The organism is Paenibacillus sp. FSL R5-0701 (assembly GCF_037973995.1).
Taxonomy (GTDB): domain Bacteria; phylum Bacillota; class Bacilli; order Paenibacillales; family Paenibacillaceae; genus Paenibacillus.
In genome coordinates, this window is the sequence record NZ_CP150230.1 from 634,386 (window position 1) to 692,056 (window position 57,671).

Sequence of the window (57,671 nt, forward strand, 5' to 3'; positions counted from 1 at the left end):
TATGGGCTGAAGCAATGCGGTATTGTGTGTCTGGAGATTCTACGGCGTTACTTCGCTCCTTCGGTGGGCCTGCGTTCTTCAACTTCCTGTCTTCCGCGAAGGAAGATCAGCAGGTCGGTGGCATTGTAATGAAGTTTATTCAGGAAGGGATCTTTGCCTCCATGCTGGCCTATGTCTTTTTCCAATGGTATCGGAAAGAGAAGCAGGAAGATGATGATGATTCGTATCCTGCAGGGGACACAGGGGGGCCGCTCAATCCGGCTGCCAAATAATGAAGTAATGTTCTGACAAGAGGGGGAACACACGATGGATATGTATTTTTGGCTACCAACGATCAGTACTTCTTTCATTGTGATTAGTGCAGTACTGGTGGGGATTGGATGGGTACTGATTATTCGGGGTAAACGTGAGGCTCATCAGTCCGCCATGGTAGCAGGTGCGATTGCAGCTCTAATCTTCTTTGTGATCTATATGTCTCGTACAGTGTTTGTGGGTAATACAGCTTGGGGCGGAGACCCGGATCTGGAGATCTTTTATCGGATTTTTCTGATCTTTCACATTATCCTGGCTACAGTGGCAGCGATATTCGGCATCTCTACACTGGTTCTGGGGTTCAAAAAGAAGTTCGGAACACATCGCCGCTGGGGCAAGTTCACGTCCATGATCTGGTTCGGATCAGCCTTAACGGGTGTTGTCGTGTATGTTCTTCTATACCTCTTATATCCTGGTGGTCATACACGTCCGGTATGGGAAGTTATCCTCGGCGTATAAAAGTATAGATATAACCTCCGGTTACTCGGGCGTGCGTCACTATAACCTTCTGAAAATATGAAAATGGACGAATCTAGTAGACGATTCGTCCACGCTTCCTCTCTCATTCATTCATAGAATGATTTCGAGAGGGGGAAACAAAATGAAAAAAACAGTCAACGTCAGTCAAACGTATCCACGTCTTACCGTGTATTCAGAAGAGAACTACAGAGGGAGAAGCCGCATCTATCGTGGCAACACGGGGCTCCGCAACCTGGACAATATTTTGGATGGGGTGGAGAGCCTGCGCTTTTTCTCAACAAGTTCCAATGCAACACTGGTTGTGTTTACACGTCCTAACTTCCAAGGTGGATTCCGGGTTTTCCGAGGCAACACCAACTTGAGAGATTTGGATGATCTTATCCGTGGCAATGATGTGGAATCCCTGATCTCCACCAATCAACGGTTAACGCTGGCTCAGATTCGTGCAATCCGCAGGGATCGCAGTCTGCCTAGTGGCTACAACCTCGTTTAATCGTAAGACCTCTTCTGTAAACAGGTGCTAGAGAACGGCAAAGGGCTGTACCCGAATTGTGTTTACACAATAATGGGTACAGCCCTTCTTTTGTGTTTGCCGAATGAAGTCTAATCCCCGCCACCTCCACTGTCTCCGCCACCGCTATCTCCACTGCTGTCGTTGCTGCTACCACTATCGCTGTTGTGATGAGAATGTGTGCCTGATGAAGAATCCGAATCATGATGTTTGTGATCCGGTGTGTGTCTGGCATGTCGATCGTAGGAGTCATCTCCCATAATGACCGGGTATCCCGAAGCAGAGTCCGTATAACCGTTGTTACGGCGAATGCGGTGTCTGCCTTTTTTGGCAGAATGACGATGAGGTTCATCCCGGAGGACCAACCAGATAACGACGATAAGGAAAAGGAGGACAAACCCGAACTCAACCAGCCAATCCATAGTTGTAACCTTCCTTTCTTTGATTCGGTACTATAGTTTATTTTAACTTAAATTTGAAAAGTGTCCCATCCCGTCTTCCTGATTCAGGAAATTTAGGGGTTGACGGGATGAGAATTTGGTCTGTATACTGTGTATATTGATATATACAGTAAACACAGTGAACACAGTAAGCAAGATGAGTGAGTGAATGACAGGTGAAAGGCAGGCATGCATATGAACGAATGGAAGCAGGCGTGGTGGTTGACCCGCAGCCAGATGAGTAAGGATAGGCTCCAATGGCTATGGTCTGCATTATTCATGATATACACTGGCGGCATGAGCGGTGTGATGTTTTTAGGACAACAACAGACAGATATTATTAATCCAGTAGTGGATTCCTTCTTTTTAATCATGTTGCCATTTCAAGGGTTTATGTTCTGCAGGCGCTCCTTCCGTTACATACAGGAGGATTCTTATACGCAGATGCTGGCCTACTATCGTAGAATTCCCATCCCTGAACAAGTGGTGATGTGGTCCAGGCTACAGCAGTCTCTGATGGCTTTTACGTACAATGGAATCTTTTTCTACGGATCGTTATACGTGGTTAACTTTCATGCCGAAGGATTCCGATGGGATCAGTACCTGGCCTTTAGCCTTACCTGTACAGGTTATGGCCTTTTGGTAACAGGATTGTATATTTACGGAGAGTTTCTGAACAGTGGCAAGAAATACTTGCTTCTCAGTACGCTTTTTATACCCATCGCCATTGGCATATCCATACTGATTCGAATGTCAGGCAGTTACGGATTACGGATTGTAATGGATGGAAGTAAATCATGGGGGCTACTTTCCCCGATCATGTGGATTGCTCTGGTGGCTGGCGTAGCGGGATTATGGCTGTTTAGTCGCTTGACGCTGAAGAAGCTGGTTCATCGGGATTTGAATTAAAATGAGAATTGAGCTTATGTACGAATACAGGATGAAACCGGCACGGTCAGGTAACAGACTGGAGTGTACCGGAGGGCGAGGTGCAAGATGTGAAAATACCCATTCAAATTAATGAAAATAGCGCTGAACCTTTATATCACCAAATTGAAAATCAGTTAAGATCTTTAATAATTACGGGTCAGTTGGGGGAGGGAACACATTTGCCGTCCATTCGTGAGTTCGCCGGAGCACTGAATTGCAGTGTTATTACGGTTAGACGGGTCTATCAGGATCTGGAGAATGAAGGCTTGCTTCGTACGAAGCAGGGGACAGGGACATTTGTGGCCCAAGTAGAAGCCGGCGATAGAGAAAATTATAGATTAAAGGCCGCACAAGAAGCGATGCAGGCAGCGGTGCAGTCCGGGAAATCGGTAGGCTGTACGGAAGAAGAGATGGAGAGCCTGTTCCGGGAAGTCCTGAAGGCTATTTACGTGAAGTAAGGGAGTGATTCATACGTGGAACCCATAGCAATCCAGTTGAACGGCGTATCCAAAATGCGAAAACGCAGAGTTATTGGCCCAATTGATCTGACCATCCCGGAAGGGTATATAGTGGCTATTCTCGGTCACAACGGTTCAGGCAAAAGCACCCTTCTTAACATGCTGCAGCAAGTGGTGCTGCCAGATGCTGGGCAGATTATATGGTTTGGTCAGGAACATGATGGGCCACTTCCCATTGAACTGAGACAACAGATTGGTTTTGTGGCAGATAACGCTGGTTCAGAAGAGAACCGGATAACAGCACAGGAAGCAGCCCATTTCCGGGCGTACTGGTACCCACGTTGGGATATGAAGTTGTTCGACCAACTGATTCATGATATGGAAGTACCTGTTGATGTGAAGCTGAACAAGATGTCCAAGGGAGAACGGCGCAAATTTGAGATTGCAGCTGCAATTGCAGCTCGCCCAAGACTATTGCTTTTGGATGAGCCTTCATCAGGACTGGACCCCTTTGCCTGGAAAGTGATGGTTGAGCAGTTCCGTACCTTCATGGCGGGGGGAGACACCACGATTCTGATTGCCACACATATTGCGGACGAAGTCAAAAGGCTTGCGGATTACATCGTATTGATGCACCGTGGTCAGTCACTGGGAATGGCCGAGAAAGATATGGTGCTCGATCAGTGGAAGGAAGTCTGGTATGAAGGAGACTTAAGGCCAGAGAGCATCCCTGGTGTTGTGGAATCTTCTTTGGAAGAGGGCGGTCTGGTTCGCGTAATTACAACCCGGGTCAGCGAAGCGCAGGAAAGGCTGGAGCTGTCGAATAACCGAGTATTGAAAATCCGTAACTTGGAATTGGATGAAGTGCTGGCATTCTGGATTGCCGGGTATGCACCCGTACAGTGGAAATAACCGAAGGGAGACGATAAATGATGAACCGATTGGAATTGAAGCAAGTCGTCAAGCAATATGCAGACAAAACAGCCGTTAATGGAGTCACGCTCAATGTAAAAGAGGGGGAGATTTACGGATTGCTCGGAGCCAATGGTGCAGGTAAAACAACAACAATGCGCATGGTGCTCGGACTGATTCACCCGGACGGAGGGAATATCCTGTACAACGGCAAGTCCTATAATACGGAACTGCAACAGATTATGGGTTATCTTCCGGAAGAGCGCGGATTGTACCCGAAGGTGAAAGTCAGCGAACAGATTAATTACCTGGCACGACTTCGTGGCATGAATGGTAAGGACGCAGATCAGAGCCTCAAGTACTGGCTGAATCGGTTTGAGGTACCTGAGTATTACGATAAGAAGATCGAGGAGTTATCCAAAGGTAATCAGCAGAAAATGGGCTTTATCGCAGCTGTAGTGCATAGACCGCAGATTCTCATTCTGGATGAAGCGTTCAGTGGACTGGATCCTGTCAACGTGGAATTACTCAAGTCCACCGTCAAAGAATTGCGTGACGAAGGCACGGCCATTCTGTTCTCAACACACCGTATGGAGCACGTTGAAGAGTTGTGTCGTCAGATCACCATTCTGCATCGTTCCAACACGGTGGTACAAGGAGAGATCAAGGAGATCAAGAGCCGGTATCCACGTGAACAGGTATTCCTGGGTACGATTGGTAGTGTGGAAGGACTTGAACAGTTGCCTGGTGTGAAGAAAGTCGAGCGGAATGAGCGCGGTTACCTGATACATATTAGTCAGGTGGAAGCAGCTCAAGAGATTCTGAGAACAGCGATGACTCAGACGACAGTGGAACACTTTGAACTGAAGGAACCAACGCTTAACCAAATCTTTATTCGTGAGGTAGGTGAGTCGAATGAATAAAATGGGAACGATTACGGGTTTTACATTTAAAAACAAAGTTAAAACGAAATCATTCATGGTGACGACCATTGTACTTGCACTTTTAATTTCAATCGGACTCAATGTCCCGTATTTCATTACCTTATTTAATGGGGGTTCCATCGGTGGAGCTTCAAGCAGTAATCCTGTAAATATCGGTCTTCTGAGTACAGGGCAGCCTGAAGTTTCCGAGAAATTGGAGAGCTTCTCTGCAGCTCAAGGAAATCAGGCCTATCGATTCATTGCCAGTGGTGACAAAGATGAAGCTGCTCTTGCGGCGGATGTGGAAGCAGGGCTTACTGATGGTTATCTGAAGTTTGAATCTGTTTCCGGGCAAGAGTTCCCGCAGCCCATTCTATATTCAGCAGAAGACGTATCACCTCAGATCATTGCATCCATTGAAGCGGCATTACAGAGTGTGAAGCTTGATGTGGTTGTGAAGGATGTACTCACAGCGGAGCAGAAGGAACTGATTACAACACCTGTGAAGCTCACCGAGCAAAGTTTGAGTACAGATGAGAGCGGGGCGGGTACTGAGTCTAAAGGTGCAATGAGCCCGATTAACTATATTGTAGTGTATTTGCTGATCATCCTGCTGTTTACCTCAACGATGATGACAGGTAACATGATTGCCTCCGAGATCACAGCTGAGAAGAGCTCGCGTATTATGGAGATTCTGATTACGAGTGTATCTCCGCTCAGTCAGATGTTTGGTAAAATCATCGGGATTTTCATGGTGGGGATGCTGCAAATCGGGATCTTCGGAGCGGTAGTTGCCGGAAATATCTTGCTGCCGCATAACCGTGCAGTATTAGGTGATTTCAATATGAGTCTGAGTGATGTGAATAGTGCAGTTATTGTGTACGGACTCATATTCTACATTCTGGGTTACTTCCTGTATGCCGTGTTGTTCGCTGCCATTGGTTCAATGGTAAGCCGTACTGAAGAACTCGGTCAGGCTGTTCTGCCGATTACGATGTTATCGCTTGTTTCCTTCTATATTGCGATCTTCAGTATTTCTACGCCGAACATTCTCTTGTTGAAAATCGCAAGCTTCATTCCATTCACGTCGCCGACAGCGATTCTGGTACGGATCGGCGCAGGAGTTGCGCCAACTTGGGAGATTCTAACGTCCTTAGCGATTCTCATTGTATCCATTATCGTCTTCGGATGGCTTGCAGCCAAAATCTATCGCACAGGTGTGTTGATGTACGGTAAACGCCCAACCTTCAAGGAATTGTTCAAAGCCATGAAGGCATATAAGATCTAGGTTGAGTGTTTGAAGGTAAGGTGTGTGATGTGGTGGTTAGTGGTGTGCTGTGTCGGTAGTGTTATATTAAATCGAGTTCAGGAGAGGGTTGACGATCATGCAGCAGTTAAAAGGGTTCTATATACAGTTTTCGAGGGAACCTCTGTGGTTTAAAGCATTGATCCTGACTACACTGCTACTTTCCATTGTATTCAGTAGTTCAGCCTTTTCAGAGCAGGTCTATTACCAAAGCATCGCTAAATTAGCAATCGCTATTTTCTTCGTTGCATATGGAGTGAAGCTGCGGGGTAATCGGAAGATTGCTGTAGCGTTCTTTTTCCTGGCAATGATCAGTATCTATTTATCATGGAATAGCTTGGATTTTGCGAATATCTAACATTGAACATATATGACGGTTTCGTATGTATTGTTTCTTATCTAATGAGTGTAATGCAGGGATAAAGTGCTGCTCCGTTTGTGGAGTGGCACCAATCCCTATCTTTAACCGTAGTATCTAAGTATGTTCATTCTATTAAAAATTGGATTGGCAACTATATTCAATAAAGGAGATTACATAATATGAAGAATTGGAAACGCATGCTCTTATCTCTCACAATCTCGGTAGGTTTGCTCGCATCTTCAGTACCAGCTATGGCTGCTCCACAAGGAACTTCCGTCAAGGTTAATGATCAAGCTGTGAAATATGCCACAGGAGCACCAATCCTGGATAAAGGTACGACATTAGTTCCACTGCGGACTACGCTGGATGCCATGGACGTGAAGCTAACAACTGCGACAGATGATACGATCACGGCTGTAGTAGATGGCAAAACGATTACACTCAAAAGCAAGCTTACACGGATTAACGGTGTAACGTATGCGCCAATCCGCATCGTCGGTGATGCTGCGGGTTATGAAGTTCGCTGGGATGCTGCAACGCGCACCGTGCTGTTGGTATCCAAAGGGGGAGCAACTGAAACTGCGCAAACTGGTGGACGTGGCTTCATGTGGGAAGTTGAAAGCAATGGCAACACGGTCTATCTGGTAGGGTCCATGCATATTGCGGATGAGAGCTTCTATCCATTGCGTCCGGAGTTTGAAGAAGCCTTTGCGGAAGCTGATTATCTCGGGGTAGAGATTGATATTAGCAAAGCCGCTGACGAAGAGCAGCAAAAGCTGGTTCTAAGTCTGGGTTCGTATCAAGATGGAACAACACTGAAAGACCACATTTCCAGTGAAACGTATACTAAGCTGGGTGATGTATTGAAGAAAAATGGTCTGGAGTCTAACGCCTTGGATGCATTTAAGCCTTGGGTAGTAGAGAGCACACTTGCAAGTTTGAAGTCCACAACGGCAGGATACGAAGCGTCAGCAGGAGTGGATCTGTATTTCATCCAGAAAGCGATCGAACGCAAACTTCCAGTTATTGAGTTAGAGAGTTATCAATCTCAACTTGGCATGTTTAACGACTTTTCCAAAGAAACACAAGAGGAAACACTGAAAGCGACAATTGAAAACTTCGACGTGTTGGATAACAGTGTGAATGAAATGGCTGAAATGTGGAAAACGGGTAATGACGAGCAACTGCTTGAACTGACAAACAGCTTCTCCACTAACGAGGAATATAACAAAGCAATGCTGGTTGATCGTAACATTGGTATGGCGGACAAAATCGATGGTTACTTGAAAAACGGCAAAGGTGAGGAATATTTCATTGTTGTTGGCGCGGCACACTACTTGGGTGATCACGGCATCGTGAAACTGCTTGAGGATAAAGGATATAAAGTAGAACGTAAATAAATATAGACTACTATAGAAGGTAACCCTTTCGTCTCGAATATAAGAGTTGAGAGAGTTACCTTCTTATATATAGAAGAAAGACAGATTAAATAAAGAAGATCAAGCTGTAGGATAATACAATTGAACCTAAGAGTTCGTTGTAGATTGAAGGTCCTTAATATGGTTAGATCGTGGATTTGATATGTTTTGAAATTAACTCTTTACAAGTGTATGATCTACATGGTATATTCTATTTCCGGCCAAAAAAACACGAGATACACGGTGCGGCAAGCGAATGAAATAAGCTTCGAAAGAAACTTAAAAAAAGAGCTTGCAAAGTTGGTTCGGACATGATATTATATAAGAGTTGCTGAAGAGAACGACATTCGGTAACGGAAACAAGTTTGATCTTTGAAAACTGAACAACGAGTGAGTGAACATTCTGCTTGCAGAATGAACGCGAAAGTTAGAGACAAGCCTTGGCTTGAATCGACTGAAGCACAAATGAGATTTTTAATCTCGTCAGATTCAAAATGAGCTTATCGCTCTTTTCAATACTTTATTGGAGAGTTTGATCCTGGCTCAGGACGAACGCTGGCGGCATGCCTAATACATGCAAGTCGAGCGGAGTTGATAGGAAGCTTGCTTCCTTGATACTTAGCGGCGGACGGGTGAGTAACACGTAGGCAACCTGCCCTCAAGTTTGGGACAACTACCGGAAACGGTAGCTAATACCGAATAATTGTTTTCTTCGCCTGAAGGAAACTGGAAAGACGGAGCAATCTGTCACTTGGGGATGGGCCTGCGGCGCATTAGCTAGTTGGTGGGGTAACGGCTCACCAAGGCGACGATGCGTAGCCGACCTGAGAGGGTGATCGGCCACACTGGGACTGAGACACGGCCCAGACTCCTACGGGAGGCAGCAGTAGGGAATCTTCCGCAATGGGCGAAAGCCTGACGGAGCAATGCCGCGTGAGTGATGAAGGTTTTCGGATCGTAAAGCTCTGTTGCCAGGGAAGAACGCTTGGGAGAGTAACTGCTCTCAAGGTGACGGTACCTGAGAAGAAAGCCCCGGCTAACTACGTGCCAGCAGCCGCGGTAATACGTAGGGGGCAAGCGTTGTCCGGAATTATTGGGCGTAAAGCGCGCGCAGGCGGTCATTTAAGTCTGGTGTTTAATCCCGGGGCTCAACCCCGGATCGCACTGGAAACTGGGTGACTTGAGTGCAGAAGAGGAGAGTGGAATTCCACGTGTAGCGGTGAAATGCGTAGATATGTGGAGGAACACCAGTGGCGAAGGCGACTCTCTGGGCTGTAACTGACGCTGAGGCGCGAAAGCGTGGGGAGCAAACAGGATTAGATACCCTGGTAGTCCACGCCGTAAACGATGAGTGCTAGGTGTTAGGGGTTTCGATACCCTTGGTGCCGAAGTTAACACATTAAGCACTCCGCCTGGGGAGTACGGTCGCAAGACTGAAACTCAAAGGAATTGACGGGGACCCGCACAAGCAGTGGAGTATGTGGTTTAATTCGAAGCAACGCGAAGAACCTTACCAGGTCTTGACATCTGAATGACCGGTGCAGAGATGTACCTTTTCTTCGGAACATTCAAGACAGGTGGTGCATGGTTGTCGTCAGCTCGTGTCGTGAGATGTTGGGTTAAGTCCCGCAACGAGCGCAACCCTTATATTTAGTTGCCAGCACTTCGGGTGGGCACTCTAGATAGACTGCCGGTGACAAACCGGAGGAAGGTGGGGATGACGTCAAATCATCATGCCCCTTATGACCTGGGCTACACACGTACTACAATGGCCGGTACAACGGGCTGCGAAATCGCGAGATGGAGCCAATCCCAACAAAGCCGGTCTCAGTTCGGATTGCAGGCTGCAACTCGCCTGCATGAAGTCGGAATTGCTAGTAATCGCGGATCAGCATGCCGCGGTGAATACGTTCCCGGGTCTTGTACACACCGCCCGTCACACCACGAGAGTTTATAACACCCGAAGTCGGTGGGGTAACCGCAAGGAGCCAGCCGCCGAAGGTGGGATAGATGATTGGGGTGAAGTCGTAACAAGGTAGCCGTATCGGAAGGTGCGGCTGGATCACCTCCTTTCTATGGAGAATCGTTTCCTGCAACGGAAACATTCAAAACTGCAGCTTAGCTGCAAACTACTCACTCGTTGTTCGGTTTTGAGAGCTCAAACTCTCAAACAGCTTGCTTTTGCATGGAGCTTGTTCTTTGAAAACTAGATATCGAAACGAAACAAACGCGAATTAGAACATTCCTTTTTAGCTGAACTTGTGCAAACAAGTCAAGTGTATAAAGGTAGTTAAATTGCTTTTGTGATGGTATCGGGTGAGAGCGACTTTTGGCTTTGCGCAAGCAAAACAAGGGAAGCGAGCGACCGAAACCGGAACAAAATGGTTAAGCTACTAAGAGCACACGGAGGATGCCTAGGCGCTAGGAGCCGATGAAGGACGTGGCGAACAACGAAACTGCCTCGGGGAGCTGTAAGCAAGCTTTGATCCGGGGGTGTCCGAATGGGGAAACCCAGCTGGGGTAATTTCCAGTTACTCATAACTGAATACATAGGTTATGTAGAGGCATACCAGGGGAACTGAAACATCTAAGTACCCTGAGGAAGAGAAAACAATAGTGATTCCGTCAGTAGCGGCGAGCGAACGCGGAGAAGCCCAAACCAAAGAGCTTGCTCTTTGGGGTTGTGGGACGTCTCACATGGAGTTACAAAGGAACCGGTTAAGCGAAGAGGTCTGGAAAGGCCCGCCAAAGAAGGTAAAAGCCCTGTAGTTGAAAGTTGGTTCCCTCCGAGACGGATCCCGAGTAGTGCGGGGCACGTGAAACCCCGTATGAATCCGGCAGGACCATCTGCCAAGGCTAAATACTTCCTAGCGACCGATAGTGAAGCAGTACCGTGAGGGAAAGGTGAAAAGCACCCCGGAAGGGGAGTGAAATAGAACCTGAAACCGTGTGCTTACAAAAAGTCAGAGCCCGTTTTAGGGGTGATGGCGTGCCTTTTGTAGAATGAACCGGCGAGTTACGTTCCCGTGCAAGGTTAAGGTGAAGAGCCGGAGCCGCAGCGAAAGCGAGTCTGAATAGGGCGACTTAGTACGTGGACGTAGACCCGAAACCGGGTGATCTACCCCTGTCCAGGGTGAAGGTGCGGTAACACGCACTGGAGGCCCGAACCCACGCATGTTGAAAAATGCGGGGATGAGGTGGGGGTAGCGGAGAAATTCCAATCGAACTCGGAGATAGCTGGTTCTCCCCGAAATAGCTTTAGGGCTAGCCTCGGAAAACAGAGTCGTGGAGGTAGAGCACTGATTGGGTGCGGGGCCCGCAAGGGTTACCAAGCTCAGTCAAACTCCGAATGCCATAGACTTACTTCCGGGAGTCAGACAGTGAGTGCTAAGATCCATTGTCAAAAGGGAAACAGCCCAGACCATCAGCTAAGGTCCCCAAGTGTGTGTTAAGTGGGAAAGGATGTGGAGTTGCACAGACAACCAGGATGTTGGCTTAGAAGCAGCCATCATTGAAAGAGTGCGTAATAGCTCACTGGTCGAGTGACTCTGCGCCGAAAATGTAACGGGGCTAAACACACCACCGAAGCTATGGCTTGATGCTTTGCATCAGGGGTAGGGGAGCGTTGTATAAGGGTTGAAGGTGTACCGTAAGGAGCGCTGGACATTATACAAGTGAGAATGCCGGTATGAGTAACGAAAAGATCAGTGAGAATCTGATCCGCCGAAAGCCTAAGGGTTCCTGAGGAAGGCTCGTCCGCTCAGGGTAAGTCGGGACCTAAGGCGAGGCCGAAAGGCGTAGTCGAAGGACAACAGGTCGAAATTCCTGTACCACCGTAAGCCGTTATGAGCAATGGGGGGACGCAGTAGGGTAGTGACGCGGACTGATGGATGTCCGTCTAAGCAGTGAGGCTGATGTGTAGGCAAATCCGCACATTGTAAGGCTGAGCTGTGATGGGGAGCGAAAATTGTAGTAGCGAAGGTCATGATCTCACACTGCCAAGAAAAGCCTCTAGCCAGGTGATGGTGCCCGTACCGCAAACCGACACAGGTAGGCGAGAAGAGTATTCTAAGGCGCGCGGAAGAACTCTCGTTAAGGAACTCGGCAAAATGACCCCGTAACTTCGGGAGAAGGGGTGCCCCGGTAGTGTGAATAGCACGAGGGGGCCGCAGTGAAAAGGCCCAAGCGACTGTTTAGCAAAAACACAGGTCTGTGCGAAGCCGTAAGGCGAAGTATACGGGCTGACGCCTGCCCGGTGCTGGAAGGTTAAGGGGAGTGGTTAGGGAGTAATCCCGAAGCTGTGAACCGAAGCCCCAGTAAACGGCGGCCGTAACTATAACGGTCCTAAGGTAGCGAAATTCCTTGTCAGGTAAATTCTGACCCGCACGAATGGCGTAACGACTTGGGCGCTGTCTCAACGAGAGATCCGGTGAAATTTTAATACCTGTGAAGATGCAGGTTACCCGCGACAAGACGGAAAGACCCCATGGAGCTTTACTGCAGCTTGATATTGAATTTGGGTACGATCTGTACAGGATAGGTGGGAGCCTTTGAAGTGTGAGCGCCAGCTTGCATGGAGGCAACGTTGGGATACCACCCTGATCGTATCTAGGTTCTAACCTGGTACCGTAATCCGGTGCGGGGACAGTGTCAGGTGGGCAGTTTGACTGGGGCGGTCGCCTCCTAAAGAGTAACGGAGGCGCCCAAAGGTTCCCTCAGAATGGTTGGAAATCATTCGAAGAGTGCAAAGGCATAAGGGAGCTTGACTGCGAGACCTACAAGTCGAGCAGGGACGAAAGTCGGGCTTAGTGATCCGGTGGTACCGCATGGAAGGGCCATCGCTCAACGGATAAAAGCTACCCTGGGGATAACAGGCTTATCTCCCCCAAGAGTCCACATCGACGGGGAGGTTTGGCACCTCGATGTCGGCTCATCGCATCCTGGGGCTGAAGTAGGTCCCAAGGGTTGGGCTGTTCGCCCATTAAAGCGGTACGCGAGCTGGGTTCAGAACGTCGTGAGACAGTTCGGTCCCTATCTGTCGTGGGCGTAGGAAATTTGAGAGGAGCTGTCCTTAGTACGAGAGGACCGGGATGGACGTACCGCTGGTGTACCAGTTGTTCCGCCAGGAGCACCGCTGGGTAGCTATGTACGGACGGGATAAACGCTGAAAGCATCTAAGCGTGAAGCCCCCCTCAAGATGAGATTTCCCAGTATGTAAGACCCCTTGAAGACGACGAGGTAGATAGGCTGGGGGTGGAAGTGCAGCAATGCATGGAGCTGACCAGTACTAATCGGTCGAGGGCTTATCCAATAGCAAGTTCTAAATCGCATGTTTCGTTTCGAATCTAGTTTTCAGAGAATGATCTCTGAAATGTAAGCTAAGCTATGCGTTTGGTGGCGATGGCGGAGGGGTTCCACACGTACCCATCCCGAACACGACCGTTAAGCCCTCTAGCGCCGATGGTACTTGGACCGCAGGGTCCTGGGAGAGTAGGACGCCGCCAAGCAATAAGAAGACACACTTGATGATATCGAGTGTGTATTTTTTGTGTTACTATTTTATACATTGCATATAAAGAATTGAGTGAAAGCCGATAGGTCTCCCCTGCGCTGTATGACATTCCGTAAGTAAACAAATACAGTGTGATTCCTACGACTTAGTATATTTTAATATTGAATTTGGTAATCTCCTCCGCCACCATTAGGTGAGTACCCTACGATTTTATGGTAACCATACAGATTCCCTAAAGTGATGGTTTTTGTTCTCAAGTCTGATGCGATTACTCGTCCACTTCCCTTCAAATTTCCACTCATATCAACAACATTAAATACATATTCCCCAGTCGAACGAGGAAGAAAAGAAAACGTGACATTTCCACTCAAATAGATATCCGTTGAGTAACCTCCATCGAAATACTCTACTATAAGGTTTTGGGCAAAGATAGCAGCTTCTTGTTCCTGTTTTATCTGAGCATCTTGTGAAGGGATTATAGGCATAGACGGGTCATCAGCAAATACTGGTGAAACAGATGCTAGGAGCAAAGCCATGGAAGAGAGAGCTGAAATTGCAGTTTTTTGATATTTCTTCACAATCGAACATCTCCTTTTCATATATAAAAGTCGAGATTGATCATACTCACAGTAACTTTCCTCACAGTCATTTCCTAGGATAAAAGTGAGGGGAGGTCTGGCGCCGTATTTAGTTTGACAAGACAACTGTACTCCAATTAACAAATATATACAATTATATAAGAGAGTTTTATATCCTATTTTTTGTTAAATATATACTTTATTCATATATCATTCACATTTTCTATAGCTATAGTTTTCAAGCAACCGTTAATAGCACATGGACGATACGATATTTGGTTCTGATTATATTTACTTCAAGCATAACAAAGCCCTACCCGATCTATGTAGACCGAGCAGGGCTATATCTTTTTTCTATACGTTCATTTAATCCGTTATGCTACTCAGACTGCAACGCGTTTATTCGATCCGTAAGGGATCGTTTTCTATAGTATACGGCTATGGTTGCGAGAACCAGCATTTCGGACAGCGGTACGGCAAGCCACACACCCGTGACACCAAAGAATGAAGGGAGAATCGCAATCAACGCAATCATGATAATCATTTCACGTGCAGCTGTGATCCAAATGGCCATTTTGGCATTACCTACAGATTGGAAATAGGTGCTCATAACAAAGTTAACACCCATAAATACATAGGCAAATGTAAATATACGTAATCCGTAAACGGCATTATCCGTTACGCCACTACTGAAGTTTCCAAAGATTTGCACGAAATAAGGTGCACCGATCTGAACAACAAGAAGCAACAGTAGACCGCATGCGAGAGCCGTTTTGGTTGCTAAATGTATCGTTTGTTGTACCCGTTTAATTTGTTTTGCACCGTGATAATAGCTGATCAGAGGTTGGGCAGCAGACGCCAGACCCAGGAACGCTAACAGTACCACACCATGAATATAGTTCAATACGGTAAAGGATGCTACACCATCCGTGCCCGCAATGCGGTCCATGGAGATATTGTGAGAGACAGAGAAGACCGACATGCCAAGTTCAGCCAGAAAGCTGGGGAAACCAATGAGCAGCAGGGAAGCCAGCAGTTTGTTGTTCCATTTGAACCGGGTGAACGTGAGATTATTTGTTTTTTTGAAAAAGTGAGTGAACAGGACAATTAACGCAAGAGATGCCGATATGATTGTACCGAGGGCCACACCGCGTACACCCCATTCGAGTACATACAATGTTATATAATTGATGATGATATTGGCTACAGCAAACGTAATCTGAGCGTACATGGACGTGTTGGGATTACCATCGTTTCGTACAAAGATAGAGAGTGCATTCTCAATCGTGAAAACGAATCCGAACAATAACATGATATTCATATAATCCGAAGCAAACGGGAAGGTCTCGGCGTTAGCACCGAGGGAGTATACCAGCTTGTCTTTGAACGTAAATGCAGTATATCCAATGGCTATCGTAACTAGCATAATCAGCATAATGGATTTGGTGAAAATTTGTTTGGCTGATGTGATATCTTTTCTACCCATAGCGTTGGAGTACAAGGTTGCCCCGCCCATACCGATCCACAGCGACATAGCAACAAAAAGTGTGTAAACAGGTGAGGCAATGCCGATTCCCGCCATCGCGGTAGAACCCAGTTTGTGTCCAACCATAATGCCGTCGATAATAAAATTAAAAGCAACTACCAGCATCCCCAATACAGAAGGCACGAGGTAGCTTATAAAAGCTTTACCTACAGATTGCCCTTCCAAGGGATGCGTCCAATTCGTATTCATAATGACCTCCGTTAGTAAACTGAATGTTCATTCTGTATATAATAATACTGAACGTTCGTTCTGTATGATAACACGCCATGAATTCTCTTGGCAACTTTTGCGTTTAAATATCGTTTATGTGGTAGAGTAGGTTGATATTTATAAAGCGGGAGGATTCTCTTGATGAAACAAAATAAATACGATGAATCTGAATTTTTCAATAACTATAGTAAGATGGCACGTTCCGTTCAAGGGCTGGATGCAGCGGGGGAGTGGCATGAACTGCAGACTCTATTGCCTGATTTGAAGGACAAACGTGTGCTGGATTTGGGATGTGGTTTTGGCTGGCACTGCCGGTATGCGCGGGAGCAGCAAGCGAGTTCAGTGATCGGAGTAGATTTGTCTGAAAATATGCTTCAGCGTGCTCGTGAAATGACGGACGATCCACAGATCCGGTACGAGCAGCTGGCGATTGAAGATATTGATTTTGCACCGGGACAATTCGACGTTGTGATCAGTTCACTTGCTTTGCATTATATTGAACGGTTAGACACGGTGTACGCTAAGATCAATGATTTTCTCGTAGAAGGGGGCACATTTGTACTATCTTCCGAACATCCCATCTTCACCGCTCGTGCTGCCCAGGATTGGCATTACGGACCCACAGGTGAGATTCTTCACTGGCCCGTGGATGATTACCACGATGAAGGGAAACGTGTGGCGAACTTTCTGAATCAGGATGTGGTCAAATATCATCGCACACTGGCAACACATCTCAATGAACTGATTAAGGCGGGGTTTGCTATTCAAAAGGTGGCTGAATCCAAACCATTACCGGAGATGATTGAACAGGTCCCAGGCATGCGAGACGAGAATCGGAGACCGATGTTTCTGATGATTGCTGCGGTTAAAGTATAACGAAGAAAATGATACGTTAGACCAGAGGGCAGAATTAACTGATGAAGTGGTGCGTTCGCTTATAAGCTTCCTGATAGAGATTTCTAACAAGCAAACTTGAAGGAATCAGCGTGTTCAGCGATGTTGAACATGCTGTTTTTTATTTTGCTACAATAATAAGAAATAATGTCCAAAACAGGGAACCAAATCACATTAGACTCAGTCATATTAAGTGAGGTGAACAACAGTTGGATGATCAATTACTGGCACAAGCTCAGACCATAGACAATTACACACTTAGCAGCATAATGGATGACTACGGAAATGACGTGTGGAATTACGCTTATTTTCTGACCAAAAGTGCCGAACAGGCAGATGAATTGTCACAGGAGGTATTTATTCGGGCGTACTCGGGGATCGCTCTTTATCGTGGGGATTGCTCACTGAAAACATGGCTGTTGACGATTACTAGGAACACGACTTTTACATATCGAAAATCCAGATTTTTTCGTAGTAGCCTGTGGGGAGAGACGTTACCCATTGAGACAGAGCGTGGGGATTCAAGCCAAAGAGTCATGATTGCAGAGCAGCCTGCACATCCTTCGGCCGAGATGGAAGTGATGCGTAAGGAGCATATCCATGAAATCTGGGATATTGTTCTGGCGTTGCCGAAGAAGTTCCGGGAGATCCTTTTGCTGAATCTGAAATATGAGCTTACGACGAGTGAGATTGCTGAGATATTGAAAATCAGCTCAGGCACAGTAAAATCAAGACTATCCCGAGGTAAGGACAAGGTACGGAAACAATGGGAGGAGCGAAGCAAATGAGACACAAGGATGAGCAATGGGAGAAGGAAATCCGGAAGGGACCGTTTGCTTCGTCTCCTTTTACGGAGGATCACAAGCGAAAGGTGCTTCAACAGGTGGAGTGGATGAAGAAGTCGGAAGAGGGGAGCAAGGGAGATAGGTCAGAGGACAGTTCCAGGCCATCCAGGCCGTTTAGACTGAAAGTGAACAACGTGTCCCACAAGCGTCGCCCTAGAAAAGGACCTCTTGTTGCCGGCACAGGTGTGTTGGTTATTGCGGCTGGATTGTTCCTATGGATCTGGAATGATGGACAGCTGGTGAAACCCGTGATCGAGCAGGTCTATCCGACAGCAGCGTTACAGTTATCCGATGGTTTGAACACGAATCTGCTAACCGACAAAATGAAAAGAAATGTTGCGACTACCATGCGAGATGATCTGGGTAAACAGCTGAAGATTATGAAAGTGGAAGACCTGCCTGTGTCCGGCAGAATATATGTAGAGGCTGGAAATGAAAGCGAGAAGGAGTATGCGCAGATATGGCTCGATGCGACAACAGGAAATCTGCGTGAAGTACAGATGAGACGTGAGATGCAGCCAAGCGAGTTGGAGCACCGTTATCTGCGTCAAGTTCCAACGCTTTTGCAAAGTATAGGCAGCACTCCAACGCTTAAACCTGCATCAGTCAAACGTTTTGTGAGTATGAAGCAAGGGGAATTGGAGCCGATATCACATACGACATTAGCGTTAGAGAATGAGACTGGCCATGGTTATGGGGAGATTGTATGGCAGCAGGACAAGGCTGTATCGATCACAGGCGACCTTAGACCTGATCAAATATCACAGGCAGCGCTGGCGGATGCCAGAAACGCGATTGAGGCTCTGTCTGGTAAAGCCAATCTTGATCTGGTAAGAGCAAGCCGAAGCAAAGATGATGAACTCGGCAAGGATACAGTCTCCTTTTCCTTTAAAGATAACTACTTTGTCCAGATGACCGAAGGAAAAGAGGGCTTGGGTTATACGGTTGGGGATGCTAATCATTATGAGCAAGACTTTGCAGACTGGGAAGAAATAGAGGCTTATTATCAGGAACTATATAACATACAGGAGTCTCTTCTTAGAGAAGGAGTAGAACCTATAATTAAAAAAATATTTAAAATGGATCTTCAAGCGTATAAACTTCACCGTAATCCTGACCATCCAGGCATGGTCACATTTGAACTGGAGTCGAGCACGGATGTTTTTCAGGTTGAATACAGGGAAGATGGACGGATCAAGATGATTACCAGAGGTGAGTTATAGGGCTTGATCTTATATGTTACAATTTACTTCATAGATGGAATGAGTATAAGGAGATAACGATGAAATATTTGGTGAGTTCATGTCTGGCGGGGGTAGCTTGCCGTTACAATGGAACAGCGAGCCTGGATGAGAAGATTCAGGAGCTTGTGAAGCAGGACCAGGCTAAGATGGTATGCCCGGAGCTGCTTGGTGGATTCTCCACTCCGCGAGAACCGGCTGAAATTATCGGTGGCACAGGCAAGGACGTGCTGGCAGGCACTGCAAAAGTGATCGAGAAAAGTGGCAAGGACGTCACAGAGCGGGAGCCTATCAGACGCTCGAATGGGCGCGAGAATTGAATGTATCGTGTGTGGTACTGAAGGAGTTTAGTCCGTCCTGTGGTACACAGAAGATCTATGATGGGAATTTTGCCAATCAAAAGGTAACTGGAGAAGGTGTCACCTCAGCATTGCTGCGACAAGAAGGATATACCGTCATTTCTGAAAATGAGTGGATGGAGCAACTATAGGTCGCATAGATATCGTTTCATATTCACAGAAAAGCCGCTGGATTATATTCTGGCGGCTTTTCTGTTGTCTCCCATTACTTTTCTCATTAAAAGAATAAAGTCAATTTTCCTGAAATGCTAACAAACAATATGGATACATACGATATAGATATAAGATATATAAGGCTATCTACTATTTAAAGTGGGGGAATAATCATGTCAATTCAGTCTAAGCCAAAAAATAAGAAAGGAAATAAACTCAAAAATATAAAATTAACAACAACGATGGTCATCATGACTGTGATTAGTCTAATCGGCTTGTTTACTGTCTTTCTGATTGGGATTTTCGGAATGAACGAAGCAAAAACGGGACAAGGTATCCTCTACAATGACCGCTTCCAGCATCAAACCAATGTTCTTGAATTGAAAAGTAATTTCTATAATATGCGCGCCAATTATACAAAGGTTCTTGATAATGCAGAGTATACCGACAAACAGTACGATCAGGTTCAGAAAGGTAAGAAGAGTATTACCGATGGTTTGAATGAATTTTCAGCAAGAACATTGGATACCAAAGAAAAAGAGATATTTGCAGATTTGGTAGCAAAGATGGATACATATTATCAGGATATTGAGCAAATCATGGATACCAAAAAGATGTCGGGCACCTACGATAGTGAAGAGAGAGGAAGAATTAACAAAAGCAGTACAGCGATTGTGGAGACAATCACCCTTTTGAGTGCGTATAACGAAGAGGAGTCGGCCAAGCTCTATGCGGATACACAGGAAGTAATTCAGCAGCGAGCATTGGTGCTCGGTTCGGTACTTTTGCTTTCACTTGCAGCGCTCATTCTGATTTCATTTGTAATGATTCGCAGTATACGTCAACGAATGAAAGCAATTACCCGTTATTGTGAAGAAATAACAAAAGGCAACTTAACGGCATCCTTGGATCCGCACCTAACACAGGGAAATAATGAGATAAGTGTCATCGCACGAGCTATTCGTACAATGACCGATTCCACAACAAATGTCATTCGTGGTGTAGTTCAGGAATCTCATCATATCAACCAGGTTAGCGATCTTACCAACCAGAATATGGCTGGTCTGAATGAACGAATTCGTGAAGTATCAGCTACAGTTGAAGAGCTCTCTGCTGCAATGGAAGAGGCTTCAGCCCATACGGAAAATATGAATCATTCGGCTGCTGAGATGCAACAGGGAGCTGAATATATATCGGAACGGACATCTAAACAAGCAGAGTCCGCGTATGTGACCAGCACGAAGGCTGAAAAGTTGAAGCAGGAAGCCCGCGAATCGAGCCGAGCAGCCATAGACATGTATGATCATACGAGTAAGAAGATGACAGAAGCGCTGGAGCGTGCAACAGCTGTAGATCAGATTGGTATATTATCTCAGTCTATTTTGGATGTTACAGCGCAGACTAATCTGCTGGCACTCAATGCATCCATTGAAGCTGCAAGGGCTGGAGAAGCAGGCAGGGGTTTTGCGGTTGTAGCAAGCGAGATTCGAAAGTTGGCTGATGATTCCAGACAGGCTGCCGATCAAATTCAGCAGGTCACGGAAGAAGTTATGCAGTCTGTAACCAATCTGTCCTCGAATGCTAAAGAATTGCTATCCTTTATGTTCAATCAGGTTGGCAAAGATTATAAATTATTGGAGGATACAGCTGAACAGTATTATGTCGATTCCCTTGATCATGCCAATGCAGTTAAAGATCTCAATGCAACCTCACAACAAGTGACTGCAAATATCAAAATACTAGTGGGCTCCATTCACGAGATTGCATCAGCCAGTGAACAATCCGCTGCATCCAGTCAGGAAATCGCAGGACATATGGTCGCCTCTGCTGCGCAATCTGTGGAAGTAGTTAAACAATCTGATCAAGTCAAGGATAGTGCATTAAATCTGAATAAGCTGGTTCAAGATTTCAAGATTTAAAAGGAGAGAGTCGCAGATGATCCACTAGGGCCATGTAAGTGCCTAGTGGATTATTGCTGTCTTCATCCAATACTTACTTTTATAAACCAAGAAACAATAATGTGCGTACTTTTAATTTATACGCATAGGTCCTAAACTAATACTTGAGATGAAATCACTTTAACATTATTGTTCAACATAAAAAAATATATAAAAGGACGTGGAGCTGCATGGAAGTTACAACAAAGTCAAAGACAAAGGAAGACATCTTAAAGGCGTATCATTTCCGGCATGCAACAAAGATATTTGATGCTACCCGCAAAATCTCGGATGAGGATTTCCAATTTATATTGGAAACAGGCAGATTATCTCCAAGTTCCATTGGCCTTGAACCGTGGAAGTTTCTGATTGTACAAAATCCGAACCTGCGTAAGCGTCTGTCCGAAGTCTCTTCCGGCGCTCAAAAGCAATTGGCTACAGCAAGCCATTTTGTTGTTATTTTGGCCCGATCAGATGCCAGTTATAATTCTCCTTATGCGGAGTACATGTTGAAGGAAACAAAGGGAATGCCAAATAACGTATTTGAGCTAACAAGTGAGGCTTATGGAAAGTTCCAAAGTAATCAGAAAATTCTGGATAATCCAAGATCATTATTTGACTGGGCATCTAAACAAACTTATATTGCACTTGGCAACATGATGACGGCGGCAGCTCAGATCGAGATTGATTCTTGTCCAATCGAAGGTTTCAGCCGTGAGGACGTCCACCGTATTATGGAAGAAGAGGGCTTGCTGGAAAATGGCGCATGGGGCGTCTCTATGATGGCAGCCTTCGGTTATCGGGTAGAGGAGCCCCAACGTGAGAAGTCCCGACAATCCGTTGAGAAAATCACGCAATGGATTAACTGAATTCAGCGTGAATCCAGCATGAATTCAAAAATGATTATCTAAGATCTTACATTACAGATCAGGATCAGAGCAGAATCGAAACAGCCCGATATTTTCCACCTGTTAGAAGCATGGAAAGGGCTGTTTTTCTTTTTATAAAAAAGAACTTGAAAATACATAGATGTCTATGTATAATGAGGTCATGCCTAAATACAACGCAATTGCACTGATTGCAAGAATCAGGGACCATGTCAACAAACGGATTGTACACGAATTGGAACAGCATGAGGTAACAGGGATTGTTCCTTCTCATGGGGATGTATTAATGTTCTTGTACCGGGAAGAGACGCTGTCGATCAAGATGTTGGCTGAACGTGTCCAACGCACGCAACCAACGGTAACAGTACTGGTCAACAAGCTGGAGAAGCTTGGCTATGTTGAACGCAGCAAGAGTGCCGAAGATAGCCGGGTGACGATGATTCGCCTTACTGATCAGGGGAAGCGTCTTGAACCGATCTTCCATCAGGTATCAGAGCAGATTAATGACATCATCTATAGTGGCTTGTCCGATGAACAGTCGGAGCAATTGGAGAGCTTGCTGTCCATGATTGTCCGAAAGTTATAATGAATGAACTCTTCTGTCTGCAACCCTTCCAGATTTGGATGGGGTGGAGGCAGAGGAACCCAAATATTTTTTTAACCAAATGCATAGATGTCTATGTATGTGGAACGTATCAATGTAACCCCATTTTCGCAACCTAACTCAAACCAAACCTGGAGGGATTCACACTATGAAACATCTTATCGTATATGCTCACCCGCACACAGACAGCTTGAATAACGCAATCCTCAATACTGCTGTAGAAGCTCTCGAAGCTCAAGGCCATGAAGTAGTCGTTCGTGACTTATATAAGCTTGGATTCCAACCCGTACTGACTGAAGCAGATACAGCTTCCATGCGCGCAGGACAGACACCACAGGATATCGCTACAGAGCAACAGTTTGTTACAGATGCAGAAGCCATTACATTCATCTATCCGATCTGGTGGACAGGTCTTCCTGCCATTCTGAAAGGGTACGTTGACCGTGTATTCGCCTATGGTTTTGCGTATGCAGCAGGTGAAGCAGGAATCGAGAAATTGCTGACAGGCAAAAAAGGCCTCATTATCAACACCCATGGTACACCAAGTGAAATTTATGATCAGATCGGCATGACTGCTGGACTGAAAATAACTTCAGATGTAGGTATCTTCGATTTTGTAGGTATTGAAGCCGTAGATCATCTGCTCTTTGGTAGTATTGGATATCTGGATGCACCAGCATATCAAGCGATGTTGGATCAGGTTAAACAGACGGTAACGACCAAATTCTAATATAGATGTTGGTTCCCTATAAGGATTCCATATGATACCAGACCGACTCGATCAAGAGTCGGTTTGTTTGTTCATGTGTTTGCAAAATGGATGAAAGGGGGTATAATCGTACCCATGGAACCTATACTTATATTCAAAGCATTATCGAACGAGACACGTAGACAAATCTTGTTGTGGCTCAAAAACCCGGAGCAACACTTTCCACCGCTGGAACTATCACAGCATCCGGATGGTGGCAAGAACGGAATCTGTGTTGGCACGATTCAAGTGAAGGCTGGACTGGCTCAGTCGGTTATATCCAGTTATCTGCTGACTATGCTCAAGGCAGGATTGCTGCTCTCCGAGCGAAGAGGACAATGGACGTATTATCGGCGCAACGAGGAGACAATCCGTCAGTTTGCCGAGTACGTGCAGAACGAGTTATAAGCCGGATGCCGGAACGGAAGCTAGGATGCACATGCACGCAGGGATTCCGTCCGGATGTAAACGGCTAGTTTATCATCACATCACCATATCCAGTTGCGATTTAATTAATCTATATATCTGGATATACAAAAATATAATCATCGAGGAGATTAAACGATAATGACTACAGAAAATACAGCTACATCCCATAAAGAACATATTCATGACGTTAAGCTTTCCATCCTGGATCTGGCTCCTGTTGTAGTGGGTGCAACACCTGCTGATGCACTGCGCAACAGCCTGGATCTGGCACAGCATGCAGAGAAGTGGGGATATCACCGTTACTGGGTAGCTGAACATCACAACATGCCGGGTATTGCTTCATCCGCAACTTCGGTTGTTATTGGATATCTGGCTGGTGGAACTAAAACGATTCGTCTGGGTTCAGGAGGCATCATGTTGCCCAACCATGCACCGCTTGTCATCGCTGAGCAGTTCGGCACACTGGAATCCTTGTATCCTGGCAGAATTGACCTGGGACTGGGTCGCGCACCAGGTAGTGACCGCCGTACATCGCTTGCACTACGCAAAGATCTGAACAGTGGGGAAGATTTCCCTGAGTTGTTGGCAGAACTTAGAGCATACTTTGATGCTTCGGCGACATCTTATCATGCGCCTGTTCGCGCAGTTCCTGGAGAAGGATTGAATATTCCGATTTACCTCTTGGGGTCCAGTGATTTCAGTGCACGTCTGGCAGGTCAGCTAGGATTGCCGTTTGCTTTTGCCAGCCACTTCTCGCCCGATTACACCCGGATTGCATTAGAGACGTATCGAAACAACTTCCAACCATCTGAAAGCTTGAAGGAGCCGCATGTGATTGTTGGTGTTAACGCTGTTGTTGCAGATACAGACGAGGAAGCAGCATGGCTGGGTACAACGATGCAGCAGCAGTTCCTGAACATTATTCGTGGCACAACGGGATTGGTACAGCCTCCGGCAGAGATGGAAGGCAAATGGACGGATCGTGAGAAGGCTGGTGTTGAGCAGACGCTCAAGGCAGCTGTTAATGGTTCACCAGAAACGGTACGTGGACAGCTGGAATCCTTCATTCGGCAGACACAGGCAGATGAGCTGATTATTACGTCGATGATCTATGATCATAAGGCACGTCTGCATTCCTATGAATTGATTGCACAATTGGCGGGAAAAGCTTAATCTTCCATTTTCAGCGTTAAAACTGGCTTAATCGTAGGGTATAGCTATAAATTTACGGTTCGTCTCCCAGTGAGGCGAGCCGTTTTTGAATAGGGAGAATTTGCAAATGATTCGTGTGGGGCAGAAGACTCATTTTGGGGTAAAATGACTTTACCCGGTTTAATTTGAAACGGTTAATCAGCACCATACGTATAAATCCAGAGTGTTATACATATGTTGGCTTGTACAAGGTATTTTTTTATTCGTGTGTATGGGCATTTATCTAGCTTTATAGTTAAGTTTTGATTAAGGGTCATAAGAGAGGACGACACGCCTATGGAGCAACCTGAGCAACCCCGCGTTTGGCCGGAGCGGTTCAAGCGATTTTTTCTTAACAACAAGTTTGTCCTATTTCTGCTGATTCTGCTGTTGGTGGGACTGAACGTGATGGTTCTGACCAAAGTATCTTTTGTTCTTCATCCGCTCGCAGTACTCATCAAAACCATTGTGCTACCTATTATTCTGTCAGGCATACTCTACTATCTGCTGAATCCGATTGTGGATGTGATGGAAAGATGGAAAATCAAGCGTGGCTGGTCCATTCTGATCCTGTATCTTGCCATCGGAGGCATTCTGACCGTTGTAGTGCTGGCAGTCATTCCGGTTGTACGGAACCAGATTATGGGGCTGATCGAAAATTTCCCAACATACAGCGAAACGGTAAAACAGCAGTTTGAGGAACTCACGGGCAGCCAACTGTTCGGTCAGTTCCAGGAGACGGTGAATCTGAATTCGCAGGACTGGTGGGGAACAATCTCCCAAAAGGCTACTGAAATTCTGAACTCGACCTGGACCAAATTGGGCGGATTCCTCGGAGCTTTCACTGAGACCGTGCTGTCCATCGTAACGGTTCCGTTCATTCTGTTCTATCTGCTGAAAGACGGCAAGAAGCTGCCAGCGAAAATTCTGTCTTTCCTGCCGATCAAGAGCCGTACGGGCGCAATGCATGTGCTGGAAGACATCAATCACCAGATCAGTTCATTCATTCGTGGACAGATTATCGTCAGCTTCTGCATCGGTATTCTACTCTACATCGGTTATATGGTCATTGGTCTGGATTATGCACTGATTCTTGCCATTATCGCCTCGTTCACGAGTGTTGTTCCGTATCTGGGACCAGCAATTGCAATTACACCTGCGTTGATCGTGGCCCTGGTTACTTCGCCGGTGATGCTGCTGAAGATGGTTGCCGTATGGACAATCGTGCAGTTAATCGAGGGTAAATTCATCTCACCACAGATCATGGGCAAAACGCTGAAGATTCATCCCATCACGATTATCTTTGTCATTCTGACTTCGGGTAATCTGTTTGGAGTCGTGGGCATTCTGCTCGCTGTTCCAGGATACGCGGTGCTGAAAGTATGTGTATCGCATATCTTCAACTGGTTCAAGGACAGATCCGGCCTGTATGATCCGAACAAAAACAATCTTTTATGACTAAAGTGGCAAGCTCCAATGGATAGTTAATCAGAAGATCTAGTCACTCTGTATCCTGTATAAAAAGGTACCCTTACCAAGAAGAACCCCCGTCCATCGGCATACAGCCGAGAGGCGGGGGTTCTTCTTCATGAACAAGCTTGGCTGCTGCCTAGCTGTGTTTAATATGCTGGAGCGTTTGCAGGAAAATCTGCTCAATGTGAGCATCATCCAGAGAGTAGTACACGGTCTTGCCTTCCTTGCGTCGCTTGACGATCCGCATGTTGCGGAGAGAACGCAGCTGGTGTGAAATGGCCGACTGTCCCATGTCGAGCAGAACCGTCAGGTCATGAACACATAATTCCTTCTGTAACAGCGCATCAATAATACGTAGACGTGTGGGGTCGCTGAATGCCTTGAACCAATCTGCCATCTCGGAAGACGTCTCCCGATCTATGAGTGAAGTGCGAATCGTCTGCACGTCGGCTTCAGTGCCTGAGCAGGCTGCATCACATTCGCTTGGTGCTTTAACCGGTTGTTCCATTTCCTATCACCGCCTATGTTAACAACTATAGCTCTATTATATCCAAAACCCGCCTAAAGCGAAATGATTACTATTAGCATAATCTGTATGAAAAATCAACAACGATTGTTGACACTCATGTTTAGGCGTGCATATAATAGGGTTAACCAAACATATGAATGAGTGCTCATATATTGAATGTAATTGAAATATAACATCGTTTTTGTACTGCAAAGGGGAGAATTCACATGGGAACCGGACAGGAACAGGTGAAAAGGGAACTGCTGCTTGAGGGACTGGATTGTGCGAACTGCGCTTTGAAGATTGAGAATGGCGTCAAAAAAATTAAAGGCATTAACGAATGCTCTGTCAATTTTGTTACCAAAACATTATCGCTACACACCACTTCCGATATGGATGAACAGGTAGTGGAAGAAGCAAAGCGCAAAGTGCTTCGGCTGGAGCCGCATATTCGCATTTCGGAAAAAGGAAAACACGTGAATGGACATGTACACACCCATACAGGGAGTGCAGCTGGTGCGCATAACCACAGTCATGACCATACCGGACATGATCATGGACATTCACATTCACATGGCAAACACTCGCATACTCATGATCACTCAGATTCAGAGGGACACACACATGGTCATGTGCATGAGCACGGAGGTCATGCTGGACATGATCACAGCCATACACATGATGATGCCCATGCAGGCCACTCGCATGAACATGGTGCAGGACAGACAAAAGTGTTGCTTGCTCGTCTTGCTGCAGGTTCTGTGTTGCTCGCAGCCGCAATCTGGTCGCCGCTGGAGGGCTGGGCACAATTTGCTCTCTATGCACTCGCTTATCTGATTGCCGGGGGAGATATTGTGCTCCAGGCGTCCAAAAACATTATTCGTGGCCAGGTATTCGATGAATACTTCCTGATGTCCGTGGCTACCTTGGGTGCCTTTGCTATTGGAGAGTATCCGGAAGGGGTAGCGGTCATGCTCTTTTATCAGCTCGGGGAGCTGTTTCAGGGTATGGCGGTTAATCGGTCACGCAAGTCCATTCAGGCGCTCATGGACATTCGCCCGGACTACGCGAATATCCTGACGGGTTCGGGTGACGAGACTCGTCGTGTATCTCCGGAAGCCGTACGGATTGGTGATCGTATTGTCGTGAAAGCAGGAGAGCGAGTACCGCTGGATGGTATCGTTAGAGCTGGGCGTTCCATGGTGGACACTTCTGCTCTGACAGGTGAATCCGTACCTCGTGAGCTGGAGCCTGGAAGTGATGTACTGAGTGGATTTGTGAACAAAAATGGTATGTTGACGATTGAAGTGACCAAAACGTTTGGTGAATCAACGGTATCCAAAATTTTGGACCTGGTGCAGAACGCGAGCAGCCGGAAAGCGAAAACAGAACATTTTATTAGTAAATTCGCCCGTTATTACACACCGGTTGTTGTTATCCTTGCAGCCGTGATTGCATTTGTTCCGCCGTTGATACTTAGTGGTGCAACATTTGCTGACTGGATCTATCGCGCATTGGTCTTCCTGGTTATCTCATGTCCTTGTGCTCTGGTCGTTTCTATTCCACTTGGATTCTTTGGTGGTATCGGAGCAGCTTCACGTAACGGGATTCTCGTTAAAGGCAGTAACTACCTTGAAGCGTTGAACGATGTGAAAATTGTTGTTTTTGATAAAACGGGTACACTAACCAAAGGTGTATTCAAAGTAACAGCCATTCATCCCGAAGGTGGACGCACGGAAGAAGAACTGATGGAGCTGGCAGCTATTGCCGAAGCCAATTCCAATCATCCGATTGCCGAATCCATTCGCGCAGCTTGGGCTAAGGCCATTCCCACGCAAGGTGTGGAAGGTTATGACGAAGTTGCCGGACACGGGATCAAGGTGAGTGTGGATGGTCGGGAAGTGCTTGCAGGCAACGCCAAATTAATGGTGCAGGCAGGTATATCCTATACCACACCAGAAACAGCCGGAACGATTGTCCACGTGGCTGAAGCTGGCACGTATGTTGGTCATCTAATCATTGCCGATGAAGTGAAGGATGACGCAGCCGCGGCGATTCAGGCGCTGAAGAAACTCGGCATTCGCAAAACGGTCATGCTGACAGGTGATGCCAAAGCCGTAGGTGAAGCGGTAGGACGCGAGCTGGGTGTGGATGAGGTCTATGCTGAATTGCTGCCACAGGACAAAGTGGAGCGGCTGGAGCAACTGGAAGCTGCCAAATCTCCGAAGGAGAAAATGGTGTTTGTCGGTGACGGCATCAACGATACACCTGTACTGGCGCGCGCCGATGTGGGCGTGGCCATGGGTGGACTTGGTTCAGATGCTGCGATTGAAGCGGCAGATGTGGTCATCATGACCGATGAACCGTCGAAACTAGCGAGTGCAATTCGCATTGCAAAGCGTACACGAATGATTGTATGGCAAAATATCGCGTTTGCTTTGGGGGTTAAAGCGATCTTCCTGCTACTCGGTGTGTTCGGCATAGCTACCATGTGGGAAGCGGTATTCTCCGATGTCGGTGTCACAGTGCTAGCTGTACTGAACGCCATGCGTGTACTTCGAGTGAAGAATATCTAAGTTTACGAAACGATCCAGGCGGCTCTTCGTATATACGTAGAGCCGTTTTTATATTTTTATGTAGATAAGTCTAACCAGACATTTACACGAGAACGGAGAGGACAGAAATAACCTGAAGAAGCGAAGCTGGTTATTCTGTCATCGGAGTGTCAGTGTAAGCAGGTCTATGGAAGACAACAGTGAAGGGGAGAACGTTTTGACAGGAGCAATAGTTGGGATCATCATTGGAGTGTGTTATTTCATTCTGGGGTTCATGGTGTTCAAAAAACCACCTAAAATGATTAACGGAATATATGGGTATCGGACTCCGCGTGCAATGAGTAATCCTGAGTTGTGGGATGAAGCGCAAAGTTATAGCGCCAATCTGATGATGCAATTTGGTGTGATTATTACGATATTCGGCATTATCGGTTTCTGGCTTACAGATGTGCGAGCGTTGGTGCTGAGTCTGGTGGCTACAGGGTTCTATACGTTCAGACTGTTTACCAGAGTTGAAGGCCGGTTGAAGCAAATGCAACGTGCTCAACAGCAACAGAATGAGCAGAACGTTTAAGGTAATTTGAATGAATAGTGTACAGAGGAAGACCTGCGTGTGAAGCGGGTCTTTTTTTGTTGAGATAGAAAATTGTAAGAGGATTTTAACTTGCTAAGGCTTCATACCTGAAATCTAACGTTGACGTTAACGTTAATATTATATATAATTATGTACATAACATTATAGACATATGGAAGAGGTGAGGGAAATGAGTTTATATAAAATCGACGACGTAGCCAAGGAATGCGGTTTGACCAAGCGAACCATTCGGTATTATGAAGAGATTGGTGTCATGCCTTCACCTCAGCGGACAGATGGCGGTACGCGGTTGTACACTCGGGAGGATATCGATTATCTGAAGAAGGTGGTTCGCGCCAAAGAGGTACTTGGATTCTCCCTTCAGGAGTTACATACCTATGTGGCAACGGCAGATGCCTTGAACGAACAACGTTTTGACTACCAGCAGACGACCGAAGTAAGAGAACGGATCGAGAAACTCACCACGATGGAAACAACGCTGGATGGTCAGTTGCAACTGATTAAGCAGAAACTTCAGAGCATACATGCCGTACAGACTGAACTGGAAGAGCTGCGTGAACGCGTTCGGAGTGGTATTCAGAAGTTACAGGCACATGATCCGCAGGGTGATGAAGACGGCTAACCGAATTAACATCTAATGTTTAATAACAAAACTGTATACACATAATCGCTACATGGAGTGAGCACCATAGTACCTATGGCGATCCTGTACAAACACCGGATTTTTCGGTGTCATTTGTGCCGTTTTGTTACCTCTATTCATGAAAATGAACGCGATATTTTCATCGTTTTCACTGCTATTTTCAAATAAAAAGTTTCACCACATAAATTATTCACAGGAGGAATTACGTATGAAAAGAGAGCCATCATTACCGGACGAATTGCCGTCATCACGTGGGAGCTTACTGTCTCAACCGCGAGCGGTATGGGCGGTTGCCTTTGCATGTATCATATCCTTTATGGGTCTGGGTCTGGTTGACCCGATTCTGCCCGCGATTGCAGATCAGCTGCATGCATCGAAAAGCCAAGTGTCACTGCTATTTACCAGTTATAACGCTGTAACCGGGGTAGCGATGCTGATTACAGGTGTCGTATCCAGCCGGATTGGTGTGAAGTGGACGCTGCTCAGCGGTATATTGCTGATTATTATCTTCTCGTTCCTTGGCGGTACCTCAGACACGGTAGGTGCACTGGTTGGTTACCGTGGCGGTTGGGGACTTGGTAATGCCTTGTTCATCGCAACGGCATTATCTGCAATCGTTGGACTGTCCACATCGGGGACAGCCAAAGCGATTATTTTGTACGAAGCAGCACTTGGTCTCGGGATTGCGGTTGGTCCGCTGCTTGGTGGTGAGCTGGGTTCCATCTCTTGGCGTGGCCCGTTCTATGGGGTGGCTGTCCTGATGGCGATTGCCTTTATAAGCATTACATTTATGCTGCCCAAAATGGCTAAACCGAAAACACGCAGCTCTTTGTCCGATCCGTTCAAAGCATTAAGTTATCCTTCATTGAAAACATTGGCGATTACCGCCTTCCTGTATAACTTTGGTTTCTTTACCTTGATGGCTTATTCACCATATGTCATGAATTTGGATGAGCACGGCCTGGGTTACGTATTCTTTGGCTGGGGACTGATGCTGGCAATTACGTCGGTATTCGTCGCACCAAGACTGCAACGCCGATTCGGTTCGGTTCCGTCCATGAGTGTCATGCTTACATTGTTCGCGATTGATCTGGTTGTTATGGCAGTAGGTACGGTGATGGGTTCACCAACTACCGTTATTGTTGCAGTCATTGTAGCGGGGATTTTCCTTGGGATTAACAATACGTTGATTACAACGGCTGTTATGGAAGCTGCACCTGTGGAGCGTTCTGTTGCTTCTGCTGCATACAGCTTTGTTCGTTTCCTGGGTGGTGCACTTGCTCCATGGCTTGCGGGTAAATTGTCCGAGTGGTTCCTGCCGGAAACGCCGTTTTATTTTGGCGCATTAATGGTTCTGATTGGTGTCGTGGTACTGCTGGTACGCCGTCATCATCTGCGGGATATCGATTCCGCCATTACATCTCATTAATTCACAGGAGGAATTGCAATGCTGAAACATATATTGGTTGCTGTTGATGGTTCGGATCATGCGCAGGTGATCCCGTTAATGAGATCTGCCGTGTGGCGCGCGAACGAGATTGTGGAATGATCGTGATGGGTACAGGCGGGAAAGGCATGCTCGCAGAGATGATCGTAGGCAGTGTCAACCATGGCGTGTTAAAACATGCAGAGTGCCCCGTCCTGACGGTTAAATAGGTTATGAAATCCTTTATAATGCAATAGCTCAAGATCGCGACAATGGCTCATCAGACACGTTACAAGCTATGATTGCCGAATATCGTAGTGGGTTGATAGCACGGAAATAGTGTATAAATAGATTAAGTTCAATAGGCTCGAAAAGGATGGAGTGGAGGATGCAGCATATGAAAAAACAACATCTGTTTATCGGGGGCAAACCGACCAAATCCGTAGATTATAAAACACTTCAAGCACCATACTCCGGGGAAACGCTGGCAGAAGTCTCTTCGGCTTCAGCCGAGGAAGCGGAGGCTGCCGTTGCAGCTGCGGTTCAAGCTGGGAAGGCAATGCGCCAGATGCCTGCACATCAGCGTGCAGATATTCTGTACAAGTTGTCCTCCATGCTTGAAGAACGCAAGGAAGAAGCAGCGCGAATTATTGCGCTTGAAGCGGCAAAGCCAATTACGGCAGCACTGGCCGAGGTTGACCGGACGGTGGAAACGTATCGTTTTGCCGCCGAAGAAGCCAAGCGGCTGACCGGAGAGACGGTTCCGATGGATGCAGCCAAAGGTGGAGAAGGTCGTATTGGCTATACGATGCGGCAACCTCTAGGCGTCATCGGTGCGATCACACCGTTTAATTTTCCAATGAATCTGGTAGCCCACAAGGTAGGCCCAGCGCTGGCAGCGGGCAATACGATTGTTCTCAAACCTGCGGAGCAGACACCTCTTTCATCCTACTACATCGCTAATCTGCTTCAGGAAGCCGGATTGCCGGATGGTGCATTGAACGTGGTGAGCGGTGATGGCAAAACGATTGGTGATGTTCTTGTTGAGCACCCCCATGTTGCTCACATTACGTTTACAGGCAGTCCAGCAGTAGGCACGAGCATTCGTAGCAAAGCAGGACTCAAACGCGTGACACTGGAGCTTGGGTCAAATGCAGCGGTGATCGTGGATAAGGACGCAGACCTGGACAAAGTGATTCCTCGATGCGTGACCGGTGCTTTCACCTATCAGGGACAGGTATGTATCTCGCTACAGCGAATCTACGTACATCGTGACATCTCGGAAGAATTCATCCGGCGTTTCGCTGAAGCGGCCAAACAAGTAGTGGTCGGAGACCCGCTGAGCCCGGATACGGTGGTCTCTGCGCTGATTACTTCCAAGGATGTACAGCGTACACACGATTGGATTGAAGAAGCCAAACAGGCAGGAGCTGAGGTGGCAGCAGGCGGTCAAGCTGAAGGAGGCATTCTGCGTCCAACGGTACTGATTAACGTTCCGCGTGATGCCAAGGTATCCTGTCAGGAAGTGTTTGCACCCATCGTTGTGATCAATACGGTAGATTCCGTTGAAGAGGGTATTGAACATGTTAACGATTCGATATACGGGCTTCAGGCAGGCGTATTTACAAACGATATTCATACCGCCCTCCATGCTGTCGATCAGATCGAAGCAGGCGGAGTTATGATTAACGATATTCCGACGTTCCGAGTGGATCACATGCCCTATGGCGGGGTGAAACAAAGTGGGATTGGGCGTGAAGGCGTAAAATATGCTGTAGAGGAAATGATGGAATTGAAGTTTGTTATGTTTAACAAAGGGTGATTTTCTTCCATTCTTTTACTCAATATACCGTATGCCAATGAAAACATAACCACACACCTCCTGTGCCAGAATAATGGCACAGGTTTTTTTTATATGAAGATCATAGAAAAAGTTTCAAAAATACATGCTGATTCTTCACTGACTGCGGGTTCACATCTGATGAGACGGGTATAACATAGTTAACATACCGCAACATAACTGACTAAACGCCGCTCATATCACCGAAGCATGATGTACCCATCCAGAGCACGAGCGGAATGAAGCGGTACAGCATTGCCGAAAGTCTTATATTCTCTCACTATTCAAATAAAATGCAGTATGAATTAAGCCTGAACTCTGGAGTTGCAGGACAGGCAGGAGGTGTATTCAAATGGCGTATTCCATGGTGGACGTATCGGGAATGTCAGGCGTAAGTCTGAACGAACTGAGCCAGTATGCAGAGACAGGTCTTCTGAATCCGGCCTTTGGGGATGTAGATGAGGACATCTATTATGAAAAGCAGGAATTGCTAAGACTCCAGCAAATCCTTTTCTGTAAGGAAGTGGGTATGAAGGAGAATGAGATTGCCCCGATGCTCCGGGATAATCCCCAGGATGTCATACGCATCATGAAGCAGCATCGGATTGACATGCTGGAGAAGGCACTCCGTCTGCATGGATTGATTCAGACACTGGACAAAACGATCTCTCATTTGCAAGGTGAACAGGAACTTGATGAACATGAGCTGTATATCGGTTTTGTAAATAAGGGACGTCACCAGTTGCTGAATGAATCGGGTTCTGACCCTGTAGTCACTAATGATATGAACCATGTGCAGACAGACGGTACTCAGAGGTCTGACATCCAATCTTCCAATACATCCACATTGCCTGAAAATCAGGAGTTGAAGTCAAAAGAAGATTATCTGGATTCCCAGGCGAGAATTGACCAGGTTCATCTGGACTTGCAACAGGCCATTGAGGATGGATTGGAACCCGGTAGTGCAAAAGTACAAGGGATTATTGGCAGGCATCTTGAATGGATTAAAGGTTATTATACACCCACCGCTGAGATCTATCGGGATTTAGCCAATCTGTATGTAGAGCATAAAAATTTCCGTCAGATGTATGATGGTTACCACCCGAGGCTGGCTGAATTCCTGCGGGATGGGATGATGATTAAAGCGGAACATGATTTATCCTAGATGCATAAAGTAACATGGGCGAGCAAGAACATGGGTGTGAATCATAATGGATAACAAAGAGCGCAGACCTCTGAGAGGACTGCGCTCTTTGTTATTACGGGTTCTTCATCATTGTGTATGATGAGACTCCGATCACCTTATTCATCATTTCCTAAAGGGGTATGGTTGCTTCCAACTGCTCTGTGAGCAGGCTTACGGCTTTCTCCAGGAAGACGCGGTCTTCGTCGTCAAAACGATTTTTGATCGGGCTGTCGATATCCAGCACCCCGTACAGTTCGCCGTTTTTGATAATCGGTACGACAATCTCACTGTTCGATGCTGCATCACAGGCAATGTGGCCTGGGAAGGCATGAACATCATCAACGACCAGGGTACGTTTTTCCGCAGCAGATGTGCCGCATACACCACGTCCCAGTGGAATTCGGATACAGGCAGGCAGTCCTTGGAATGGCCCGAGGACCAGTTCTTTTCCATCATACAGATAGAAGCCGACCCAATTGGTGTCGGTCATAAATACATTGAGCAGCGCAGCAGCGTTCGCCAGATTGGCAATCGCACTAGGTTCATCGCGGATCAGAGCACTTAACTGTCCCAGGACGGCGGTGTGCTGCTCACTTCGTGTTCCTTCATAGGAAACAGCTTGAAACATGGTAAATCACCCTCCCGAGCAAAATGGTACTTATTTTCAAGATAGTGCAGAGGATGCGGTTAGTCAAGCGGAGGATTTCGGAAAGGGAAGGGAATAGCTGAAGAATCCTCCTGTTTCTCAGCTTCTTGCGTGGGGTAAATACTTAGCAACCACGGAGGGCTATAACCCGGGAAGGAGCTTGGCTTATGCATGCAGAGGTACAGAATCTTTTTGTACGGATTCATCTACTATATTTCGCGCAAAATCAGGATTTGAACGTTAGCGAGGCACTGCCCCTATTGGAAGAACGGGGATATCGCGTTGGAGAACGGGAGATCAAGCAGGAGCTTGAACACCTGACACAGGAGAATTTCCTGACCGCCCACGGGGACCAATGGAGCCTAACCGGGACTGGCATCGAAGAATTCAAGGAAATCACGGCTGTGTTTGGCCGGGTTAGCGATGAATTACTGGGGAAGGGCAAGAAAACGTCCAAAGCTTAAAATTCATTGGACAAGCCATGATTCCGTAATTCACTCAAACTTTGAATTGTTCCATACGTACAACAAGACCGGGAGCGAAATTGGCCCGGTTTTTTGACGTGTGTCCATGACTGAATAGTTGCCATTCGGCGCAGGTTATGATTAGATGACTAGTGAATATTATGGTCTGCGGAGATAGATCGGATCGGAGTGTCTTTATATGTATAAATGCAAAGGAAGAATTCCCGAAATGGAGACTGCGCGGCTTCGTCTGCGTAAAATGCGTCGCCGGGATGCGGCCCAGATGTTCGCATGCTGGTCAGATCGCGAGGTGACCCGTTACATGAATCTTGCGCCCATGATTGGGACAAGCGAAGCGGCAGACATGATTGGACTGCTCAACCAAATGGCAGGAGAAGAGGATGCGATCCGGTGGGGGATAGAACTCAAAGAAACAGGCAAGCTCATTGGCAGCTGTGGCTTTAACACATGGCAGCTTGAAGGCGCATTCCGGGGTGAGATCGGTTATGAGCTAGGACGTGACTATTGGCGCCACGGTTATATGACGGAGGCTTTCTCGGCATTGCTGCCCTTCGGGTATGAGACCATGGGTCTTAATCGAATTGAAGCGCTGGTTGATCCGCGTAATCTGGCTTCCGGCGAGTTCTTGACAAACCGTGGCTTCACGCGAGAAGGGTTGCTACGACAGGTGCAACATACGTCCACCGGATACAAGGATATGGTGATGTATTCAATGTTGTATGATGAGTTCCTTCGCAAGAAAGGTAAATAAAAGAGACAATAGATAATTGCTTTTAAATTACACGTAAACGAAGAAACAGAACAAAGCTGGAGAAGCGAAGCGTTCGCCTTTAAAGCTTTCTGAAAGAAAGCTACATCGGAAGCATACGCTATCACCGGATTTCTCCTTTAGAGAGGAGAAGAAAAAATCTGGGGATAACAGCGATTGGAAGCTTGTTCTGGTTCGTAGTAGATGTGTAAATTAACGTACCAATTATATAGAGAAACGAAGAGAGAAGGGTTTGTGTGAATGCAACTGGAGGTTTGAAGCGCAGTTTCATCTTGACGGGGCTGTTGCTCGCGACATTTCTGTCAGCGATTGAAGGCACCGTAATTGGTCCGGCAGGGCCGACCATTGTCAGTGAGCTGGGGAGTGTACAGCTGCTGAGCTGGATTTTCACCGCATACCTGTTGACGATGGCTGTGAGTACGCCCATTTTCGGCAAAATCAGTGACTTATATGGACGAAAGCCTGTATTCCTAATTGGCTGTGCCTTATTTTTACTGGGTTCCCTCTTGTGCTGTCTGTCGCAGAATATGGAACAATTGATTATTTTCCGTGCTATTCAGGGGATTGGTGCGGGTGCAGTAGTTCCTGTTACATTTACGATTATTGGGGATATCTACGCCATTGAAGAACGTGGTAAAATCCAGGGCTGGATTAGCTCCGTGTGGGGCATTTCCTCTCTGGCTGGACCGCTGCTTGGTGGTTATTTTGTAGATAATCTGGGCTGGCAGTGGATCTTTGGTTTTAATGTGCCGTTTGGTCTGCTTGCGATGTGGTTTGTATTTCGTTATCTGAAGGAAGATATCTCGCCGCGAACGGCCAAAATTGACTATGTCGGTGCACTGACCTTCACGGTGGGCATTACTGCATTGCTATTTGTCCTGTCGGCGGGTGGGCAGTATTATGCCTGGAGTTCTCCGTTGATTGTTGTGCTGAGTGTGGTCGCCGCTCTGTTTATTATTTTATTTTTCGTGGTGGAAAAAAGAGCTCAGGCCCCTATGGTTCCACTACATTTGTTCCGAATTCGGGATATCCGTGTGGCGAATATCGCCGGACTGCTGACCAGTACTTTGATGATCGGCCTGACCAGCTATTTGCCGCTCTGGGTGCAGGGGGTTCGGGGAGGTAATGCGACGGAATCCGGGCTGCTGCTCGCACCGATGTCGGTGGGTTGGCTCATTGGTAGTGTGTTGGCAGGCCGCCTATTGATGAAGATTGGATCACGTATGACCGCATTGATTGGGTTAACTGGTATTGCGATCGGGTCGGGTGGACTCTTTCTGGTGGGCGGGACATCTCCGCAGGTTGTGCTATTTATACTGACCTTTATATATGGTCTCGGCTTCGGATTTGCGTTTACGATCTTCACCATTATTGCGCAGTCTTCTGTAGGGTATAAGGAGCGTGGCTCCTCTACCGCACTGCATACGTTCATGCGTACATTGGGACAGACGATTGGTGCAGCGGCTTTTGGTACATGGTTGAACTATCGGATTTCCACGTTATCCAGTGAGCAGAATCTGGCGGAGGCTGGAATATCGGAGAATGATCTGAATGAACTGCTCGCACCGCATACGGATGCTGCGCTATCGGATGACAAATGGGCGCTGCTGCGTAACGTGCTGGAAGGAAGCTTGCATTCCCTGTTTGTCATTATGTTTGTCATTGCACTGGTCTCGTGGGTAACGACGCTTGCTCTACGCAAACGTTTAATTGTACCCGAAGATGCAGATGCTCCACCGCAGCCACAAGGCTCAAAGTAAAAGTGGATGTATACGAAAAACCGGATTCGCCGATGTCAGGCAAATCCGGTTATTTTTGTTGGCACATGTGCAGTGGACTAGAGAGCATCTTCCAACTCAGGCAAGTGATGTCTTATTTGACCTTTTGCTCCTCTTTCTAAATTGTAAGGAACATGAGACACGTTATTTCCCGAAATCACCTGAAAAACACGTTGTAAACGGCTGTTTATTCAAAGATAGCGTGTGTCAGATTCCTTAAAATGCTGCGAGCGCTTCAAACCCCTGAATAAGTCGTCACAGGTTCGTTAGCGTTAGCGCTCCATAGCTGCTCCAGTACATTCTGTTACGCTCCGGCTTTCGGCAGGTTTGAAGACACGCTCTAGCTGCTTGCTGATAAACGGTCTGCGGAATGTGCAAGCCTTCCCAAGAGTTCGGACAGCAATTCCTTGTCTTCTTCACTTAGTCCACTTACAGCCCGATCAATCTTCAACGCATAGCCTGGATAGATGTCATCCATGGTGCGCTGTCCTTCTTCGGTCAATTCCACAAAGATGATACGTCTGTCTTGCGGACAATGTTTGCGGTGTAACAATCCTTTTTGCTCCAGCTTATCGATCACATAGGTCACATTACCACTTTGCAGCAGAAGTTGTGCGCCAACCTGTTGAATCGGCTGAGCTCCTTTCATATATAACACTTCGAGCACCCCGTATGCGGTGGGGTTGAAGCCATGCACTTTGCTTCCGGATACAGCGTGTTCATTCACGCTCTTGAATGTCTGGGCCAAGGTGCGGTACAGATGAAGTGAACGTTCGGTTCCGATTTCTTGTAATTCCAGCATGCTGATCCCGCCTTTTCAGATTAGTTTTATAAGTTGAAATGATGAAGAGGGGTTCTCTCCGTTATGCTGTTCATGTAAAAGAGTATTTCAACTTATATGAGTTGGTTATTTATGTTTGACGATTCAGGTTGTCGCCATGGTTTAATTGTAAACTTCTATTTCTACGAAAAACATGCGATATGTCACAAGATTTGCATTTTTAGCATTTAAAATTTGATCATTCATCATGCTGAAAAATCATCCTTCAGATGTCGCTTTTTCTCCGCCTCTGGCAGGAGGTCGAGTCAAGGGCTGCTCTATATAATGAGTTCATACTATGAATTGGAAGATAATGGAGGAGAAGAAGGGTGACAAGTGATTTAACGTTTGAAGGACAACGACCACTGAAGAATAACCGATCTTTTGTAACATTGATGGTGGCACAGGCCATTTCCAATCTGGGTGATTGGCTGCATCTGCTCGCAATACTGACCCTCGTGGGTATCCGCTGGAATGCAACGCCATGGGAGATTACATTTGTCACACTTTCCGCAGCAATACCCATTCTGTTAACAGGGCCATTCGCAGGCACACTTGCAGATCGCCTGAACCGAAAATGGCTGATGATTGTAGCCGATGGTGCACGGATCATCATCGTGGGTGCGTTAATTTTTGCTGACCAGATCTGGCACATCTACATACTGCTGGTCCTCAAATCCCTGTTCGATGTCATGTTCTCTCCGGCCAAAAACGGAAAGCTGAAGGAGATTGTACCTCACGAACAACTTGCGCAAGCTGTATCCATCAGCTCGATCATTGAACAGATGTCCAAAATTATTGGTCCAGCGCTTGGTGGACTGCTGGTAGCCGCTTTTGGCATCACCTGGTGTTTTGTTATCGATTCAGCGTCTTTTTTGATCTCCGGCATCATTTTATTGTGGATTCCTGGAACTCGGGTGATCCAATCTGCAATTCATAACGTAACAGAAGTAGAGGAAGAGACAGCTGGGGGTGTTCGTAACCGCTCAAAAGGCTCTTTTTGGAAGGAAACACAGGAGGGCATTCGCATGCTCGCATCTCTCTCTCACGTAGGAACGTCTCTGATTTTGCTTGCTTCAGCCATACTTTTTCTGCAATTTGCCGATTCACAGACTGTGGTGTTATTCAGACAACTTCCCGGAATTTCAAGTGATCTACTGGGATGGTGCGTGGCAGCAAGTGGTGTAGGTACATTAATTGCAGCGATGAGTGTACGGAAGTGGAAGCATGCAGGGCATATTTTGAAAATGGGTCTGGGTACCATACTCATGGGTCTGGTTATCGGCGGAGCCGGAGTTATTGTTGGGGTTTGGCCGCATGCCGGGCTAGGTGCCAATCTGTTGTTAGTATCCCTCTTTGCCCTGGCAGGTGTCGGAATTGGGTTTGCGATTGTACCCTTTCAGATCCTGTTGCAGGAACAGACACCTGAGGCGATGACAGGCAGGGTATTTGGAACGGTAGGCAGCGTGATGACTGCCAGTAATATTATGGGCCCGGTGGTAGGCGGATTTATGGTCACCTCATTTGGTGTAGTGCCGGCTTTTGTCTGTTCAGGCATTTTGATGACCCTGCTTGGTTTGATTTATTTGATGAAACGCAATGGGGAAAAAGCCGATCTGAATGGTTCCATTGCAGCCAAAACAATGATTGCAGGCGACTAAAAACAGGCCGGATCTGCTCAGGTTAGAACAGTTGAAATGAAGGCTTGAATTTTCTTCAAATTTTAAGTTTTTGATTAAAAAGCGTTTGAGTAAACGCCTTCACGTTTAATGAGGAACAGGCAGAAATCCCTGTATTCTAATTATTCCTAGGGGAAAACTCATATGCCTTGTCCCACCAACGCATTTGCGGAAAGGGGGTGAAGCAACTTGTATGTAAAGTTACCAAAATCGATTGTACGTCTGGGAAGCATACCACTGGTTATACTCGCCGGGACTTTGATGCTGGGGTTTGGAACGTCACAAGTGTATGCGGATGATGCTCAGGTATCTTCGGATAAACCGTCCAGCGGATTGTCACTGAATTTGTTTTCACGTGATTCGGATGGCGGGTTGAACCTGACTCCGTCGGTATCGGTATCCACACCACTACTGAATGTTGAAGTTCCGTCGATCAAAGCGAATGAATCGACAGGTAAGCTGAGTGTATCTGAGCTGAAAGTAGATACACCGCTTGGATCGGCCGGAACATCAGAGATTGGGATTGATGCGAAGAAGGGAACCGTCGAACTGCCGTCTGTACAGGCGGATACACCGGTGATCAAAGCCGATGTATCAAGCAGTCAGGTGAACCTCAACGAAGGTACTGCTTCCTTGCCTGGTGTTACCGCAGAGGTACCCGAGGTGATCAAGGCAGAGACGTCTGCTGTGAAAACAGACCTTCGGCAGGGCAAGGTTGAATTACCTTCGGTTAAGGTGGATGTGCCTGAGGTTACTTCCATCAATATCTCTTCATCCCGAGTGGATCTGAGTAAGAGAAATGTCCAGCTTCCTTCTGTGAGAGCAGAAGTTCCAGTTGTAGACGTGACCGCTGAACTCAATCCTGATCAGGAAAAGGTGGATATTCCAAGTGTGAAGCCGGAACCGCCTGTAGTCACTCCGGAAAAGCCGACGGTTGTCAAAACACCGAATGTTGAAACTTCCAATACGAGTGCACTCGCAGATCCTGTTTCACCACAGAACACCGAGGAAGGACAGGACGCAGTACAGGTTACGGGCAAAGTGGTGGAGGTCACCACGGAACCAGAAGTAAGTCCAGAACAACCTGCTGTCCCACAGGCATTGCCTGTGGAAGGAACCGATCTGAGACAGGATTCCGATGTTAATGCAGGTTTGCCAGATAACGAGTTATTCCTCGTAGATCAGACATCTGCTGAACCAGCTGTCACTGAACAAGTGCAGAGTAACCAGAAAGTCGATCAGAAACAAGATGATGCTGATGCAACATCATCTCCATTGCAGCCTCGCACAGAACGACCAACCAGTTGGTCTGTTGCAGCAACTTCTCCCGGAGCAGCTAATGCTTCCGCAGGGACAAGCTCCGGTTCGTCCGGTGTAACTGGAGGTGGAGCAACCGCTCCAGCCGCTGCACTTCCGGGAGCAGCCACGGGTCTGGTTACGCCAGATTACGATTATGCCTTCCGAATGGAACGGCTCGATGGATTCAGTCAATGGTCACAGGCACCGCCTGGGCGGCCGCCGCAATATACCTCTTTCTCTTAGGCAACAATGGCGTTAATTCAACCAAAATTGAGAAGGAGTGTATATCATCATGAAAAAAGTGAATCGTTGGGTAAAATTGTCGGTATTGTCGGGTACGTTGGTGGCTGGATTGCTGGGAGCTTCGCAGGCAACTTACGCAGATAGCTATAGCAATAACAGCAGTGGTAATCTGGATCTAAATGCAGGTTTGCGCCTGGAACTGGGATCTCTTCTGTCAGGACACCGTGACACAGGTTACGGTAACCATGGGAGCTTCGGAGGTTCATCCAGTGCAAGCGGAGCATTAAATCTGGATCTTGGCCTTAATGCCGGCTTATCTTCCGAGAGTATGAACCGTTACAATGATCGTTCTTCCGAGCGCACAGTTGAACGTAGCAGTTCTGGCAAGCTGGGCCTTGGCCTGAATGCCAATGTGTCGGGAGAAGGTACAACGATGAGCGACTATTCACGAGGCGGCGATGATCGGAACGTAAACAGCAGCTATGAGAGTGAAAGTCGTGGAGCGCTGGGTCTCGGTCTGAACGTAAATGCCGAAGGGGAGAGTGCAACGATGGCTCAATCCGAACGCACTAACAGCGTGAATGATCGTGAGCGTAACGGGAGCAGCAGCTACGCGAGCGAAAGCCGTGGGGCGCTGGGTCTCGGTCTGAACATAAATGCCGAAGGGGAGAGTGCAACGATGGCTCAATCCGAACGCACTAACAGCGTGAAAGACGGTGAGCGTAACACGAACAGTAGCTACGTGAGCGAAAGCCGCGGCGCACTGGATCTGGGTCTGAACGCAAAAGCAGAAGGAGAGAGTGCAACAATGGCTCAATCCGAGCGCACTAACAGCGTGAAAGACAGCGAGCGTACTGTGAACAGCAACTACGCAAACGAAAGCCGTGGCGCATTGGATCTGGGTCTGAACGCGAAAGCCGAAGGAAAGAGTGCAACAATGGCTCAATCCGAACGTACTAACAGCGTGAAAGACAGTGAGCGTAACACGAACAGTAGCTACGCGAGCGAAAGTCGTGGCGCACTGGATCTGGGTCTGAACGTGAATGCCGAAGGAGAGAGAGCAACAATGGCTCAATCCGAACGCACTAACAGCGTGAAAGACGGTGAACGTAACGTGAACAGTAGCTACGCGAGCGAAAGCCGCGGCGCACTGGATCTGGGTCTGAACGCGAAGGCCGAAGGAGAGAGTGCAACAATGGCTCAATCCGAACGCAATAACAGCGTTAAAGACAGCGAGCGTAACGTAAACAGCAGCTATGCGAGCGAAAGCCGTGGCGCACTGGATCTAGATCTGAACGTGGATGCGGATGCAGAGAGTGAAACTACATCTGTGGTGGAGACAAATCGGTAATATGAGATTTTCACTGTAATATGAAGAAGCAGGGACTCCGGAACCCCTGCTTCTTTTTTGCATTTCACAATTAGAAATAATATGCAAATGGATAAAAGTTTTAGTATAATTGTTATAACAGTTGAATAGTATAACTAAGGGGGAGTAATGAATGAATAGGGTGAGTGAGATGGAACGAAAAGTAACGAAATTCGGTAATAGCCTTGGATTAACAATGACAGATGCATTCAAACAAGTTGGTCTTGAGCAAGGCGATATGGTTCAAATCGAGGTAAATCAGTCCAACGGGGAGATTATTATTAAAAAGTCTGCAAAAGTAAATTTGCCTAACGGAATCAGTAGTGATTTTATGGATACATTGGCTGATGTGATGGGTGAATATGATCAAACCCTGAAAGGTCTCAAGGATAGATGAGCATGACCCGGTATTTGAGTATTCAAGAGGTTATTGCGATCAACGTCGCTATGATTAAGCGTTACAGTCCTGGAGAGCAGATTGGAGTTAAAGATTCTGGTCTGCTTGAATCTGCGGTTGTAAGAGCACAATCATCAGCTTTTGGTAATGAAGCCTACCCATCTATATATGAAAAATCTGCTGCGATCTTTCAATCTTTGGGTCAAAACCATCCTTTCCATAATGCTAATAAAAGAACGGCTTTTACCGCATTGGTAATCTTTCTACGTTATAACAATGTGTATCTTAAGATGGATCAAACTTTTGCTGAGGACTTTACTGTCGATATGGTGAACCACAAGTTCACATTTGAACAATTAGTCTCAATTATTCGTACATACTGTGTTACTGAAAATGAAGAATAATAAGCAAAGCAATAAATCATACATTACTATGATTTATTGCTTTGCTTATTTGCCATCTATATAGAAATGCTCAAAATGATCAAACACACAACCCGCAACTCGATTACAATAAAACATAAAGAATAAAATAAACACCTGATCAGAACAGGGAGTGAATGATATGGGAACGGAATATAACAGTACGGAAGTACAAGAGTCCATATTGGACGTACATATTACAGAGGCAGGATACGAGCCGGGACAATCGACCATACGTAATATTCGAATGAATGTGGCGCGAGGAGAACTGGTAGGTATTATCGGACCAAATGGTGCCGGCAAAAGCACCACTATCAAAACACTTCTTGGTTTGCTGGAACATGCGAACTATGAAGTGACGATTGGGGGAGATGGTCGTTATGCCTATATTCCGGAGCAACCGGTTTTTTACGAATATATGACCCTATGGGAACATCTTGATCTGGCCGCAGCGGCGTATGAAATGGAGGAAGAAGCTTTTGTTGCCCGAGCGGAGGAACTGTTGGTTCGTTTCGGTATGGACCATGTTCGGAATGATCTTCCAGCCAGTTTCTCAAAGGGCATGCGCCAGAAAATGATGTTGATGATCGGATTTCTGTCTTCGCCGGATATCTATATTGTGGACGAGCCGTTCATCGGACTGGACCCTCGTGCAACCAAGGATTTTCTAAAATTACTTGATGATGAACGTCGCCGCGGCGCGGGTGTGCTTATGTCTACGCATGTACTGGATACCGCTGAACGAATCTGCGACCGGTTTATTCTGATTGCTTCGGGCAGATCGGCTGCCGAGGGAACATTGGATGAGATCCGTGAAGCGGCAGGATTGCCGGAAGCCTCTTTGTTTGACTGTTTTGATGTACTGACGTCTTAGATAGAGAGAGGGTGAGAGAGAATGGAAACTTCCCAGCGTTATACCCCACTTCGTTTATACAGACGAAGACGCAAAGAACATTTCAGGGAACAGATGAAAAATCTCAGACTCGTCGTGGATTGGACAGTGTGGGTATACCTGCTTGTTCCGGGTCTGCTCTATCTGATTGGATGGTACACGAGTCTGTGGACCAAATCACTGCCTGAATGGGCGACAGGATTACCGCTCCCCGTACTGACTGGGCTGATTGACGTCGTTATGCTTACCGGTGGTGTGTTGATATTTGTGGAGGAAGCGGATGTATTGTTTCTGAAATCAAGGCCGTTGTGGATGCGCACGTTAATGAGGCAAGGACTCTACCGGTCCTGTCTGCAACATCTGGGCAAAATGATCCTGATTACAGCGCTGACTGCTCCCCTATGGTCCCATGTCTATGAGATGTCGAATCTCCAGATTACACTTATGGCTGTCTGGTTTGGTGCAGTAGCTTCATTCCAAGCCATAACACTACATATGACAAAGGTCCGACATACAGGATGGCGACGCTGGATTCAGATGATCCCTCTCGTCATTGGCATGGGTTACATGACCATTCATGCGACATCATGGATGCATGGACAGACGTGGAAAATCAGTTTTGGAATTGTAATTATCATGCTTCTTCTGATTACAGTTGGACAGATGAGGCTGTTGATGAAGGGAACGTTTGAAGGGGATGTGCGGGAGGATCTGCGGAGCAGGCTGCAGTTGACAGCTCTAATGTTAAGCCGGGCGGTGAGCAAGCCGAAAGCCCCACGAACACGGTCCATCATCTTCCGCAAACCGCGTAAACTGTTACGCAATCGTTCCATCGCGAATCGGACAGCGGAGATTGCATTCAAGGCATTTTTCCGGAACTCGGCCACGATGAAATTGTATCTGCAGCTTGGAGGACTATCCATCGCAGCAGTTGCATTACCACCTTTTCCGGTCAATATCATCGTGTGTGCGTTATTAATCATCATGTTGACGGTGATGTTTTATCGTTCCTGGGATGTTTTTGCCACGTCGGACTATGTTCAGCTTATAACGTATGACTCGGAGGCGCTGCATCTTGCAGGTTCAATGATGGTTCGGATGTTGTTCATCCCGATTGGTATTCTTATGGGATTCGCGCTGGGATTGGCCTGGCTGGGCTGGATCGTCGGTATTCTGACAGCTGCAGGTGCGGTGGCCTTCGGACTCTGTGTGTTATCTATTGCCGGATGGGTTCGACTTACTCGAGCCTAAAGGAATTCCTTTCTAAGTCAGAGCATATCGTACGCTATATCTGCCCATGCTATAGAAGAAGAATCTCATCCATGGATGATGAGAGATTAGCTGTAGCAAGGAGGAAGAGACGATGATGGATAATAGCGAACTACAGGTGCATTTTTCAGACGGTTCAGCGTTGAATGCCGCAAGGGCAACCTTGGAGGAATTGGGATATAAGCCGTATCAGTCCGGCCCGCTGGAATTGTACATCCCTACAGATCGCCAAGATCCTCAGTCTGCCGTAGAGATTGTACAATCTCATGGAGGAAGTGCCGTATTTGCCGCGCAAACGGAAGAGCTGGATCAGTTTCAGAATATATCGATTCCGGCTCATCTCGTGAATGAAGACTGGCATGAGGGTTATGCGAACGGAACCCAGGGAAGTCAGACGGAGCAAGGCAGACATAACTATAGCGATGACCCGACATACGATGATTCGGCTGATGGATTCTCAGGTAGTGTGAAAGCATAGAAGTATCACAAGCTAAGAGCAGTTCGAGCCAATTTTTTTAAAATGGAACAATGCCCAAAAATCCCGATCGTCCACAGATAGTGGATATCGGGGTTTTTGGCATCTGAGCTAATTCATAATACGGTTTAAGTGTGTAATACCTAGTAGTGAGAGTTCAAAAAGTTCGGTTTTCAGTACCGAGAAGATGGAATGAAGATAGAAATGGAGTAGCGGAGCGTAGGAAAACTACGTGAGCAACTAAAATGTTTCTGAAGGAAACATACTTCGTAAGCATCAACCTATTTCGGCTGAATTTCATATTCGATGCTGATGATGCCATTAGGCATGATTCGTAATCAAAAGCGGATTTTTTGAACAACCTCTATTATGATGTAACGTGTCTATATTCAGCCGCATGCATGCCAGCCGTATATCCCGTGGAGAATGCAGCGGTGATATTATACCCTCCAGTGTAGCCGTGAATATCCAAAACTTCACCGCAGAAGAATAGTCCAGGCAGCAGCTTGGATTCCATTGTTTTTGGGTATATCTCCTTTAAGTGGATTCCTCCCCCAGTAACAAAGGCTTCTTTGAGCGATCTCGTTCCGTCTGCACGGAAGGTAAAAGCTTTCATTAGCCCACACAAGTCGCTTAACATACCTTTGGGAAAATGGTGGAACGTAAGGTCATCGCTGATCTCTGCCCGTTTCATCATTAAGGGAATCATGCGTTCAGGAACCCATGTTTTTAAAATGTTTTTGACAGCCTTGCGGGATTCTTGTTCCAATACCTGTTGCACCTGTGCTTCCAATGCACCCAGGGACAGCTCCGGGAACAGATCAATGCTCATAATGACCTGTGGGTTTCCAGACTTCATCTGAACCTTGCGGATAAATTGGCTGCAACGCAGTGCGACGGGTCCGGATACTCCAAAATGCGTGAATATCATATCCCCGCGATGGGAGATGACCGTTTTTCCTTTGGCATCCACTACGGATAGAGCGATATCCCTCAAAGACAAACCTTGCAGTTCTTTGGATTGAATCCAACTCTCCCCAGACACAATAGGCACTTCGGTTGGATATAACTCTGTAATGGTGTGACCCGCAGCCTCAGCCCAGGGATAACCGTCTCCGGTTGATCCGGTTTGGGGTACGGATTTGCCGCCGGTAGCGATGATGACAGAGCGCCCAAGAATGGTTTTACCTGATATCAATTTAACACCCTGTACCTGCTGACCGTTCTGAATAATTTCCTTGACCGGTTCTTTGGTGCGAATCTCAACGCCGAGGGAAACAATCTTTCCTACCAGCGCATCCACGACTGTTTTCGCTTTATCAGTTACAGGGAACATTCTGCCGTTGTCTTCTTCTTTCAGGGCAATTCCGAGATTTTCGAAGAAACGCATGATTCCCTGGTTGTCCAGATTTTGAAACGAACTATATAAAAAGCGTCCATTACCCGGAATATGTCGGATGAGTTCATCCGTTTCCTTGGCATTGGTTACATTGCATCGACCTCCGCCAGAGATGCCGAGTTTACGACCCAGTTGATCTCCTTTATCCAGCAGAAGCACGGAGGCTCCATGCTCGGCAGCAGCAACGCAAGCCATCAGGCCCGCAGATCCACCACCAATTACAATGACATCATACATATGTTATTACCCTCTTTTTTCATTGATTTTGTCTGTTTTACATAAACCGTGTCTACTCCTGGCTTTTTCTGAAATATAATGGAGTTATGAGTAGTTCTATTATGGAGTCTCAAGGGATATATTGTAATATACTGTCGCCTATGTTTTAATCAGAAATACATGAGGGAATGTGCAGGCAGAGGAGGAGATGGCATTGTGGTTGCGTTAAAGGACATTCTTTTACAAGTACTGCTGGCGGGGTCGGCGGTATACCTGATTCCCTTATTACATCTGGGGCTCTCCAAGCGGGCTGTGGCCAAGCTGGAACATGCCGGAATGATGCAGACCGTTTTTGCTGTGACGAGTGTCGCGAGTATGCTATTGTGTTTGCTGTTCGCGCTTCACGGGAGTCCATTGGCTGTACCCATATCACTAAGCATCGTACCTGTAATACTTGTTATTTTGTATTGTAAGTCCGTTATAGGCTTAACGCTGTCCATACTACATATTCTCTTCTATTTCCTTTTTGCGCATTCCTATGATCTGTACGGATTTCTCCTTCATACAGGTATTCTTCTCTATCCTATTGTATGGTTGTCTGCCAAACGATTCAAGCATAATACACCTTCGCGCAAAATGACGATCCTCATCATCCTGATTACAATGGAACTGGTTGTAACGAGTTTGTTATGGATCGCATCCCTCCAGAATGAATCCACGTACTCTGCGACCTACATAATACTTACAGCACTTGGGTATACCACTGGAGCCATTGTTGCGGGTAGTCTGAGTCTGCTATGGCTGGAACGGATGAAGCACTATCGCGGGCTGGAGCAGCATCTCTCGGAAGTCCACCATCGATACATAGCCGAAACGGAGAAACTTCATCAGATTCTGAACGCAGTGCCTCTCTCCATTGCCACCGTAGATAAACAAGGCACAGTGATATTTGTCAATGAGATGATGGAGCAAACCGCAAGGGAGCAGCTACCATGTACGTCCACGCCTGATCTCATTGGACAGCCTGCCAGTCAATTTGTTGAACAAGGTCAGGCGGACAAGATGGATAAAAGCATTCGCAGAGCCCTCGTTCATGGTGAGATTAGTGGGTTGACCGTTCGTTACGGTGCACACGTATTTCAGTCCCGAACCGTACCGATTTATGCCTTTTCAACAGAGTCTGCGAGTGAAGTTACAGGAGCCATGCTGATCATTCAGGATATCACGGAGCTTGAGATGTTGCGAAGTGAACTGGATAATGTGGATCGTCTCAGTCTGGTGGGGCAGATGGCTGCAAGCATTACGCATGAAGTGCGTAATCCAATGGCGGTTGTGCGTGGTTTTCTTCAACTCATGCAGGAAAAGAGTCCTGATTCCCTCGATCACTATTACCGGATCGTTCTGGAAGAGCTGGACCGGGCGAATAGTATCATTAATGATTTTCTATCGCTGGCCCAGGATCGGATTGCGGAAAAAGAGGAATCCCAGCTGCATGATATCATTCATGAACTCAGTCCATTGTTGTGGGCCGATGCGAATCTGCGTGGTCAGAGTATTGAACTCATGCTGGACCATAATGTACCGAAGTTGCACCTCAATCCAAAGGAAATCAAACAGGTGGTACTCAATCTGGCCCGTAACGGGATGGAAGCCATGAATGAGAAGGGCGTGCTTACGCTGGAGACGCGGATAGTCGATGACAAAGTGGAACTGTGTGTACGTGACACAGGGCCTGGTCTACCCAGAGTGAAGAAGGAAAAGCTGTTTGAGCCTTTCTATACCACAAAAGCCAAGGGAACCGGACTTGGATTGTCCATGTGCCTAAGTATTGTGGAACGACATAATGGAACCATTACTGTGGAATCGGAGGAAGGACAGGGCACGACCTTCAAAGTGGCATTTGAACGTTAGTCATTCAGCATATTTTGCCAGACATTGAGACATAATATTATGGAAGAAGCCTTTCCGCAGGCGGTTTCTGAATCTTGCTTTCATTGCTTATGGATGTATAATAGGAATAGCACATCATTACATCCATAATGTTCGATATGAATGTAACGTTGTTTTGGAGAGTTTATTGGCCTTTAATTTTATCGAGATCATAGAACAACCATTTATAAGGAGTGAAACCGAATGTCGATGTCATTTGATCAATACATGAAAGATATGGTTCAACCGATGCGGGATGATTTAACTCGTCTAGGAATCCAGGAGTTGCGTACTCCTGAAGAAGTGGAAGCAAGTCTTCCTGATGCAAAAGGAACAGCGCTGGTTGTCATTAACTCTGTATGCGGATGTGCCGCAGGTCAATGTCGCCCAGGTGTGTCCCAAGCACTGCAGCACGATATTACACCGGATCACCTGTACACTGTATTTGCTGGTCAGGACAAAGAAGCAACTGCAAAAGCACGTGAATTCTTTGCACCGTATCCTCCATCTTCACCGTCCATCGCTCTGATGAAAGACGGCGAACTCGTTCACTTTATCGAGCGTCATCAAGTGGAAGACCGTTCTGCAGAGGATATTGCGGCTGATCTCAAAAGTGCATTTGACCGTTACTGCCGTTAATTTGCTCCAATAGAACGCCCCGCCCTTCGGATCACCGATGCCGGGGCGTTTCATTTTGGATAGATAAGGTTATTGAACCATTCGGACCTTTCAAGCTGGACATCAAATTTCATTCATTTAGAAACGGGGTGTGTGAACGATGAGTTTGCAACAACAGATCATCGCTGAATTGAAGGTTAAACCAAGCATTAATGAAGAAGAGGAAGTACGCAAGCGTGTTGATTTTCTGAAGACGTATGTGAAAAATGCGGGTGCCAAGGGTTTGCTGATTGCGATCAGCGGCGGTATTGACAGTGCAGTGGCTACGGCGCTTTGCAAAAAAGCAACGGACGAGCTTACGCAAGAGAACAACCAAGAGTACAAAACGCTTGGTGTGTTCCAACCTTATGGTGAACAATCCGATATCGACCACAGCTACGCTGTAGCCAAGGCATACGATCTGAAGCATGTCGTGGAAACCAATATCGAAGATGCAGTTAACGAGATTGCGCTGGAAGTGGAGCAAGGTTTCAAATCCTTGGGAAGCCCACGCCATATGACTCACCAAGGCAAAGGTAATGTCAAGGCGAGAACTCGTATGGTTATGCAATATGCGCTTTCGTTTGAAGAGAACCTGCTCGTTGTAGGTACGGATCATGCGTCCGAAGCCATCACGGGTTTCTATACCAAATGGGGCGACGGTGCTGTGGATATCACACCACTGAGCACTCTGAACAAACGTCAGGTACGCCAGCTGGCAGCATATCTGAATGTGCCACAGGCTATTTTGGACAAAGCACCATCGGCAGGACTGTGGGAAGGTCAGACGGACGAAGATGAGCTGGGAATTTCGTATGAAGCGAACAGTGACTATCTCGAAGGCAAACAGATCGATCCGGCTGCACAAGAGCGCCTCGAAGCGTTCTACAAGCGCACACATCACAAACGCAATGCCATTCCTGGTATCTAATACGGGTGGAAAAGCATGCTGGTTATAAGCTGTTAACACCAACATTGAAATAACGTCCCTTTAGGGAATGCAAAAAGAGTCACTGTTCACGCAGTGACTCTTTTTGTTATATGGAACGAGAAACCGCAGAAATCCAGATGATTACTATCTTAAAGATGAGTTAGCTATTCCAGTCTTTGATTTGTTGCAGGGTTAGGGTGATGACTTGCTCCAGTTGCGGAGTGGTTTCTTTAAATGGATGTACGGTATTAAAGGTATGATTCCCATCAGGAATCTGGTGCCATGGGATATCAAGGCGGGCTTGAACCAGTGCGGCAGAACCGTCTCTCAGACGTTGACCATCTGCTGTTCCCTGAATCAGTGCTACACGCACAGAGGAAGAAGCCAAGCGGTCAATGATAGCGTAACGTTCGCTATGCTTGTCCAGGTCTTCCAGAATAGCCACGTCCAGTGGCATCTGCTGGCCTGTTCGTCCGTTAACGACATGGCTGCGGCCATGTGTACGCATTTCTTCTTTTTGCTCCGCTGTGAAGAGATCCAGGTTGGTTATACCATTCCAGGAGATGACACCTGCCACCTGCTCGGGATGATCCAGTGCATAGACGAGACTTACGCCCGCACCGCGGCTATGACCAACCAGGTATACAGGAAGTCCTGTGAGTTCAGGTTGTGTAGCCACATGTTCCAGTACCAGGGCCAGATCGGCAAGCTCCCGGCTGTAGGTATTCACTGCGAACTTTTCAAGTTCTGAGAATTGCTCCAGATATTCGCCGATACCGTTGTGAGAGAAATTAAAGGTCAGCACATGATGCGTCTCGCTTAGCTGTGAAGCTGCATAGGGGAACATGCCCCAGTCTTTGAAGCCTTTGTATCCGTGAGACAGAATGATGACGCCTTGAGCGGATTGTTGTGCAGGGAAAAAGTCTCCGCGAATGATCGCATCTACGTCAGTGGGCAAATCAAAAGTTATGGGCATGATTCAGACCTCCTAAGAATTTCAGACGATTCCTGATTCATATTTTAGCATATATGGTAATGCGGATAGGTACTCGCTTCTGATCGCCCCTCCTGCTACAATAGAATACGTGTTCGGAGAGTTACGGATCATGTGATTGAATGGAGATCTTTTACAATGAAGGTTCAAAAAGAGCGGTTTTCAGTACCGAGAAGATGGGACTTTTTGGATAACCTCTTACAGTATAAAAGATTAAGCGGGTGAAGCGTTGATGATATATGGCATAGGTAATGATGTGCTGGAGATTGGACGTATGCGGAAGCTGTTGTCTGGTCGCCATGCGGAAGCTTTCATAAAACGAATTTTAACGCCAGCAGAGCGGGAGATCGCGGTTCGTCGAGGGAAGCGGATGACGGAGTTTGTATCCGGTCGATTTGCAGCGAAAGAAGCGGTGTCTAAGGCATTTGGCTGCGGTATTGGTGGTGTCATGGGCTTCACTGACATTGAGGTGCTGCCTGATGGGACAGGACGTCCCGTGGCCTCGCTGTCCAGTCAAGCCTGGGAACGTCTGCAGCTGCCATACGATAAGCAATATGACATTCATTTGAGCATTACGCATCAGACGGAATTGGCAGCGGCCTTTGCGATCGTGGAACAGATGGAAAAGTAGTTAGCTTGGCAATAGGAGAGGACGGAAATATGGGTTTACAGGAACAGAAACAACATTTCAGCGTGAATCTGCTGGACTGGTATATGATCAACCGACGGGATTTGCCGTGGCGTCGCCACAACAATCCGTATTTCACATGGGTATCGGAGATTATGCTTCAGCAGACTCGGGTCGATACGGTAATTCCGTATTTCAATCGTTTTATCGGGAATTTCCCGACTGTGCAGGCGTTGGCGGAAGCACCCGAAGAGGATGTGTTGAAAAATTGGGAGGGACTCGGTTATTACTCCCGTGCACGTAATCTTCAGGCAGCCGCGAGACAAGTCATGGAGCTGCACGGAGGCGAGATGCCGCAGGACAAGCCGGCTGTCTTTGCATTAAAAGGGGTGGGCCCGTATACTGCCGGGGCCATTCTCAGCATTGCCTTCAACCAGCCGCAGCCTGCGGTAGATGGCAATGTCATGCGGGTACTGTCCCGATACTTCCTCATCGATGAGGACATTATGAAGGGCAGCACCCGGGTGTTGATGGAAGAGCTCGCAGGAGAGCTCATTCCGGAAGGGCGGGCGCGTGATTTCAATCAGGCGCTGATGGAGCTTGGCGCGTTGGTGTGTACACCCAAAGCGCCGCACTGCCTGACTTGCCCGGTCATGGAGCAATGTTCCGGCCGTATTGCCGGAAGAGAGCTTACACTGCCGGTGAAGACCAAAGCGAAGCCGCCGCGCCCTGAGCAGCGGCTGGTCGCGATTGTGGAGGGCCGCGGTGCTCATCGCGGCCAAGTGCTTGTGCGCCAGCGCCCAGACACGGGCCTATTGGCCCGCATGTGGGAGCTGCCGCATGTGCTCGCGGCGCCCGCCGCAGCCAGCAAGAAGGCGGCGCCGCTGGCGGATGAGCCGGCCATGGCATTGCTGGCCGGCAGTCTGTGGGCGGAAGGCTTCGCTGCCCGCCCGGAAGGGCTGGCTACCCATGCGGAGCATGTGTTCAGCCACATTGTCTGGAGCCTGCAGGTGTACAAGTGTACGGAGCAGGACCAGAGCAGTGAGCTTCCGCTGATCGCAGCGGAAGCCAGAGCCGCCTACGATGCACAGGCGGCAACAAGGGAGGGCACAGCCTCATCAGCAGCTGTGTCACCTGAGTCAGACACAACGCATTCATTGGAGCCAGGCACGCCTCATGCGCAGAACATCTCAACATCGCTTAACGATGGAGAGATGTTGATGTCATCATCTGACGTTAGTGACCTAGCACTGAGTACTACGACACTGACAGGTAAAGGCGATGGCTTGACCTACCGCTGGATCGGTCCGGAAGATATGGATAAGATGGCATTCCCGAATATATTTCTGAAGCTGATCAGCAGTTATTTTGCGGGAGCTTATGATCAAGTGAATGATTAAATGGGGGAGCTAACGAACCTGAGTGACGTTATCATAACCAAATCAACCCAAAATTGCGCATCAAAGCCCGTATTTGGGGAAATAGCTACTCTGAGATTCGTTAGGTTCGCGATACGATGAAATATGGAGCGATAGCATGTCCTGGGTTAGTTAGAAACAAACCACCCATTACTATAACTATAGTGGTAGCAAAAAGAGAGCCTGATCACGGTCACGACGACCGAATCAGGCTCTCTTTTATGTTAACTGTTGCATACTAACAGTCTTATTTTGCAGAAGCGTAACGTTTGTTCACTTCATCCCAGTTGATTACATTCCAGAAAGCACCGATGTAATCAGGACGTTTGTTTTGATATTTCAGGTAGTAAGCGTGCTCCCATACATCCAGACCCAGAACCGGAGTCAGACCTTCGAAGAGAGGGCTGTCTTGGTTAGGTGTGCTAGTGATGGACAACTTGCCATCTTTGCCAACTACGAGCCAAGCCCAGCCGGAACCGAAGCGAGTTGTAGCTGCTTTAGCGAAATCTTCTTTGAATTTATCAAAGCCACCCAGTTCGCTATCGATTGCTGCTGCGATATCGCCTGTAGGAGCGCCGCCGCCGTTAGGTCCGATGATTTCCCAGAACAGGCTGTGGTTAGCATGTCCACCACCATTGTTGCGAACCGCTGTGCGGATGCCTTCAGGTACGCTGTCAAGGTTAGCAATCAGATCTTCCAAACTTTTTTCTTGCAGTTCAGGAGCACTTTCCAGAGCTGCGTTCAAGTTGGTTACATAAGTATTGTGATGGCGATCGTGGTGGATTTCCATCGTTTGTGCATCGATATGTGGTTCCAGTGCGTCGTTAGCGTAAGGAAGTGCCGGTAATTGAAAAGCCATAATGAAATACCTCCTGAGATTTTAGGTTTTTTTGAAAACAGGTACATATGTAATAATACCCTTGCCACTATTATTAAACCGCATTCGGGCTAATTAAGCAACATTTTTGTTTATTAAGTCCCCCGAGGCGTTGATCTAATGATGGGCCAGAGATAACAAACATATTTTACCCTTTATGCAACTATTTATGTGTTTTCAGGCGTTAAAATGGATGTAAAGTTTAATATTCGTATGTAAACGGTTACAATTAAGCGCTTTCAAAAGAAAATGCGTGTTTTATGGAGAAAAGTATGGTTTAATTGACGAAGAAGCGGTATTTTCTCGTTTTTTGTCATTATATGAACATTGGGTTTTTGGTAAAAAGGGATTCCCTTTTTATAAAAAACCTCATCTAAGCTAACGAAAAGGGAGATTTAAGACATGCACGTTCGTTCCTTTCAGTTGAGTGATGCAAGCCAGATGACGGAGCTTCTCCAGGTTGCACTATCGGAAGAGTGTTATGAGAACACGATGGGCCCGTTTGCCCGTCAATTGTCATGGGATTCTGACCTGATCATGGTTGCGGAAGAAGAGGGAGACCTCGTAGGCGCTTTGATCGGTACAATTGATCACAACCAGGGTTGTATCTACCGTATTGCGGTTCATCCAGACTATCGTCGCCGTGGAGTCGGCAAAACACTTGTTGA

The 57,671-nt window shown here is 47.0% G+C and carries 53 protein-coding genes, 3 rRNA genes and 1 pseudogene (2 of these 57 cut by a window edge); 48 read left to right on the top strand and 9 right to left on the bottom strand.

Annotated elements, in window-relative coordinates:
• From ctaG to MKZ13_RS03000, 3 genes are all read left to right on the top strand, one after another.
• Positions 1-272 carry the 3' portion of a cytochrome c oxidase assembly factor CtaG gene (ctaG, locus tag MKZ13_RS02990; protein ID WP_339185310.1) on the top strand. The gene continues 652 nt to the left of window position 1, outside the view, so only the last 272 of its 924 coding nucleotides appear in the window; its start codon lies beyond the left edge, outside the window; its stop codon occupies positions 270-272.
• 34 nt (positions 273-306) lie between these two features.
• Positions 307-771, top strand: a complete 465-nt coding sequence (locus MKZ13_RS02995) for a DUF420 domain-containing protein (protein WP_036613174.1) — start codon at positions 307-309, stop codon at positions 769-771.
• Positions 772-913: 142 nt separating this feature from the next.
• Complete coding sequence (locus tag MKZ13_RS03000; protein WP_036613171.1) at positions 914-1,285, top strand: hypothetical protein; 372 nt, start codon at positions 914-916, stop codon at positions 1,283-1,285.
• Positions 1,286-1,395: 110 nt separating this feature from the next.
• On the opposite strand, the gene MKZ13_RS03005 is transcribed toward MKZ13_RS03000, so the two are convergent.
• A complete protein-coding gene (locus MKZ13_RS03005; protein ID WP_339181643.1) occupies positions 1,396-1,725 on the bottom strand; it encodes a hypothetical protein in 330 nt (109 codons plus the stop codon).
• A gap of 213 nt (positions 1,726-1,938) precedes the next feature.
• Between MKZ13_RS03005 and MKZ13_RS03010 the strand changes: the two genes are divergently transcribed.
• From MKZ13_RS03010 to rrf, 10 genes are all read left to right on the top strand, one after another.
• Positions 1,939-2,652, top strand: coding sequence for a hypothetical protein (locus tag MKZ13_RS03010; protein ID WP_339181646.1), 714 nt, complete (start codon positions 1,939-1,941; stop codon positions 2,650-2,652).
• 89 nt (positions 2,653-2,741) lie between these two features.
• A complete protein-coding gene (locus MKZ13_RS03015) occupies positions 2,742-3,131 on the top strand; it encodes a GntR family transcriptional regulator (protein ID WP_036613231.1) in 390 nt (129 codons plus the stop codon).
• A 15-nt stretch (positions 3,132-3,146) separates the two neighbouring features.
• Complete coding sequence (locus MKZ13_RS03020; RefSeq protein ID WP_091038346.1) at positions 3,147-4,043, top strand: ABC transporter ATP-binding protein; 897 nt, start codon at positions 3,147-3,149, stop codon at positions 4,041-4,043.
• Positions 4,044-4,063: 20 nt separating this feature from the next.
• Positions 4,064-4,966: an ATP-binding cassette domain-containing protein gene (locus MKZ13_RS03025; protein ID WP_339185312.1), complete on the top strand. Its 903-nt coding sequence runs from the start codon at positions 4,064-4,066 to the stop codon at positions 4,964-4,966.
• On the top strand, positions 4,959-6,254 hold the full coding sequence (locus MKZ13_RS03030; RefSeq protein WP_339181648.1) for an ABC transporter permease: 1,296 nt from the start codon (positions 4,959-4,961) through the stop codon (positions 6,252-6,254). Before MKZ13_RS03025 ends, MKZ13_RS03030 begins: the two co-directional genes overlap by 8 nt.
• 97 nt (positions 6,255-6,351) lie before the next feature.
• The gene (locus tag MKZ13_RS03035; protein ID WP_339181650.1) at positions 6,352-6,630 is read left to right on the top strand and encodes a hypothetical protein; all 279 of its coding nucleotides are present in this window, start codon (positions 6,352-6,354) and stop codon (positions 6,628-6,630) included.
• A 182-nt stretch (positions 6,631-6,812) separates the two neighbouring features.
• Positions 6,813-8,033, top strand: coding sequence for a TraB/GumN family protein (locus tag MKZ13_RS03040; RefSeq protein WP_339181654.1), 1,221 nt, complete (start codon positions 6,813-6,815; stop codon positions 8,031-8,033).
• A gap of 538 nt (positions 8,034-8,571) precedes the next feature.
• Positions 8,572-10,124: ribosomal RNA gene (locus MKZ13_RS03045) — 16S ribosomal RNA — on the top strand.
• Positions 10,125-10,434: 310 nt separating this feature from the next.
• Positions 10,435-13,362 (top strand): 23S ribosomal RNA (locus tag MKZ13_RS03050).
• A gap of 79 nt (positions 13,363-13,441) precedes the next feature.
• Positions 13,442-13,558: ribosomal RNA gene (rrf, locus tag MKZ13_RS03055) — 5S ribosomal RNA — on the top strand.
• Together the 16S, 23S and 5S rRNA genes form the textbook arrangement of a ribosomal RNA operon.
• Positions 13,559-13,718: 160 nt before the next feature.
• Here rrf and MKZ13_RS03060 read toward each other — a convergent pair.
• Together MKZ13_RS03060 and MKZ13_RS03065 are read right to left on the bottom strand one after the other, a co-directional pair.
• Entirely contained in the window at positions 13,719-14,141 is a 423-nt protein-coding gene (locus MKZ13_RS03060) for a hypothetical protein (RefSeq protein WP_339181656.1), read from the bottom strand.
• A 379-nt stretch (positions 14,142-14,520) separates the two neighbouring features.
• The gene (locus MKZ13_RS03065) at positions 14,521-15,876 is read right to left on the bottom strand and encodes an MATE family efflux transporter (protein ID WP_339181658.1); all 1,356 of its coding nucleotides are present in this window, start codon (positions 15,874-15,876) and stop codon (positions 14,521-14,523) included.
• Positions 15,877-16,038: 162 nt separating this feature from the next.
• On the opposite strand from MKZ13_RS03065, the gene MKZ13_RS03070 reads away from it, so the two are divergent.
• From MKZ13_RS03070 to MKZ13_RS03120, 11 genes and pseudogenes are all read left to right on the top strand, one after another.
• The gene (locus MKZ13_RS03070; RefSeq protein ID WP_339181661.1) at positions 16,039-16,773 is read left to right on the top strand and encodes a class I SAM-dependent methyltransferase; all 735 of its coding nucleotides are present in this window, start codon (positions 16,039-16,041) and stop codon (positions 16,771-16,773) included.
• Positions 16,774-17,000: 227 nt separating this feature from the next.
• On the top strand, positions 17,001-17,579 hold the full coding sequence (locus MKZ13_RS03075; protein WP_339181664.1) for a sigma-70 family RNA polymerase sigma factor: 579 nt from the start codon (positions 17,001-17,003) through the stop codon (positions 17,577-17,579).
• Complete coding sequence (locus MKZ13_RS03080; protein ID WP_339181666.1) at positions 17,576-18,859, top strand: hypothetical protein; 1,284 nt, start codon at positions 17,576-17,578, stop codon at positions 18,857-18,859. Before MKZ13_RS03075 ends, MKZ13_RS03080 begins: the two co-directional genes overlap by 4 nt.
• A gap of 59 nt (positions 18,860-18,918) precedes the next feature.
• Positions 18,919-19,367: pseudogene (locus MKZ13_RS03085) on the top strand (DUF523 domain-containing protein).
• A gap of 195 nt (positions 19,368-19,562) precedes the next feature.
• Positions 19,563-21,308: a methyl-accepting chemotaxis protein gene (locus MKZ13_RS03090; protein ID WP_339181669.1), complete on the top strand. Its 1,746-nt coding sequence runs from the start codon at positions 19,563-19,565 to the stop codon at positions 21,306-21,308.
• A 209-nt stretch (positions 21,309-21,517) separates the two neighbouring features.
• The gene (locus MKZ13_RS03095; protein ID WP_339181672.1) at positions 21,518-22,195 is read left to right on the top strand and encodes an NAD(P)H-dependent oxidoreductase; all 678 of its coding nucleotides are present in this window, start codon (positions 21,518-21,520) and stop codon (positions 22,193-22,195) included.
• 160 nt (positions 22,196-22,355) lie between these two features.
• Positions 22,356-22,799 carry a MarR family transcriptional regulator gene (locus tag MKZ13_RS03100; protein WP_313771532.1) on the top strand — a complete coding sequence of 148 codons (444 nt, stop codon included), beginning with the start codon at positions 22,356-22,358 and terminating at the stop codon, positions 22,797-22,799.
• Positions 22,800-22,965: 166 nt separating this feature from the next.
• A complete protein-coding gene (locus MKZ13_RS03105) occupies positions 22,966-23,547 on the top strand; it encodes an NAD(P)H-dependent oxidoreductase (RefSeq protein WP_339181676.1) in 582 nt (193 codons plus the stop codon).
• Between the two features lie 114 nt (positions 23,548-23,661).
• Positions 23,662-23,973, top strand: coding sequence for a metalloregulator ArsR/SmtB family transcription factor (locus tag MKZ13_RS03110; RefSeq protein ID WP_036668255.1), 312 nt, complete (start codon positions 23,662-23,664; stop codon positions 23,971-23,973).
• A 159-nt stretch (positions 23,974-24,132) separates the two neighbouring features.
• Complete coding sequence (locus tag MKZ13_RS03115; protein ID WP_339181677.1) at positions 24,133-25,167, top strand: LLM class flavin-dependent oxidoreductase; 1,035 nt, start codon at positions 24,133-24,135, stop codon at positions 25,165-25,167.
• 315 nt (positions 25,168-25,482) lie between these two features.
• Positions 25,483-26,643, top strand: a complete 1,161-nt coding sequence (locus MKZ13_RS03120) for an AI-2E family transporter (protein WP_047841385.1) — start codon at positions 25,483-25,485, stop codon at positions 26,641-26,643.
• Positions 26,644-26,794: 151 nt separating this feature from the next.
• Here the strand turns inward: MKZ13_RS03120 and MKZ13_RS03125 are convergent, their stop codons facing one another.
• A complete protein-coding gene (locus MKZ13_RS03125) occupies positions 26,795-27,166 on the bottom strand; it encodes a metalloregulator ArsR/SmtB family transcription factor (protein WP_036614212.1) in 372 nt (123 codons plus the stop codon).
• A gap of 227 nt (positions 27,167-27,393) precedes the next feature.
• On the opposite strand from MKZ13_RS03125, the gene MKZ13_RS03130 reads away from it, so the two are divergent.
• The 7 genes from MKZ13_RS03130 (at position 27,394) to MKZ13_RS03160 (ending at position 35,390) form a co-directional block, all read left to right on the top strand.
• A complete protein-coding gene (locus MKZ13_RS03130) occupies positions 27,394-29,742 on the top strand; it encodes a heavy metal translocating P-type ATPase (protein WP_339181679.1) in 2,349 nt (782 codons plus the stop codon).
• A gap of 196 nt (positions 29,743-29,938) precedes the next feature.
• The gene (locus MKZ13_RS03135) at positions 29,939-30,295 is read left to right on the top strand and encodes an SdpI family protein (RefSeq protein WP_339181680.1); all 357 of its coding nucleotides are present in this window, start codon (positions 29,939-29,941) and stop codon (positions 30,293-30,295) included.
• A 190-nt stretch (positions 30,296-30,485) separates the two neighbouring features.
• Positions 30,486-30,938 carry a MerR family transcriptional regulator gene (locus MKZ13_RS03140; protein WP_237178483.1) on the top strand — a complete coding sequence of 151 codons (453 nt, stop codon included), beginning with the start codon at positions 30,486-30,488 and terminating at the stop codon, positions 30,936-30,938.
• A gap of 229 nt (positions 30,939-31,167) precedes the next feature.
• Positions 31,168-32,388 carry an MFS transporter gene (locus MKZ13_RS03145; RefSeq protein WP_310342903.1) on the top strand — a complete coding sequence of 407 codons (1,221 nt, stop codon included), beginning with the start codon at positions 31,168-31,170 and terminating at the stop codon, positions 32,386-32,388.
• Between the two features lie 116 nt (positions 32,389-32,504).
• Complete coding sequence (locus MKZ13_RS03150; RefSeq protein WP_339181685.1) at positions 32,505-32,615, top strand: universal stress protein; 111 nt, start codon at positions 32,505-32,507, stop codon at positions 32,613-32,615.
• 167 nt (positions 32,616-32,782) lie between these two features.
• Positions 32,783-34,207 (top strand): aldehyde dehydrogenase family protein, encoded by a 1,425-nt coding sequence (locus tag MKZ13_RS03155; protein ID WP_339181688.1) that lies wholly within the window; start codon positions 32,783-32,785, stop codon positions 34,205-34,207.
• Between the two features lie 370 nt (positions 34,208-34,577).
• Positions 34,578-35,390, top strand: a complete 813-nt coding sequence (locus MKZ13_RS03160) for a TipAS antibiotic-recognition domain-containing protein (RefSeq protein ID WP_339181691.1) — start codon at positions 34,578-34,580, stop codon at positions 35,388-35,390.
• Between the two features lie 151 nt (positions 35,391-35,541).
• Here the strand turns inward: MKZ13_RS03160 and MKZ13_RS03165 are convergent, their stop codons facing one another.
• Positions 35,542-36,039 (bottom strand): GAF domain-containing protein, encoded by a 498-nt coding sequence (locus MKZ13_RS03165; RefSeq protein WP_036614172.1) that lies wholly within the window; start codon positions 36,037-36,039, stop codon positions 35,542-35,544.
• 185 nt (positions 36,040-36,224) lie between these two features.
• Here MKZ13_RS03165 and MKZ13_RS03170 point away from each other — a divergent pair, with 185 nt between their 5' ends.
• The 3 genes from MKZ13_RS03170 (at position 36,225) to MKZ13_RS03180 (ending at position 39,071) form a co-directional block, all read left to right on the top strand.
• Positions 36,225-36,521, top strand: a complete 297-nt coding sequence (locus tag MKZ13_RS03170; RefSeq protein ID WP_036614170.1) for a hypothetical protein — start codon at positions 36,225-36,227, stop codon at positions 36,519-36,521.
• A gap of 199 nt (positions 36,522-36,720) precedes the next feature.
• Complete coding sequence (locus MKZ13_RS03175) at positions 36,721-37,293, top strand: GNAT family protein (RefSeq protein WP_076254763.1); 573 nt, start codon at positions 36,721-36,723, stop codon at positions 37,291-37,293.
• A 272-nt stretch (positions 37,294-37,565) separates the two neighbouring features.
• On the top strand, positions 37,566-39,071 hold the full coding sequence (locus tag MKZ13_RS03180) for an MDR family MFS transporter (protein ID WP_339185314.1): 1,506 nt from the start codon (positions 37,566-37,568) through the stop codon (positions 39,069-39,071).
• A 358-nt stretch (positions 39,072-39,429) separates the two neighbouring features.
• On the opposite strand, the gene MKZ13_RS03185 is transcribed toward MKZ13_RS03180, so the two are convergent.
• Positions 39,430-39,891, bottom strand: a complete 462-nt coding sequence (locus tag MKZ13_RS03185; RefSeq protein ID WP_017690799.1) for a MarR family transcriptional regulator — start codon at positions 39,889-39,891, stop codon at positions 39,430-39,432.
• Between the two features lie 347 nt (positions 39,892-40,238).
• Between MKZ13_RS03185 and MKZ13_RS03190 the strand changes: the two genes are divergently transcribed.
• The 8 genes from MKZ13_RS03190 (at position 40,239) to MKZ13_RS03225 (ending at position 47,957) form a co-directional block, all read left to right on the top strand.
• A complete protein-coding gene (locus MKZ13_RS03190; protein ID WP_339181695.1) occupies positions 40,239-41,570 on the top strand; it encodes an MFS transporter in 1,332 nt (443 codons plus the stop codon).
• A gap of 207 nt (positions 41,571-41,777) precedes the next feature.
• Positions 41,778-43,130: a hypothetical protein gene (locus MKZ13_RS03195; protein ID WP_339181697.1), complete on the top strand. Its 1,353-nt coding sequence runs from the start codon at positions 41,778-41,780 to the stop codon at positions 43,128-43,130.
• A 49-nt stretch (positions 43,131-43,179) separates the two neighbouring features.
• Positions 43,180-44,481, top strand: a complete 1,302-nt coding sequence (locus MKZ13_RS03200; protein WP_339181700.1) for a hypothetical protein — start codon at positions 43,180-43,182, stop codon at positions 44,479-44,481.
• Positions 44,482-44,632: 151 nt separating this feature from the next.
• Positions 44,633-44,896: an AbrB family transcriptional regulator gene (locus MKZ13_RS03205; RefSeq protein WP_339181702.1), complete on the top strand. Its 264-nt coding sequence runs from the start codon at positions 44,633-44,635 to the stop codon at positions 44,894-44,896.
• Positions 44,893-45,300, top strand: coding sequence for a type II toxin-antitoxin system death-on-curing family toxin (locus MKZ13_RS03210; RefSeq protein WP_339181704.1), 408 nt, complete (start codon positions 44,893-44,895; stop codon positions 45,298-45,300). Before MKZ13_RS03205 ends, MKZ13_RS03210 begins: the two co-directional genes overlap by 4 nt.
• A 160-nt stretch (positions 45,301-45,460) precedes the next feature.
• On the top strand, positions 45,461-46,192 hold the full coding sequence (locus MKZ13_RS03215; RefSeq protein WP_339181708.1) for an ABC transporter ATP-binding protein: 732 nt from the start codon (positions 45,461-45,463) through the stop codon (positions 46,190-46,192).
• A gap of 21 nt (positions 46,193-46,213) precedes the next feature.
• Complete coding sequence (locus MKZ13_RS03220; RefSeq protein WP_339181711.1) at positions 46,214-47,461, top strand: ABC transporter permease; 1,248 nt, start codon at positions 46,214-46,216, stop codon at positions 47,459-47,461.
• A gap of 112 nt (positions 47,462-47,573) precedes the next feature.
• Positions 47,574-47,957 (top strand): hypothetical protein, encoded by a 384-nt coding sequence (locus MKZ13_RS03225; RefSeq protein ID WP_339181714.1) that lies wholly within the window; start codon positions 47,574-47,576, stop codon positions 47,955-47,957.
• A gap of 364 nt (positions 47,958-48,321) precedes the next feature.
• On the opposite strand, the gene MKZ13_RS03230 is transcribed toward MKZ13_RS03225, so the two are convergent.
• Positions 48,322-49,590: an NAD(P)/FAD-dependent oxidoreductase gene (locus MKZ13_RS03230; RefSeq protein WP_339181716.1), complete on the bottom strand. Its 1,269-nt coding sequence runs from the start codon at positions 49,588-49,590 to the stop codon at positions 48,322-48,324.
• Between the two features lie 195 nt (positions 49,591-49,785).
• Between MKZ13_RS03230 and MKZ13_RS03235 the strand changes: the two genes are divergently transcribed.
• The 3 genes from MKZ13_RS03235 to nadE all read left to right on the top strand — a co-directional run bounded on the left by MKZ13_RS03235 (position 49,786) and on the right by nadE (position 53,086).
• Entirely contained in the window at positions 49,786-51,480 is a 1,695-nt protein-coding gene (locus MKZ13_RS03235) for an ATP-binding protein (protein ID WP_339181719.1), read from the top strand.
• A gap of 222 nt (positions 51,481-51,702) precedes the next feature.
• Positions 51,703-52,137, top strand: a complete 435-nt coding sequence (locus tag MKZ13_RS03240; protein WP_017690788.1) for a BrxA/BrxB family bacilliredoxin — start codon at positions 51,703-51,705, stop codon at positions 52,135-52,137.
• A gap of 139 nt (positions 52,138-52,276) precedes the next feature.
• Positions 52,277-53,086 (top strand): ammonia-dependent NAD(+) synthetase, encoded by an 810-nt coding sequence (nadE, locus tag MKZ13_RS03245; RefSeq protein WP_221818675.1) that lies wholly within the window; start codon positions 52,277-52,279, stop codon positions 53,084-53,086.
• Positions 53,087-53,246: 160 nt separating this feature from the next.
• Here nadE and MKZ13_RS03250 read toward each other — a convergent pair whose 3' ends face one another.
• Complete coding sequence (locus MKZ13_RS03250; RefSeq protein ID WP_339181724.1) at positions 53,247-54,062, bottom strand: alpha/beta fold hydrolase; 816 nt, start codon at positions 54,060-54,062, stop codon at positions 53,247-53,249.
• Between the two features lie 250 nt (positions 54,063-54,312).
• Here MKZ13_RS03250 and acpS point away from each other — a divergent pair, with 250 nt between their 5' ends.
• Positions 54,313-54,711, top strand: a complete 399-nt coding sequence (acpS, locus tag MKZ13_RS03255; RefSeq protein WP_036614140.1) for a holo-ACP synthase — start codon at positions 54,313-54,315, stop codon at positions 54,709-54,711.
• 29 nt (positions 54,712-54,740) lie between these two features.
• Positions 54,741-56,108, top strand: coding sequence for an A/G-specific adenine glycosylase (mutY, locus tag MKZ13_RS03260; RefSeq protein ID WP_339181726.1), 1,368 nt, complete (start codon positions 54,741-54,743; stop codon positions 56,106-56,108).
• A gap of 265 nt (positions 56,109-56,373) precedes the next feature.
• On the opposite strand, the gene MKZ13_RS03265 is transcribed toward mutY, so the two are convergent.
• Positions 56,374-56,985, bottom strand: a complete 612-nt coding sequence (locus MKZ13_RS03265; RefSeq protein ID WP_150364015.1) for a superoxide dismutase — start codon at positions 56,983-56,985, stop codon at positions 56,374-56,376.
• A 420-nt stretch (positions 56,986-57,405) separates the two neighbouring features.
• Between MKZ13_RS03265 and MKZ13_RS03270 the strand changes: the two genes are divergently transcribed.
• A protein-coding gene (locus MKZ13_RS03270; RefSeq protein ID WP_017690782.1) for a GNAT family N-acetyltransferase crosses the window boundary here: on the top strand, positions 57,406-57,671 show its 5' portion. 160 nt of this gene lie beyond the right edge of the window; the window shows 266 of its 426 coding nt (coding positions 1-266); its start codon is at positions 57,406-57,408; the stop codon falls past the right edge of the window.

Bases quoted from the DNA above. Each gene is read 5' to 3' on its own strand.
- MKZ13_RS02995 (WP_036613174.1), top strand. From the start codon at position 307: ATGGATATGTATTTTTGGCTACCAACGATCAGTACTTCTTTCATTGTG.
- MKZ13_RS03000 (WP_036613171.1), top strand. From the start codon at position 914: ATGAAAAAAACAGTCAACGTCAGTCAAACGTATCCACGTCTTACCGTG.
- MKZ13_RS03005 (WP_339181643.1), bottom strand. From the start codon at position 1,725: ATGGATTGGCTGGTTGAGTTCGGGTTTGTCCTCCTTTTCCTTATCGTC.
- MKZ13_RS03010 (WP_339181646.1), top strand. From the start codon at position 1,939: ATGAACGAATGGAAGCAGGCGTGGTGGTTGACCCGCAGCCAGATGAGT.
- MKZ13_RS03025 (WP_339185312.1), top strand. From the start codon at position 4,064: ATGAACCGATTGGAATTGAAGCAAGTCGTCAAGCAATATGCAGACAAA.
- MKZ13_RS03030 (WP_339181648.1), top strand. From the start codon at position 4,959: ATGAATAAAATGGGAACGATTACGGGTTTTACATTTAAAAACAAAGTT.
- MKZ13_RS03035 (WP_339181650.1), top strand. From the start codon at position 6,352: ATGCAGCAGTTAAAAGGGTTCTATATACAGTTTTCGAGGGAACCTCTG.
- MKZ13_RS03040 (WP_339181654.1), top strand. From the start codon at position 6,813: ATGAAGAATTGGAAACGCATGCTCTTATCTCTCACAATCTCGGTAGGT.
- MKZ13_RS03065 (WP_339181658.1), bottom strand. From the start codon at position 15,876: ATGAATACGAATTGGACGCATCCCTTGGAAGGGCAATCTGTAGGTAAA.
- MKZ13_RS03070 (WP_339181661.1), top strand. From the start codon at position 16,039: ATGAAACAAAATAAATACGATGAATCTGAATTTTTCAATAACTATAGT.
- MKZ13_RS03080 (WP_339181666.1), top strand. From the start codon at position 17,576: ATGAGACACAAGGATGAGCAATGGGAGAAGGAAATCCGGAAGGGACCG.
- MKZ13_RS03090 (WP_339181669.1), top strand. From the start codon at position 19,563: ATGTCAATTCAGTCTAAGCCAAAAAATAAGAAAGGAAATAAACTCAAA.
- MKZ13_RS03095 (WP_339181672.1), top strand. From the start codon at position 21,518: ATGGAAGTTACAACAAAGTCAAAGACAAAGGAAGACATCTTAAAGGCG.
- MKZ13_RS03100 (WP_313771532.1), top strand. From the start codon at position 22,356: ATGTCTATGTATAATGAGGTCATGCCTAAATACAACGCAATTGCACTG.
- MKZ13_RS03105 (WP_339181676.1), top strand. From the start codon at position 22,966: ATGAAACATCTTATCGTATATGCTCACCCGCACACAGACAGCTTGAAT.
- MKZ13_RS03110 (WP_036668255.1), top strand. From the start codon at position 23,662: ATGGAACCTATACTTATATTCAAAGCATTATCGAACGAGACACGTAGA.
- MKZ13_RS03115 (WP_339181677.1), top strand. From the start codon at position 24,133: ATGACTACAGAAAATACAGCTACATCCCATAAAGAACATATTCATGAC.
- MKZ13_RS03120 (WP_047841385.1), top strand. From the start codon at position 25,483: ATGGAGCAACCTGAGCAACCCCGCGTTTGGCCGGAGCGGTTCAAGCGA.
- MKZ13_RS03125 (WP_036614212.1), bottom strand. From the start codon at position 27,166: ATGGAACAACCGGTTAAAGCACCAAGCGAATGTGATGCAGCCTGCTCA.
- MKZ13_RS03130 (WP_339181679.1), top strand. From the start codon at position 27,394: ATGGGAACCGGACAGGAACAGGTGAAAAGGGAACTGCTGCTTGAGGGA.
- MKZ13_RS03140 (WP_237178483.1), top strand. From the start codon at position 30,486: ATGAGTTTATATAAAATCGACGACGTAGCCAAGGAATGCGGTTTGACC.
- MKZ13_RS03145 (WP_310342903.1), top strand. From the start codon at position 31,168: ATGAAAAGAGAGCCATCATTACCGGACGAATTGCCGTCATCACGTGGG.
- MKZ13_RS03150 (WP_339181685.1), top strand. From the start codon at position 32,505: ATGATCGTGATGGGTACAGGCGGGAAAGGCATGCTCGCAGAGATGATC.
- MKZ13_RS03155 (WP_339181688.1), top strand. From the start codon at position 32,783: ATGAAAAAACAACATCTGTTTATCGGGGGCAAACCGACCAAATCCGTA.
- MKZ13_RS03160 (WP_339181691.1), top strand. From the start codon at position 34,578: ATGGCGTATTCCATGGTGGACGTATCGGGAATGTCAGGCGTAAGTCTG.
- MKZ13_RS03165 (WP_036614172.1), bottom strand. From the start codon at position 36,039: ATGTTTCAAGCTGTTTCCTATGAAGGAACACGAAGTGAGCAGCACACC.
- MKZ13_RS03170 (WP_036614170.1), top strand. From the start codon at position 36,225: ATGCATGCAGAGGTACAGAATCTTTTTGTACGGATTCATCTACTATAT.
- MKZ13_RS03175 (WP_076254763.1), top strand. From the start codon at position 36,721: ATGTATAAATGCAAAGGAAGAATTCCCGAAATGGAGACTGCGCGGCTT.
- MKZ13_RS03185 (WP_017690799.1), bottom strand. From the start codon at position 39,891: ATGCTGGAATTACAAGAAATCGGAACCGAACGTTCACTTCATCTGTAC.
- MKZ13_RS03200 (WP_339181700.1), top strand. From the start codon at position 43,180: ATGAAAAAAGTGAATCGTTGGGTAAAATTGTCGGTATTGTCGGGTACG.
- MKZ13_RS03205 (WP_339181702.1), top strand. From the start codon at position 44,633: ATGAATAGGGTGAGTGAGATGGAACGAAAAGTAACGAAATTCGGTAAT.
- MKZ13_RS03210 (WP_339181704.1), top strand. From the start codon at position 44,893: ATGAGCATGACCCGGTATTTGAGTATTCAAGAGGTTATTGCGATCAAC.
- MKZ13_RS03215 (WP_339181708.1), top strand. From the start codon at position 45,461: ATGGGAACGGAATATAACAGTACGGAAGTACAAGAGTCCATATTGGAC.
- MKZ13_RS03220 (WP_339181711.1), top strand. From the start codon at position 46,214: ATGGAAACTTCCCAGCGTTATACCCCACTTCGTTTATACAGACGAAGA.
- MKZ13_RS03225 (WP_339181714.1), top strand. From the start codon at position 47,574: ATGATGGATAATAGCGAACTACAGGTGCATTTTTCAGACGGTTCAGCG.
- MKZ13_RS03230 (WP_339181716.1), bottom strand. From the start codon at position 49,590: ATGTATGATGTCATTGTAATTGGTGGTGGATCTGCGGGCCTGATGGCT.
- MKZ13_RS03240 (WP_017690788.1), top strand. From the start codon at position 51,703: ATGTCGATGTCATTTGATCAATACATGAAAGATATGGTTCAACCGATG.
- nadE (WP_221818675.1), top strand. From the start codon at position 52,277: ATGAGTTTGCAACAACAGATCATCGCTGAATTGAAGGTTAAACCAAGC.
- MKZ13_RS03250 (WP_339181724.1), bottom strand. From the start codon at position 54,062: ATGCCCATAACTTTTGATTTGCCCACTGACGTAGATGCGATCATTCGC.
- acpS (WP_036614140.1), top strand. From the start codon at position 54,313: ATGATATATGGCATAGGTAATGATGTGCTGGAGATTGGACGTATGCGG.
- mutY (WP_339181726.1), top strand. From the start codon at position 54,741: ATGGGTTTACAGGAACAGAAACAACATTTCAGCGTGAATCTGCTGGAC.
- MKZ13_RS03265 (WP_150364015.1), bottom strand. From the start codon at position 56,985: ATGGCTTTTCAATTACCGGCACTTCCTTACGCTAACGACGCACTGGAA.